At 47.1% G+C, this 57,671-nt stretch carries 38 protein-coding genes (1 of these 38 running past the window's edge); 21 read left to right on the forward strand and 17 right to left on the reverse strand.

What is annotated here, in order from left to right; genetic code table 11:
- Positions 1-777 precede the first annotated feature (777 nt).
- The 3 genes from QT987_RS16405 (at position 778) to QT987_RS16415 (ending at position 3,054) form a co-directional block, all read left to right on the forward strand.
- Positions 778-1,704 (forward strand): hypothetical protein, encoded by a 927-nt coding sequence (locus tag QT987_RS16405; RefSeq protein ID WP_333241770.1) that lies wholly within the window; start codon positions 778-780, stop codon positions 1,702-1,704.
- Positions 1,701-2,477: a DNA-binding protein gene (locus QT987_RS16410; protein ID WP_333241772.1), complete on the forward strand. Its 777-nt coding sequence runs from the start codon at positions 1,701-1,703 to the stop codon at positions 2,475-2,477. The genes QT987_RS16405 and QT987_RS16410 overlap by 4 nt, the downstream gene beginning before the upstream one ends.
- Before the next feature lie 268 nt (positions 2,478-2,745).
- Positions 2,746-3,054 (forward strand): hypothetical protein, encoded by a 309-nt coding sequence (locus QT987_RS16415; protein WP_333241773.1) that lies wholly within the window; start codon positions 2,746-2,748, stop codon positions 3,052-3,054.
- A 56-nt stretch (positions 3,055-3,110) separates the two neighbouring features.
- On the opposite strand, the gene QT987_RS16420 is transcribed toward QT987_RS16415, so the two are convergent.
- From QT987_RS16420 to QT987_RS16430, 3 genes are all read right to left on the reverse strand, one after another.
- Positions 3,111-4,163 (reverse strand): hypothetical protein, encoded by a 1,053-nt coding sequence (locus QT987_RS16420; RefSeq protein ID WP_333241775.1) that lies wholly within the window; start codon positions 4,161-4,163, stop codon positions 3,111-3,113.
- Positions 4,164-4,208: 45 nt separating this feature from the next.
- Positions 4,209-7,367, reverse strand: a complete 3,159-nt coding sequence (locus tag QT987_RS16425; RefSeq protein ID WP_333241776.1) for a DUF3854 domain-containing protein — start codon at positions 7,365-7,367, stop codon at positions 4,209-4,211.
- Between the two features lie 163 nt (positions 7,368-7,530).
- On the reverse strand, positions 7,531-7,764 hold the full coding sequence (locus QT987_RS16430) for a plasmid partition protein ParG (protein WP_333241778.1): 234 nt from the start codon (positions 7,762-7,764) through the stop codon (positions 7,531-7,533).
- Positions 7,765-7,927: 163 nt separating this feature from the next.
- Here QT987_RS16430 and QT987_RS16435 point away from each other — a divergent pair, with 163 nt between their 5' ends.
- The 12 genes from QT987_RS16435 to QT987_RS16490 all read left to right on the forward strand — a co-directional run bounded on the left by QT987_RS16435 (position 7,928) and on the right by QT987_RS16490 (position 22,388).
- Positions 7,928-8,557 (forward strand): hypothetical protein, encoded by a 630-nt coding sequence (locus QT987_RS16435; protein ID WP_333241780.1) that lies wholly within the window; start codon positions 7,928-7,930, stop codon positions 8,555-8,557.
- Positions 8,554-8,730 carry a hypothetical protein gene (locus QT987_RS16440; protein ID WP_333241782.1) on the forward strand — a complete coding sequence of 59 codons (177 nt, stop codon included), beginning with the start codon at positions 8,554-8,556 and terminating at the stop codon, positions 8,728-8,730. The genes QT987_RS16435 and QT987_RS16440 overlap by 4 nt, the downstream gene beginning before the upstream one ends.
- A gap of 2 nt (positions 8,731-8,732) precedes the next feature.
- On the forward strand, positions 8,733-8,939 hold the full coding sequence (locus QT987_RS16445; protein ID WP_333198306.1) for a hypothetical protein: 207 nt from the start codon (positions 8,733-8,735) through the stop codon (positions 8,937-8,939).
- 3 nt (positions 8,940-8,942) lie between these two features.
- Complete coding sequence (locus tag QT987_RS16450; RefSeq protein ID WP_333198307.1) at positions 8,943-9,161, forward strand: hypothetical protein; 219 nt, start codon at positions 8,943-8,945, stop codon at positions 9,159-9,161.
- A gap of 13 nt (positions 9,162-9,174) precedes the next feature.
- On the forward strand, positions 9,175-9,465 hold the full coding sequence (locus tag QT987_RS16455) for a hypothetical protein (RefSeq protein WP_333241784.1): 291 nt from the start codon (positions 9,175-9,177) through the stop codon (positions 9,463-9,465).
- A 66-nt stretch (positions 9,466-9,531) separates the two neighbouring features.
- Positions 9,532-10,254, forward strand: coding sequence for a hypothetical protein (locus tag QT987_RS16460; RefSeq protein ID WP_333241786.1), 723 nt, complete (start codon positions 9,532-9,534; stop codon positions 10,252-10,254).
- A gap of 13 nt (positions 10,255-10,267) precedes the next feature.
- Entirely contained in the window at positions 10,268-10,813 is a 546-nt protein-coding gene (locus QT987_RS16465) for a hypothetical protein (RefSeq protein WP_333241788.1), read from the forward strand.
- Positions 10,813-12,798, forward strand: a complete 1,986-nt coding sequence (locus QT987_RS16470) for a hypothetical protein (protein WP_333241790.1) — start codon at positions 10,813-10,815, stop codon at positions 12,796-12,798. The genes QT987_RS16465 and QT987_RS16470 overlap by 1 nt, the downstream gene beginning before the upstream one ends.
- A 398-nt stretch (positions 12,799-13,196) precedes the next feature.
- Positions 13,197-13,640, forward strand: a complete 444-nt coding sequence (locus QT987_RS16475) for a hypothetical protein (protein ID WP_333241792.1) — start codon at positions 13,197-13,199, stop codon at positions 13,638-13,640.
- Between the two features lie 1,021 nt (positions 13,641-14,661).
- On the forward strand, positions 14,662-15,987 hold the full coding sequence (locus QT987_RS16480; RefSeq protein WP_333241794.1) for a restriction endonuclease-related protein: 1,326 nt from the start codon (positions 14,662-14,664) through the stop codon (positions 15,985-15,987).
- The gene (locus QT987_RS16485) at positions 15,980-19,585 is read left to right on the forward strand and encodes a pPIWI_RE_Z domain-containing protein (RefSeq protein ID WP_333241796.1); all 3,606 of its coding nucleotides are present in this window, start codon (positions 15,980-15,982) and stop codon (positions 19,583-19,585) included. The genes QT987_RS16480 and QT987_RS16485 overlap by 8 nt, the downstream gene beginning before the upstream one ends.
- Positions 19,572-22,388, forward strand: coding sequence for a pPIWI_RE module domain-containing protein (locus QT987_RS16490; protein ID WP_333241797.1), 2,817 nt, complete (start codon positions 19,572-19,574; stop codon positions 22,386-22,388). Before QT987_RS16485 ends, QT987_RS16490 begins: the two co-directional genes overlap by 14 nt.
- Positions 22,389-22,507: 119 nt before the next feature.
- Here QT987_RS16490 and QT987_RS16495 read toward each other — a convergent pair whose 3' ends face one another.
- The 8 genes from QT987_RS16495 to QT987_RS16530 form a co-directional block, all read right to left on the reverse strand.
- Positions 22,508-22,663 (reverse strand): hypothetical protein, encoded by a 156-nt coding sequence (locus QT987_RS16495; protein ID WP_333241799.1) that lies wholly within the window; start codon positions 22,661-22,663, stop codon positions 22,508-22,510.
- A gap of 156 nt (positions 22,664-22,819) precedes the next feature.
- Positions 22,820-23,038 carry a hypothetical protein gene (locus QT987_RS16500; protein ID WP_333241801.1) on the reverse strand — a complete coding sequence of 73 codons (219 nt, stop codon included), beginning with the start codon at positions 23,036-23,038 and terminating at the stop codon, positions 22,820-22,822.
- A gap of 3 nt (positions 23,039-23,041) precedes the next feature.
- Complete coding sequence (locus tag QT987_RS16505) at positions 23,042-23,332, reverse strand: hypothetical protein (protein WP_333241803.1); 291 nt, start codon at positions 23,330-23,332, stop codon at positions 23,042-23,044.
- Between the two features lie 705 nt (positions 23,333-24,037).
- Complete coding sequence (locus QT987_RS16510; RefSeq protein ID WP_333241805.1) at positions 24,038-24,280, reverse strand: ribbon-helix-helix domain-containing protein; 243 nt, start codon at positions 24,278-24,280, stop codon at positions 24,038-24,040.
- Entirely contained in the window at positions 24,280-24,909 is a 630-nt protein-coding gene (locus QT987_RS16515; RefSeq protein ID WP_333241808.1) for a ParA family protein, read from the reverse strand. The genes QT987_RS16510 and QT987_RS16515 overlap by 1 nt, the downstream gene beginning before the upstream one ends.
- A 614-nt stretch (positions 24,910-25,523) precedes the next feature.
- Positions 25,524-25,940 carry a hypothetical protein gene (locus tag QT987_RS16520; protein WP_333241810.1) on the reverse strand — a complete coding sequence of 139 codons (417 nt, stop codon included), beginning with the start codon at positions 25,938-25,940 and terminating at the stop codon, positions 25,524-25,526.
- A gap of 595 nt (positions 25,941-26,535) precedes the next feature.
- The gene (locus QT987_RS16525; RefSeq protein ID WP_194010817.1) at positions 26,536-26,763 is read right to left on the reverse strand and encodes a hypothetical protein; all 228 of its coding nucleotides are present in this window, start codon (positions 26,761-26,763) and stop codon (positions 26,536-26,538) included.
- Complete coding sequence (locus QT987_RS16530) at positions 26,750-27,634, reverse strand: hypothetical protein (protein WP_333241812.1); 885 nt, start codon at positions 27,632-27,634, stop codon at positions 26,750-26,752. The genes QT987_RS16525 and QT987_RS16530 overlap by 14 nt, the downstream gene beginning before the upstream one ends.
- A 389-nt stretch (positions 27,635-28,023) precedes the next feature.
- On the opposite strand from QT987_RS16530, the gene QT987_RS16535 reads away from it, so the two are divergent.
- Complete coding sequence (locus QT987_RS16535) at positions 28,024-29,766, forward strand: IS1634 family transposase (protein WP_333241814.1); 1,743 nt, start codon at positions 28,024-28,026, stop codon at positions 29,764-29,766.
- 273 nt (positions 29,767-30,039) lie between these two features.
- Positions 30,040-30,450, forward strand: coding sequence for a hypothetical protein (locus QT987_RS16540; protein WP_194010816.1), 411 nt, complete (start codon positions 30,040-30,042; stop codon positions 30,448-30,450).
- Positions 30,451-31,139: 689 nt separating this feature from the next.
- Here QT987_RS16540 and QT987_RS16545 read toward each other — a convergent pair.
- Positions 31,140-32,090, reverse strand: coding sequence for a tyrosine-type recombinase/integrase (locus tag QT987_RS16545; RefSeq protein WP_333241817.1), 951 nt, complete (start codon positions 32,088-32,090; stop codon positions 31,140-31,142).
- Between the two features lie 64 nt (positions 32,091-32,154).
- Between QT987_RS16545 and QT987_RS16550 the strand changes: the two genes are divergently transcribed.
- The 4 genes from QT987_RS16550 to QT987_RS16565 all read left to right on the forward strand — a co-directional run bounded on the left by QT987_RS16550 (position 32,155) and on the right by QT987_RS16565 (position 35,271).
- Positions 32,155-32,280 (forward strand): hypothetical protein, encoded by a 126-nt coding sequence (locus tag QT987_RS16550; protein ID WP_255512975.1) that lies wholly within the window; start codon positions 32,155-32,157, stop codon positions 32,278-32,280.
- 802 nt (positions 32,281-33,082) lie between these two features.
- A complete protein-coding gene (locus QT987_RS16555) occupies positions 33,083-33,805 on the forward strand; it encodes a ParA family protein (protein ID WP_015179842.1) in 723 nt (240 codons plus the stop codon).
- Positions 33,802-34,185, forward strand: a complete 384-nt coding sequence (locus QT987_RS16560) for a hypothetical protein (RefSeq protein WP_333241820.1) — start codon at positions 33,802-33,804, stop codon at positions 34,183-34,185. The genes QT987_RS16555 and QT987_RS16560 overlap by 4 nt, the downstream gene beginning before the upstream one ends.
- 93 nt (positions 34,186-34,278) lie before the next feature.
- Positions 34,279-35,271 carry a DEAD/DEAH box helicase gene (locus QT987_RS16565; RefSeq protein WP_333241822.1) on the forward strand — a complete coding sequence of 331 codons (993 nt, stop codon included), beginning with the start codon at positions 34,279-34,281 and terminating at the stop codon, positions 35,269-35,271.
- Positions 35,272-35,539: 268 nt separating this feature from the next.
- On the opposite strand, the gene QT987_RS16570 is transcribed toward QT987_RS16565, so the two are convergent.
- The 5 genes from QT987_RS16570 to QT987_RS16590 all read right to left on the reverse strand — a co-directional run.
- A complete protein-coding gene (locus tag QT987_RS16570; protein ID WP_333241824.1) occupies positions 35,540-36,247 on the reverse strand; it encodes a hypothetical protein in 708 nt (235 codons plus the stop codon).
- Positions 36,248-36,278: 31 nt separating this feature from the next.
- The gene (locus QT987_RS16575; RefSeq protein WP_333241826.1) at positions 36,279-36,512 is read right to left on the reverse strand and encodes a hypothetical protein; all 234 of its coding nucleotides are present in this window, start codon (positions 36,510-36,512) and stop codon (positions 36,279-36,281) included.
- Between the two features lie 205 nt (positions 36,513-36,717).
- Entirely contained in the window at positions 36,718-37,878 is a 1,161-nt protein-coding gene (locus QT987_RS16580; RefSeq protein WP_445299611.1) for a hypothetical protein, read from the reverse strand.
- Positions 37,879-38,050: 172 nt separating this feature from the next.
- On the reverse strand, positions 38,051-38,653 hold the full coding sequence (locus QT987_RS16585) for an ankyrin repeat domain-containing protein (protein WP_333241828.1): 603 nt from the start codon (positions 38,651-38,653) through the stop codon (positions 38,051-38,053).
- A 28-nt stretch (positions 38,654-38,681) separates the two neighbouring features.
- On the reverse strand, positions 38,682-57,671 hold the 3' portion of the coding sequence (locus QT987_RS16590) for a putative Ig domain-containing protein (protein ID WP_333241830.1). 2,928 nt of this gene lie beyond the right edge of the window; 18,990 of the gene's 21,918 nt are visible here — the last part of the coding sequence; its start codon lies off the right edge, out of view; the stop codon is at positions 38,682-38,684.

Consider the following 57,671-nt stretch of genomic DNA (forward strand, 5'->3'; position numbering starts at 1 on the left):
TATGTCAGCCTTGACAGTCGCATAAATTGCTGTTGTCGGACTCGCGCTTTGCAATCGGCTAAACAGTTGTTGTCCGATCGAGCTTGAAAGTCGGGTAAGCACTATGCTCAATATTGATGAGGGTGCATTATTTTTATGTCTGCACGCATTAGTCATGGTTTGTGATCACAAAAACATTGCTTGCTAGCAAAACTAAACAGCCATAACCAGTCCCAACAGGTCAAGACACGAACAGCACAAAAAAGCAGCAGTTTGACCGACAAACTCAGGCATTTGCAGGATATTTTCAAGTAAATACAGGTAGAGTGCAGTCCCTGCAAATACCTGCAAATACCTGATTTTGTACTGCAAACGCCTGACTTTATACTGCAAATGCCTGACTTTAGGACACACAAAAATTAGCTAATTTTTAGCGTTTTTAACAACAAGTGAATTGACTTAATAGTCAAGTTACAGTATCTAAATTGAATTAAAAATCAAATTTCACAAGTGTGAGGAAATTGGCAGCGCAGTAGCAGTAGCCGTTATGTCAGCCTTAACAGTGGAGTGAAATATTATTGTCGGGCCCGCGCTTTGCAATCGGCTAAACTGTTATTGTCCTAGAGAGCTTGAAAGTCAGATAAAAATTTACCCCCTGACCACGCTCGCGACTTAATTTTTTAGGGAGTAACGGCGATAGCCGGATGCACCGCAATTTTCGCGAAAGCTTTATGTGCAGCGAAAGTCGAGACTAGGGTAGGTTTGGGTAAGTTTTTCAAAACGGAATCGAGCGGACAAGTGCCAACAACACCATTTCCCATCATCGCTGTTCCAACAGACGCCGCCTCCGATACCGAGGCGATGGGAACCAAGCCCAAGTTTTGGTTTTACCACCCAGAACTAGGTCGGTGCCTGTACAAACAATCTCGCCCCAATACAGGCGAAGCTTGGGCAGAAAAGATAGCATCAGAACTGTGCGGATTGCTCGGATTGCCCAGCGCCACTATTGAACTGGCAATCTGGAACAGCGCTTTCGGCACTGTTTCTCCATCCTTCGTGCCCTCGGCAGGTACTCTGATCCCCGGCAACGATATTTTAGCTCCCATAGTGCCAGACTATCCCCGATTTCAAGCCTTTAACGTGTCGCAACACACCCTCGATATCGTGTTCGACACCATCAGCAACAGCGCAGTGGAACAGCCCCTCAACTGGACGCCGCCAGACGGTATCGCTACGGCAGGGGACACCTTTGTTGGATACCTAATGTTAGATGCTTGGATTGGCAACACAGATCGCCACCACGAAAACTGGGGATTTGTCGAAGTAAGAGCTACGAAAACGCGCCAGGTGATAGCGCATCTTGCTCCTACCTACGACCACGCATCCAGCCTCGGTAGAGAATTGCTAGACTCCAAGCGGGTCGAACGGCTCAACAACAGTGCTGTGGCTGCCTATGCAGCTAAATGCAGGTCTGCGTTCTATGCTCTTGTGGGGGACAAAAAAGCCTTGTCTCCTCTTGATGTCTTTCAAGCAGCAGCACAACGGCACCCCCAGGCAGCTAGAGTGTGGCAAGAACGCCTGGAGGCAGTGTCGGCTGCTGATACGCTAGGTCTATTTGACCGAATTCCAAGGGAACGTATTTCAGAAGCGGCAATTGCTTTTGCTCAACAGATATTAGAAATTAACCAGCGTCGGCTGCTTTTACTGCTGGAGGAACTCAGTTGAATACTTTATTTGTTGCTTGGAACGAACTACCAAGTCACGCTTGGTTCCCTATCGGTCGGCTGACGAGCGATGGAAATAGCTACCAATTCGCTTACACGGCTGGGGCAATAGTAGCACAACGGCAATGTGGTTTTAAACCTTTGTGGTCGTTTCCAGACTGGGACAAAGTGTACGAATCACCCGAATTATTTTCGGTTTTTTCCAATCGGCTGCTGCGCCCCTCTCGCCCCGATTATCCAGATTTTTTGCGCTGGTTAAATCTCTCCCAATCTGAGAATGACTCCATGTTTTTACTATCTCGTAGTGGCGGACAGCGGGTAACGGATCAGTTGGAAGTTTTTCCCCCTCCCGAAGTGGATGAGGATGGGCGATCCCACTTCCATTTCTTTGCCCGCGAATTGCAACATTTACCTCAAAAAGCCTTAAATCTAATTGACAGATTACAGCCTGGCGATTTGTTGCGAGCAGTTGAAATTGAGCATATTGAAAATGACTATATTCGCCACCGCATTTTATCGCTATCAACAGTCGATGGCTGTCGAGTTGGCAATTGTCCTAAGTATTTGGTGGACTCTGATTTTTTGAGGCTGTACCAAGACCCTGAAAGGGTACAAATTGTGGTTGAGCAAGTCAATTTGTCGCCGGCACCGCAAGCGTTCCGATTACTTTGTCACTTGGCTGTTCAGAGGGGGAGGCGCTTTCAACCGTTTTCTAGTTCGCTGTATCAACCTATTTTATCGGAACTGGCTGCCACTGGAGGTACAATACCTTGAAGGTTTTTGAACTCCCTAATGATTGATAATGGCAGTCATTAGGAGTAAATTTGTAGACTTGTTAGTGGCGTAGATAGCTTATAACATTAGCACTTAAGAGGGTGCATTGTTTTTAAAAAATAAAAATCAGGGTTTGCGATCGCAAAACCATTGCTTGCTACCGAGAGAGAACAGCCAAAACCAGCCTCAACAAGCAAAGGCACGAACAGCACAAAAAGGCAGTAATTTGGCAGGAAATTGCAGGCGTTTGCAGGATATTTTCAGGTAAATGCAGGTAAAATGCAGCCCCTACAAATACCTGCATTTACCTGATTTTGTACTGCAAACGCCTGATTTTGTACTGCAAACGCCTGATTTTGTACTGCAAACGCCTGACTTTATACTGCAAACGCCTGACTTTAGGGCACACAAAAAATCAGCTAATTTTTTTGGTGGCGGCTTCGATCGACGGTGCGAGTGGCGAACAGATAAGTCTGCTGGCCGGCGATCAAGTTACCGCATCAAGCCGATCGCCTGGTTCATTCCGTGTCAGCACGAAGAAATAAAAAAACGGGGCAACGATCGGCACTCCGCTTGAACCGGGCAAGTTCTGCCTCGCCGACAACCGCCAGAACATCGGCGGTGGGTTGTGGGTTAAGCTAGGACACTTTTTGGCGACATCGAGGTGCAACACGCGCCATCGTGATATTGCTGGATTTTGCGTACTTGCAAAGGAATTTTTGACGGTTGTCCAAGTACCCCCAAATTCCACGCGACAGCATTAATGGAGTTCGATCGCACGCGCCAAGGCTTAGGCTCCAGTCTCGCCCGGAAAGTACCTTGCGTTTTGCACAGTTGAGCAAACAATGGGTCGGCGTCAAGTTTGTCAAAAACGAACGCCGCATCTTTTCCCCGCGCATCCCAAGTCCGGGACAATTCAAGCAACCTAAGCCCGTTTTTCGTTTTATAAACCTGAAAAGCCAGCCCCGAATACTTGGTGAATGCTTCAATCAAATTCACAGCCGATTTGATATCCCCGCCGAATCGCGATCGGCAACTCATGTCCTCCCCCTCGATGTCGATATCCACAAACATTACGGAAGGGGAATTAAGTACCAGAACCCCGTAAGAGTTTCGAGTTACGATACCCCCGCCAACACGCTGGATGATCGGCTCCATTAAAGTGTCATACTCCCCAGAGAACGTGACATTGTACCAGGTACTACCCATCCCAAAAATAACGCCCTCTACCACGAGATTTTCCTGTTCCGACAGGTACGGAAATCGTGAGAGCAAGTGCTTTTCCAGCAACGATAATTGCGGGTTCCACTTGATCACTGATTCAGGATTGAGATTCAAAACCACGCCCTCTACTACATCCTTAACTTGCTCAATCGCCCGTCGTTTATCGCGCTTGGACGGCAGAATATCGGGAACTCGACAGGCGGCCACCAATCTCCGATTTAAGACCGTTAATTCCTCCCGCAACTCCCCCACGTTGGGCAATTCCGTCTCGTACTCAGAAAGAGTTCTAAACACAGACACGGGAGATTCTAATTTTTCGAGTTTTTGGTTAGCGATTGCGATCGCCAGTTTTGCTTGCGAGATTTGATACGCACGATTGTTTGTGAGGCGGTCGGTTGCCAATTGGATCAAGGTTTTGCTTGCAAACAGGTAAGTGCGATGGAATTCGAGAAAAGTTTTCATGGGGTAACTCAAGTATTTGGGTAACGACGGGTGTGGGGAGTTCACCTAAAAGCCACAGTCAAGGGAATCTATCAAGCCTTCGCCGTGTTTTAGTTGCCACAATTCGCCTATCCGATCGCGCACAATTGCGTCCTCAGTCACTAGCCAAGCGTTTATGGTGGTGGCGTCGTATTTAGTCCCCGGCGCACCCCAGCCAAACATCTGTGTAATCAGGGTTTGTAACTGTTCCGGGAAGTATTCATCCCACCAAACTGTCGCAATTTCTCGCAATATTTCGGCATCGGCGGGGGCGATAATTTCTGGCTCTGGCACGGGTTGGAGGGGGTTTGGTTCTTGCGGATTGTCGCGAGCGGCCATCGGCTTCGCCGTCAGTTCCGAGAATATTGCTTGCTCCGAATCGGTCAAAGCGGCCCAAACTTTCTCGCGGTTGGCAGCTCCCCTGGTACAGACATCTTTAAGGATTGGCAGAATGTCTGCCGCTGCCCGTCGTGCAGATTCGGGGTCGGGTTCTGCCGTTGCTATCCGAATCATGTCCAGCAGGTTGAGTTCATCTTCGTTGAGTTCAGAGTGCGGGGTTTGACGGAGTTTGTGCGGGGTTTGTGCGGGGTTTGTTGCGGGGTTTAAATCTTCTACTGGTAAGGGTTCTGGTATTTTGACGGGGTTGACGGGGTTCAAACCTACTTTTTCTATTTCCACTGTTTCTGTTTCCTGGTTCGTCTTGTGGCTTTCCTCGTGTGATGCAGAAGTTTCGGTTTTATTTGGAATGTTTAAAGAGTCTAAACCCCGCAAATGGCTGTAATTCCCGTCTGGCAAGGATTCTGAACCCCGTCGTAACCCCGTCGTAACCCCGTCAAACCCCGCATCAAACCCCGCATCATTGGTAGGAGAATCTTGAGGGATAAGTGCCGAAAGTACATCAGAATGAGTGGGCGATGTTTCCCCTTCGGTGCGAAGTCTTAGTCCTTCAATCCAACTGCGACCACGGGAACGCTGCCACTTGACTCCAGTGAGTTCAAGGTAATCGTTGCAGAGCTCCGAGAGCATCTTTGGATACTTGATATGAGAAACTGCTTTGAGGTTGGAGTCGCACCAATTCTTGTAATGTTCGTAAATCTTGCCCGTAGGTGTCGAGGCAGTCGGGTCTACAATCAAGCAATCATCAAAGTGAGCTGCAACGCTGTTGGTTTGCAGCTTCATGTCCCATTCTTCGAGCTTGAATTCTGCAATCTGATTTTTGCCTACCCCTTGAATGCACTTGGTAACTGTGCTGTCAGAAAGGCTAAGAGCCACGGCAATGAGTTGAGAGATTTCTTCATCCATCTCCGCTTCAATGTTTGAGTTTCGCAACACCGTTGGTAAGGGATTGTCGAAGTGAATAAGACACAGACGGCGGTCTAAACCAGTTGTATCGCCTACGAAAATCGGGTTGTTACTTCCAATGATTAGTAAACCGTAGAAAAAAGCATCAGAGGCTGGTTTATACACTTCCCGGTAACTGACTGCATCGCCACCCGTCAAGGACAATATCGCATCTACACCCAAAGCAGTGCGCTCATCTGGACAGGCTACCAATTGCTTGTCGATAATACTGGCAATTGTTGAGCCGTCATCCATATTTTTGAGTTTGCATCCTTTCCAATTCTCTCGACCTACTATTTTTTGAAGTAGTCGAATAAATGTACCCTTTCCGCTCCCCGGCTTACCGATTAAGTGAACGAGCATCTGCAAGTCAAAAAATCGAAACTTAAGCAATCCGTTGATGATTGCCAACAGTTTGAGAATTTTCTTGCGGTTGCCCTGCATTGCCGTATTCATCCATCGGTAAACCTTCGGGCAGTTTAGTTTTAACGTCTCCAACACATCGCTGCTTGTACTGCCCGTGAGAGGCTTGTATTCATAAGGAAGGTGTGAAGTAAACCCCATACCCGGCAAGTGGTCTAAGCGTGTAAACCTGCTAGCATCGAGCACGTAATTATTGAAATTGATGTAACGCTTCCTGTCCCAAGTTTGCCAGCGAGCAACCCTCAGCCTTTTGGTTAAAAGTTTGAGTACGTCAGTTAAGTAGGCGTCCCCGCTGTAAGGAATATTTTTGGCATCAATTACGGTCATTAGTAGACTTTCAAAATTGCCTATTTCGATTTTCTCCCATTCCTTGCCAGTCCATATTCGCCAAGCTTTTTGTTCATTGTCAAATTTCCAGTGATGCCCGTATTCTTCGGCTATTTGCGCTGCTGTTTCGCGGGGGGTAGGAGGTTTTTTCTGGGTAGGCTTATCCCCTTCTTTTTCGTCGCCAAACAGCTTTGCTTTACCAAGAATCCTTCTGAATTCCTCAATTCCTTTGTGCTGAATAAAATCATCCATGCCTTTAAATTCTCCGTTCGGGCCTGCATCCCAAAAGCCTGTCACGGTGCGGACTGGTACACCGAATTTGGCTAATTGTTTGGCTAGTTTTCCTTCTGCTCTCCAGATGTTCGGGTTGCTAATGGCATCAGCGTCGAAGGCAATGATAAAGCCAAATCCGGCCTCTGCGAGCTTTCTCAGCGCGGGTACTAGAAATCGCTGATTTTCGGGGTCGCGGGCTTTGCCTGTCAGGCCTTGCTCTACTCCCAGCAAGGAAATTGTGGGGATGCCATTTGAGCACCCGGCAAGGGCTTTAAATACTCCCTCAGTAAGGAGAATATAAGGCACATCATTGATATAAAAAGCTTCTCGCTTTAGGGCTTCAATCTCCCAGTAGAGCGGGTTGTCGGGAGATGGGGGGAGGAGAGCGTCAAATTCTCCCTTTGGGGAAAGGTATTTCGGGGGTTCCTTTTTGCCTCGCTTCGGCTCCCGGATATCAGGCCGGAATTGTACCTGCCCGTTTTTCCCTATGAATAGGATGCCCGCTGATTTGACCGAATACCCCAAATAAAGCGAAGCTTGGGCGATGCTGGCACTGTGGCCGCAGGCGCGGGCCCAATCATTGAGTAAGTCTCTACCTGAGATGTGGGCTTCGTGGTCGGGGGTGAGGAATTTTTCGCCGATGCTACATAGAACTCCCCCTAGCTCCAAATTTTCTGGCTTTTGAGGGGGGGATACTGCTAGAATTGAGGCGGATTGGGCTGTTGCAATATCTGCGTTCGAGGGGGATAGGGAATTATTGGAATTTTTTACAGATTTGCTTGTATTTTTTTTAGAGTGTGGCACAATGAGTGTAGCTTTCACTGTTTGTTAGACATTGAAAGGTATATTCCTAGCTCTGGTTCTTGGCAAAGATTTCACAGAGTTAGGGTTGACTTGATACAAAAACAATAACTCAAGAGCGCCGAAGGTAAACTGCTGGAGGCGCTTTTGATTTGTCTTTTGACCACTAGACACTAGCTAGACATTAACTAGCATCCTTGGCGCTTCCCTTACGCTTGGCTTTGGTTTTAGCCGTAGCAGGGGGCTTTGTGGGGGCTGGTAACGAAGCGGGTTCATGCTCCTTCAGCCACTGCATTATCAGCTCTTCCAATACTTCAGACATATCCCGACTCTGTAAAGCGCACGCTGCCTTGAAACGCGCTCTCACCGACTCAGGGACGCGACTTCTAATGAATACAGGGGTTTCAGATTCAGGCACAGGCTAAGTCTCAGTTTTTTCCTCCTTATTGTCACATGGCTATAAACATTTTTGTCTGTGATGACTACTGTGCTATTACATTATTGTGCTATTGTGCTATAGTGTCACATATCGATAGAAATCGTTTCTATCGATAAAAGTCGTTTCTAAGACAAGTTGAACTATGGAACCCGAAACCGAGACGGTGATTGACGTTGAATCCGAACCAATCGATAGTTTTGATTCGCCAGAGGAGCCAGAGGATGAGGAAATTTGGTACTCTGCGGTGCAAATTCAAGGGCTACTGAAGCTGAGCAAAGCAGGACTGCAACAATCGATTTCTAAACTTCAGAGCATCTACGGCCTCGATATCGCAACCTTACGCCGTGGCGCTGCGCGGGCTACTCAATACTCTGAGCTTGCTCTCAAAGCTTGCAAATTATTGAATGCAGGAAAACTGAGTGAACTGCGGAAACTTGTAGAAGCTGCACCGACCGCGACCTCTTCCGCACCCAGTGGAGCATTAACAATCTCCGAATACACGCCTGCACTCGATCGGCGAATTGCGGAATTGAACCAAAATGCGACTTCTACTTCGGCATCTTTGAATCAAAATGTGCAGCAGCTTCTGGCTCAAATTGCTTCCGAAAACCAAGCCGCGCAACAACGCGACTCCGATTTGAATACAGCCGAAATCAACGCGGCTCAAAACCGTGGGGCTGCACGGGCGCTGGCCGTTTTTCAAGCCGAACAAAAAGCCCAAGCTGAAGTATTGGCTCAATTGCGGGCGATGAAACTGGGGGCGGAATCATGAGCTTCTACAAAGTTCAAGTCAAGCGCGAGTACAACGCACCGCGAGTGTTCAATGTAGTTGCCAACAAATCTCAGGACGCTGTTGTAGTGGCAGCTCAGAGTCTGAGAGAAGAAGGCATTACAGACGCGAAAGGCATTGAAATACTCGGTCAAATCAACAGTTTGAGGGATTAAAAATGGTACGAATTATTAACGGTGTAGTTTTTGAAGACGGCAAACCTGGAAAACGGGTTATCAATACGAATGGCGGTAATTACGTCGAAACAATTAAGGGTGATTTCATTGCTGGCACGGTCATCAACCATAAGTCTTCACCAACGCCGGAACGCAAGGATTTGTCTAAGGATGGCGAGGCAATTGACGTGAAATCTGAGGAGGTTTAAACGATGCTTAACGATGATGATAAAGACTTCGATAAAAACCTGACAAAGATAATGGTTGGCGGTGCGCTTGTAGCTGGCACTCTTGTCTTTGCAATTGGGTACGATACGGGCTACCAATCCGGCGCAAAGCGAGTCTCGGAGCCAACAATTATTCACGGAAACGTCACGATTAACAACAGCATTAATCTGAATTCAGATGATGCTGGAAGCGTTTCTAAATAGGAGGGATTGAGCAATGACCAAAGTTTTTGAAATTACGCCTGAATCCAATCCAGAAATCTGGGCTCAGTTGCAGCCGCCTGTTACCGATGAGCCAGAGCGTCCGTGCGTCAACTGCGATAACCTCGGATTCCCGGAGTGCCAATTTATGGCTGTTGGACTGGATTTGGCAACGGCGATCGAACTTTCGGAAAGCTGGCGGCGCGGGGAGTTGTTGCCCGTTATTGGTCATCCGGCGGGCGATCGAGTATCTGACAAGCTCAACCAAATGACAAATCAAAGCCAGCCGATCGCCCTAGAGAAGTAATCGGCCGGCCACACAATCCTCCCTCCCTTAACAAAAAGGGGGGGACTCATCTAAGGAGATTTTACTATGGATTTTGGACGCAACGACAGCAGCAGCGTAGCAATAAGGAACCCAGCAGCAGGACACAGCCCATACATTGACGAAAAAGCGGGAGACTGGGCAGACACAGAGGCTGACATTCTTTCATACTTGAGCGATGTTACGAAGTTGGAGGCGATGGCAGATAAAGCAGCCAATGCCGAACAGCTTGCCTTAGTTTTAGAACCCTTCCTTGACAACGCTACAAGCTACTTAGAGTCGCTGGAAAAAATCAGCGATGGTCAGGTCAGATGGACAGAAATTAGGAAAAAATTCGGCTCCAAAGTTGCAAATGCCATCGCTAAAATTCGCAAGCTCAATGCGGAATTTGGGGCTGAGATGGAGCAATTAGATGCCAAAGACCGAGCAGCGATGCTGAAGATTGAAACCAAGCGTCAGCACGGACTAGCCGAGATTGCTTCCGAGCTCACAGGCGACTTACAGGCCGAGCTTTGGCGACACGAGAACAAGATGGAGGCCATCGCAAATCGGGGTGAGGTTGCAGAGAAGAGGCAAACAATTCAAGAATCACTTCGAGAACGCCGACAGAAGCTGCTCAGTCGAGCCACAGTCGGGTCGGACAAAGGGATTCAGGAGAAAGTGCCAGTCACTATTGGAGCTACTAGCGCCTCCAACAGCGTCTCCGCAACCGGGACAGCTAGAGGGTTTGGCGGCTGGTTTGCGAACGTAATGAATTTCAACAATCGCTAAGAGAGAGGGGACTATGCACGAATTTATCGGAGCCAGTCCCCTCTCTTTTGTGGGAGGGGGACAGCACCAGCAACAACACCAGCAACAGCAGCAATATCAGCAAGTTACCGCACCAACAATTGACCAACCGCAGCCGGAGGAAACTAACGCCGAGCGCCAGTATCGGGACGCTGCCAATCTGTGTGAAGTCGTCGCACCCGTAGCTATCGGTTCAGCAGTGGTTTTTGCATTCCATCTGATGCAAGTCGCAGGCGGTTCGATAGTGCCAATAGGGGTTTATCAGGTTTATCTATTAGCCAAGATTACCGGGCAATCTAAGCACCGCTTGGCTACTGCAATTGTTGGCGGTGGCGTGACGCTTGGCATGATTGCCAGCCTTGCCGAACCGTTATCTGAAGGGCAGCAAGTAGGGGACGCAGAACCACGCTTGGAGATAGGCATCAAAGAAATTCAGACGGTTAAAAAACCTGTTTCAAGTAACTTTGATTACTTGCCTTCAATTGGGCTTGTCATTATCGTTTTCTGCCTAATGTTCAAAGCCAAAGGAGGGAGCAAGTAATGACACCATTAACCGAAAAACACGCTCAATTACTTAAGTCAAACCGCGCACTGCTACTGACCTTTGAAAGACTCCCAGTTGCGGTCAAGTTGTCGACAGTCGGTTTCGTACTTTTGCTGGGGGTAGGTAGCGGAATCACTGCATTAACGGGAACAGCCAGCAATCGGGTGCAACTCTGTATCCGCAACAAACAAGCCTTGCAATGTCTTGATAAAACAGGCAAACCCTACATCATGACCGAGTATTATGCGGAGCGGTGGAAAGCAAATCCCAACGTGGTTTTCCATAAGAAAATACCCGCCACAAATCCGCACAAAGCATTGTGGATGGCGCTTGCTGGATGCAGTTTTTGGGCTGCGGGTGCTGGCTTGAGAAGCCTACAAAACTCTGAGCGACAGCTTGCCAACTATGAGATTCTTGCAGAGAAGCGCGACCTAGCAAAAGGTCAACTGGCGGCTCGTACTGAGCTGCTGGAAGATTACCGGGCAATGAGGATTAAAGAAGTACAGGCCGAGGGCGATGTGGAGGCGGTCGCGAATGACTGTGCGGTGGTTTTAAAACAGTGTGAAGTTTTGGGTGAAGCCGATATCAGAATTGCTCAAATGGAAGCTGAGGAAGCAGTTTTCGAGGCGGAAACTGCGGGATTGTCTGAGGATAAAAAGCAAGAATATATCGCTTTTCTGCGGAACCAAAAGAATCCCTTTCAACTTCAGCTAACGGGGACACAAACATTTGACGGCATTAACAACCCTAGCGACAAGGTTGAATCTTCAACAGCAGCGATAATTGAGTTAAGCTCCAACCTTGAGATAGCTCGGAAAATAGCAGCCAGAATCCTAAATTCCCTAGCGGGCATCAATACATCAATCTTCCTAGCTGGCCCTACTCGCACTGGCAAAACTCGCACTCTGCACAAGTGGCTGCGAGACACAAATACGCGCTTTCCTCCGGCTGAAATCTACGTGATTGCCCAAAAATACGAAGATTTTCCCGGCGTTCCTCGCAACCGAATTGCCATATTTGACCCGCTATTTCCAGAGGAGTCGATGAAGTTTCTGGACGAAGTTTACGCGAAGTTGCAGAGTCGGAAATCCCAACCAGCAACCGAGGAAACCTACCGCAATCGACCAATTAAATTAATCCTCGAAGATTGGTTTGCTACTCACCAGTGCTTAGTGCAGAAACGAAATGCACAGCTATGGGAAGATAAGGCTTCCAAGTTGGGAAGTATCGCGACTGTTGGCGGTCAGTACAATGTGGGGTATTTTATTTGCACCCAAACTTTTAACCTTGCATCAAGTGGAGTCGCTGACTCAAACATCCGTCTCAATTTGGCGCTCATAGCTCAAGGTTTGGTGAGAACTACGAGCAATGATGAGGAGCAAGGTTCTTATGGAGTAATTGAACAGTTGTTAAACAATCAAAGAGTCATCGCCAGCAAGGATACCAGAGACAAATTAACCTCTGATTTGAAGCAATTAATTCCTATTTCGATGGCTGAGCAAACCCCAGTCATCCTCTCCACAATTGGCAACCCAGTATTAGGTTTGATGCCGGAAATTGAATTGAGCTTTGGAGGCAACCAGCCATCATTTGACGATGTTCCGACTGTTCCGACTTCTGATATCTCGGAACAGGCTGGAACGCCTTTAGACGCTCTGGGAACAGGCTCGCAGAATCCAGGAACGCCCTACGGAACAAGGGCGGAACGCATTTCAGCTATGTTTGAGGCGCTCAAGGCTGGAACACACCAAACACCAGTTTTCGCCCCTGATTCTCCCCTGGAACACGAAGAAAAACTCGAACTAGCAAAGCTTGTTATTGAGCAAAAATTAGGACTCAAGAAAACGATTTGGGTACTTTGGGGTGTCACCCGTGGCGGGCGCAATCATCAGCTATTCGTAGAGGCCAGAAAAATGCTGAAAAATCTCAAGGGAATCAGTGATAGCGAGGATGACTTGAGCGAGGATGATTTGGACGACTAATAAGCATTAATCGGGGTGACATTATCTCCACTAAAAGAGGACAAAACAATGGCTAGAAGTGCAGAATATATCACCTATATTCAATCCGTGAATTGGCGCAAAAAGAGCAATAATGTTCTCGCAGCCACAGGTAAGCGGTGTGCATTACGTCCCTGGAAAAGAGCAACACACGCGCACCATTTGCATTACAAAAACTTACGAAATGAATGGGTTGTTAGAGATTGCGTCCCTCTCTCGCCAGAGGCGCATAAACTGATTCATCGAGATATGTTTTGGAACCTAAATGGAGACTCCCGAACTCCGTCGCCATTACGTCTGATTGTTTCCAATTATCTAAGGCTCTCGACCGTGTGCTTGATGATTCTGAATCCGTTTTTAAACTTGATGGGTAAGGGGAAATGACTTGCACCTTTTTAATCTCAGTCCGCCCGACTTGGGCTGATGCCTTCTTTGTTGACCGGAACCCGAAAACGATCGAACTCCGAAAAGGTAGCTTTGGGGCATCCCTAAAACCGGGCGATAATATTGCAATTTATGCCACGCTACCAGTTGCCGAACTATTAGGAACCGTGCGGATTCTGAAGCGCGAATCGCTGGCTGTCGATCGACTGTGGCGGGCATCGGAGCAAGGGCAACTGGCAAGAGTGACGCGCCAACAGTTTGATACCTACTATGCGAGCCAGATTTCCGGTGTTGGTGTTTGGGTTAGCGCTGCCGAACTCTTCCCCAGCCCGATCGCACTTTCCAAACTTCGGCAGAACTGGGGCACTCGCTGGCAGCCACCACAGCAAATTCAGCAGCTAACCCATGAACAGATGGCCGCACTGAACATCGCCCGCTGAACATCGCACCAACCCAACCAAACCGAGCGCTACCTTATCACAGATTAAAGGAGAGCAACAATGACTGACTTAAGCAAAATGTCCCCCACTGAATTAAAAGCACAGTCCGCTAGAGACAAGAAAGCAATTGACGAAGCGCCAGACCGACTAAGCCGACTCATGGCTAAGGAGAACGCCAAACAAACACTACTAGAGTGGCTTAGGCGTAACGGATGACCCGCACCCAGCTTGACCGAGCGCTACAGTGTCACTGATGAAGCAAGCGCTACGGTGTTAGAGACGATTTAGCACCGTAGCGCTACCTGATGACTGATTGCTGATAACTAAGGGGGTAAATGAGCAGTCGTACAGAAACTTACGCTAAGGCTGAAACTTTTACTGGATAAGCATTCTGGGAACTACTCTTTTGGTATCTCAAAAGCTTAAAGAGTTGAAAATTAAAACGACTAATCAATTCCTTAGCGTAAGTTTCTGTACGACTGCTCATTTCACCCCTAGCATAAGACTTTTACCAAAAATCTTGATTTCAGCCATTCTGTTACAAAATAAACGCTCAAATCCTCGCTCTATCTAAAGTTGAAAATTTTACTCTCATTTTTATTTTTCCAGAGTGACAGAAGAGCAGTACAATCCCCAGTTTCTCAATTGTTGCGAGTAACTTGTCTGGTGCGGAGCCGATAACGCAGTCAGAACTCTGGTGAGGAAGAAATGGTTTGCTGTCTGATGGGGTAACAAGCAATAATCCAGTTAGGTTTTAACAATAGCTTGATGCTTTGCTATCAAAGTAGCTTTATCCAACAATCTAAAAACTATAGGTATAAAAGCAAACCAGCAAACTACTTTTTAAAATTTTACTATCAAAATAGCAAAGTAGCAAAATACAGTCTCTTGCCCGACAGGGAAGCCAGCCGAATAAAATAGAAACATTGGAAACATTGTAGAAACATTGAAAAATTTTCTTGACACGCCAGTGAAGGTGGTGTGAGAATTGGGCTACACCCCAGATTGAGGAGGGCGGCCCGTGAAAGTCACCAGACATAGAGACAAAATCCTAGAGGCGCTGCGAGAGTGGTTTCGCGTCCACAAAGAGGGGCCGACCCTGGAAGAGTTGTGCGTAGAACTGGGAATGCAGCCGCGTCAGAAAGCAACGGTACAACGATGGTTACAGACCATGCGTGGCATCGACATAGAATGGGAAGATAATGCAGCCCGCAGTCTCCGCCTGCTTGCAGGCGACCCAGAAGTTGAACCCGGACTACAGATATCGGTACCGGAAACCTTGCGGTACCTAGCAACGGGACTGGCAGAGTGGGAAAAGCGGGAACTGAGCGAGCGAGAGCACATTCCAAAAGCACTCCGCATCGGGATGTCCCGAATGTACCTAACATCTTTACTGCAAGGAGATGAACAAGCCCCCTCGAACCTCCCAGAATTTTTTGAATGGGCAACAAATCCGGTAGTCGAGTGGAAACCGGCAGCAGAAATTAAATACCTTTCACCGGATGTCACCCTCATCGAAGACGGATCAATTTCCAACTTTGCTGAACAATGGCAAGTTACAGGTGACGACATAGAAAAGCAGGTGCAGGAAAAAATCTTGCAAGATGTTCTCGAACATTGCCGAGGGTATCAACTAGAAGATGCCTATCGTGCTTTCCGCAAACTGATTATTGAACGTCCCGTCCTCCCCTACCCAGAATACCGCCGCCTCCTTTCATCCTCCCAATTCAGACCCCTGCGGGACTTCTTGCTACAAACCTACATTGATTTAGTCGATTTAGCAGAAGAAAACAGTTATCATTTTTGCCCACGCTGCAAATATGTAATGCACCGTCGCCAAGCTCAAACCTATAGCTGCCGAAACGGAACTTGCGAACAACTGTGCGCCCAACTTCATCTGCCGCCGTCGCCACCAATTCCCAAACATGAAGCAGAAACTTGGAAAGCTGTAATCCCAGGCGTATATCGGTATGGGACAATCCCTGGACTTTGGGAAATTCAATTAGCAGAAACTCTTACAAAATTAGGCATCCGCGTCACCCTGTGGCCGGAGATTGATGAATTTGACTTGCTTGTGGAATTTAGCAAGAAAATCCGCTGGGCGATTGATGTTAAAGATTGGTCGTACTTAGATGAAGAGCGTTTGCAGAAAACTAGAGAAAAATTGCAACGTCGCTCTGAATTTACAGAAATTTTTATTGTCTTCCCAGATGAGAGAGAAGAAAAATTGCGAATCAGGGTAGTACGCCAACAACTAGAACCGTCTCTGGGTGGATTGCGATTGAAGCTTGTCAGTGAAATCATCTCTCAAGCTGAGAAACTTTTAAAGGAGAGAAACCATGCGTGACATCACTAATTGGAGCCAACAATTGCGCCAAGCTCTACGTAACTCTGACGACTTAAAATCTCATGTTATTTCTAACCTACCTGATGTTGATCAAAAAGTACAGAAGCGAGAAATACAGCGCATAGCCCAACTGATTGTAGAAGTAGAATTAGGGCTAACTTTATTGAAAGAAATAGCACCGGAAGAAGTTGCAATTTCAGTCTCCGGTCTACTTTCGGGTTATCGGTTTCCGGTTGCATTTCTGCAAACTGATATCAATTTGCCAAGCGATATCAATTTACAAAGTGATAGCAACTGGTTCTTGGTACAAAAAGCTCGCTTTTATTTGGTGCGTCGCAAAGGGAACCAATGGGAACGTTCGCTTTCTGAATACATCAACATCCCTGAAATTTTGAGAATTTACAGCTTGACGGACATCAATCAATCCCCGCAATTAATTCCCTCAAGTACCTACCCTCGTCGCTGGCAGCTATATCGCCAAACCTTATCAGCAACCCCACAGCACAAAAAAACAAAAATTAAACTAGCAAATCCTGGGTATTGGTATGCTAAGATTTCCCACAAAGGGAATACTCCTATTGAGGTTCCCATCAATATTCCCCAAGCTGTTTCTCATCAAGCATCCTCATCACAGGTTTCTTTTCACCGCACGCGCACTCAGGAGAATCCTGCTCATACCATTACACTAGACGAGTTGCTGATTTCAGCCCAGGAAATGGATAGTCAACTGGCTAAATCAAGGTACGATCCAGAAAATTATTATAGCCGCCTTCAAGGGATTGCCTTACGGTTGTACGACGATAAAAGCGATGATTTTTCTCCAGGTTGTGAACTGAAACTAGAACAACTCATCCACATTGTCGGTTTATTAAATGTCGGCAAATCTACTCTGCTCGAAGTTCTTATTTATCATTTGGCAAAACAGGGATATCGCTGCGCTTTAATCGTCAATGATGTGGTAGCAGCCGTGCGCCTCGCTTCCCTCTTTTGGCACGGATTGGGGATTCGTGCGGCTCCCGTATTGGGGGGGAGCGAGCGCTCCCAACAACTGGAAAAAGTTTACGAACCCATTTTAGCCACAAAGGGTCAGCAAATTGAACAAGGAGCGATTCATCCAGCATGGCGCTGGTTTAGTCCCGTCTGTCCCTTACTCGCTTTAGTGCAATCAGAGAATAAGTGGGAATTTGGTTCTGAACCCTGTCACAACCTTTACCAAAAAGTAACTGCAACCAAAAAAGACAAAGACAATGATATAAACTCGGAGGATTTAGAAGATTGGGAGGAAGGCGAAACAGAAAATAAATATACTTGCCCTTTTTATTACAAATGTCCTCGCCATCAGTTGGAACAAGACATCGCGCAAGCTTTCGTGTGGGTATTAACGACCGCTAGCTTCATTCATACCCGCGTCCCCGGTCAAATTTTTGATGAAAAATTTACGTTTGCTGAAGTCGTTTACCGCGAATGTAATTTTCTATTTATTGACGAAGCTGACCGGGTACAGGTGCAGTTTGACGAAGCTTTTGCTCCTGATGAAGTGTTAGTTGATGCTTCGGGAAACTCATTATTAAATAAACTTGGCATCAAATTTGCAACTGCTATTTACAATTCAGATCGTCGCAGTATGGGAGCAGAATTAGTAGCCGCCGCTAAAAAAGCGAACGATTACGCTCAAATTGCCACTGATATTATCCTTCCCAAACTGCACAGCCAACCTAAACTGGTTGAATGGTTAGGTTCAAATCCTTTCACTGGTCGTTCTGTATTTGCTCACATTATCCGCGAGATTCTTGAACCGAACTCAGACAGTGAAAATGAGGAATCCCAAATTAAACTCACCCGTAAAGAGCGCAGCCAACAACGGCTAAAACGGATTGAGGCGGGTTTGCCACCTGAAGAGGAACGGCAGCGGCGTAAACAGCTATTGCAAACAATAGAGAAATTTTTGCAAGCTCCCCTTAACCGCCGTAAGGGAGGAGAACTTTCGGAGATTGCCCTTACCATATTAAGTGCAGAAAGTGAGCGAGTGGTATTAGATGAAGTGGCTGACTGGCTAAATAGATGGCTTGAATCTTTGGGAATATCTATCACAGATAACATTAAGTTTGAGGAAGTTACAGGCCACTTATACTTCGCTATTCTTGTAGCTGTGCTGACGAATCGGTTAGCTTTTCTGGTCGATCATTTAAGTGCTTTAATAGGGACAAGCATTATTGATTTGCACGACACCAGTCTTTCTCTCGTGTATCGCCCGCCCCGCGATTATCTACCGATTTTGCCATCTGCGCCTGTGGGAAATATTTTAGGCTTTAAATATACGCGCGATCGCCGCAGCAATATAGGGGGAAAATTGGAGTATTTCCGCTATGTGGGAGTAGGTCGCTACTTGCTTTTAAATTTCCCCACTCTTTGGGCTGTTGATGGTTGGAATGGTCCCCATACGGTGCTGATTTCAGGTACGAGTTATGCCCCAGGGAGCCCAGCTTATCACATTCAGAAAAAACCTACAGTCTTGCTAGAACCAGCGCCGAATAATGACAAAGCTGGCGATGCGGGAATTGGCGAAAGTGAGTTTTTCTTCAAGCCGCAGCAGAGCGCAGGGAGGTACATTGCTCTATCGGGACAACCACCCGCTGCGCGGAAAAAGAAGGCTGAAGAAATGGTTAAGGCTATCTGTAATAAATCAGGAGAAGCTAAGAGCTTTCTCGATCTGTTATTTGATACCTTAAAAGATAAAGAACAGCTTGACCCCCAGCGGTGGGATAAGCGCCATCGGGTTCTGGTCATTACCAACAGTTATGACGAAGCCGAATGGGTTGAGTCGGTTTTGAAATCGGTTTACCGTGTTGAAAATATCGTAGGCGAAGTCATTCCACAAGGGGAACGAATTAAAGTCCTTCGTCGTGATAATGCTCCAACTAATTTGAGCGGAATTCGCCGGGGCAAAATTCGGGATTTGCATCAGCTTCCTACTCAGATTGTAGTAGCTCCTTTAATGGCTTTAGAGCGGGGTCATAACATCCTCAACAATAGCCAGATAGCAGCATTTGGTGCAGCAGTATTTCTGTGTCGGCCGATGCCTGTCCCGGATGATTGGCAAACCACTGTCCAGCAACTTAACAATTGGGCGCTAGAAAATGCTTCTAATTCTAATCTCTACGAGCCCATGCAACGGCGCGGTGACGCTCTCACGCTGTCGAATGTTGAGAACGAATTTTACAAGTATGCGGTGGGAAAGATGCTCGATTTGAGTTGTCGAGCGATGTCTTTCAGACAGTTGACGGATGATGAACGTTCTGTACTTTGCTGGACTCAATTAGTTAGTATCTGGCAAATCATTGGGCGTTTAGTGCGTGGCGGTGTTCCTTGTATCGTTCATTTTTTGGATGTCAAGTTCGCACCTAATTCAGCCGCAGGGGAATTCGACAGCAATGTCACCTCACTTTTAGTTGGAATTCTCAAAGAACTTCAACTCTCGGTTGAGGGGGAAGGAAAACGATCTTGTGAAAGAACCTTAGCGCGATCGCTCTACGGGGCTTTCTTAAATGCACTCAAAGAAACCAAGGAATTACACTATGAAAAAAATGAACAAAATTAAAACAATTCTACCTGGAGCTTGGGAAATGACGGAGGATGTGCAATACAATCTCTTTTCCCTAATTGTTCCTACTGCGTGGCAACAAGTCGCTAAATCTCTGGCACAAAAGCGCGTCAAGTTACTTGGGAAAGGCTATCCCTCTGTGCCAGTCTACTCTCTCGACCCCATTGTAGCTGCAAGCTTTCCAAAAATCATCCAAACTGCTCGTTATGGCTGGAAGCATCCATCTGTGCCTTGGGTATTTGCAACAGAAGCTGCTGACCTTTCATGCTTGCCAGAATTGATAAAAGATTGGTTGCTAGAAGAGTTTAGTGAGTGTTTGGGAAACGAGGAAGTCGAGTCGAGTCTCAAAAACCTAGATAATGATGCTTGGCATTGGGAAGAGCCTAAAAGTTATTCTCTGCTGCATCCGCCAGAAAAACCCTACGATGATATCCGCTTCCAAGCAATTCCAGATTACCTAACTATTGACTTTCTCAAAAATCCTAAAGTTTGCTTTGGTGATAACAATCAGTATGAACTTACATTCTACCGAGTTGTCAGCCTCAATCAGGGTTCTGAACTAATGTCATGGCCTCCTCATCCGGTTTCGCTAATTGGGAGAAATAAACAAGTCGATACATCAGATATCTCATTTGTTATCAATTTTAAGTTGCAAACAGTTCCTTGGCGCAAAGACCCGATTATTTACCATCAACTTTCAATGCGACAATGGATTGTGAAGCCTTTCGATAAATTTCCCTATGGAGGTGCTACCGCTTATATTGGCGATAATCGTCGGTGGTTAGATGGGGTTCGCCAGCCGTTCTGTTTTATGCCTTTACGAATCAAGCAAATGATAACACAAGAAGGGAGAGAACCAAGATGGTCAAGAGCGATTACTGAGCTTCTAAAGATTAACGAATCTCCACTTCCTGAACTTAATATTTTAGCCTCTGACCCAAAACATCAATGGTCAAGCTTTGGAGAAGAACCAGGTGGGATACAGGTGGCGATCGCCTACCATACTTCCTGGGGTAAACTCCCTTGCCTTCGCGGTGTCAGTCCACGAGATTTAGCTAGCTTGGATGTGGCAATTCAAAATAAGTTGGTTGGCGAAAATTTACCTCTTCAGCGAGTGGGCGAAGCAATTAAGGTATCCAGTAAATATGTGCCTTTTTGGGAACCGGGAACCCCAAAAAAACGAGGTGATTTATCACCTAAAAAACGTGACGATTTATCTACCCTTATGCTGCGACCTACATTCGCTGTACCCGCTGTCTTTCGTTCCACTGAAAACCCTTTGCATACAATACTTATACTCTGGGAAACCAAAGAATGTCGAGACGCGCTCATTGCTGAAATCTGCGAGATACTTTACTTATCACCCAAAGGAGAATCTCAGATTTATACAACCCTTACCGAAGTCCAAGGAGAACCGACTCTCTATGAAAGCCCTTACGGTTCCTTGCTAATCAAAACTCAGCACGTTCAAGATTTGACGCAGAGACTTGATGTAAAAAATTCCTCAGTCAAAGGCAACAGCCGACAACAACAGCGCATTAATTTAATCGATGAGCGCGTTTCTCAGATTGTTTCATCTCTCCCTCAATCTCAAGGAATATGCGGTGCATTAATTGAAATAAAACCTAAGAAATCATTCTTTCCAGCGGAGTCAGATCCCAAGTTAGCATTAAGAATTGGAGCGATGCAAGCTGGCTATGTCAATCAACACATTCACGCAGTAACAGCTCAAAATAAAGAGGGTAAGCAATATGTCCCTAAAGGTACTCTTAATCGAGTGCAAAAAGCTGTTTCGGATTTATTGCGACAATTTGGAATTCTGCCTGCTCCTCTAATTGACCTAGAAAAGGATGGTATCGATCCAAATTTGTGGCTGACTTGTTTCCGCGTGCTGCGTCGCACTCGAAAAACAACGGCTAGTAACACGCCTGCTACTGTTGCATTAATGGTGCGAGTTAACCCCGTAAAGGGAATCGTACAAGTTACTACTCCTTCTTTATTCGGGACGCAAAAATGGGTATCATATCCTGTCGGACTTAGCTCCCTAATTACTGAAAAGTGGGACTTTGATTCCTATGTAGATGAAGCGATTGGTGACAGCGATGAAGAACAGTCATCTAGTGATAAAAAACGCGAACAGCAGTTGCTTAATAAATTCATTGCTGATTGCTTGCGTGATTGCCTAAGTACACCAGTTGAAAATGAGAAAATACCTCGCGTACTCTTCATGGTGGAAGCGCAAAATGCCCGCAAAATGCTGACGTGGCTACAAAACCCCCAGCTACCCGCCAACGATTTACCCCACGAACTGAAACAACACATTCTGACAGAATCAGAACTAAATCGCTTGTGGTTTGTGCGGTTGCGAGTTCCAGACGGCGAAGTTCCTGTCGGTATTGTCAAGGGTTCTCCCGGTAGCAGAACTAGCGGTTTATTCTGTTGGAAAGATGTGTGTGATGATAAAAAATATATGCTTTATCTAAGCATGAGAAAGCCGTTAACTACTGAACAAGGTACAAACACCTTACAACAAAAGCAGTCTCGGCTTGATAATGGTAGCAGACAAGCTGGGAACCCAAAACTCCTAGAGATAGCTGTCATTTATTCCCCTGAAATAGATGCAGAAAAATTGGCTTTTTTCGTCCATAGTCTCAGAGACCGCTGGCCCTATTTCGCAGATGAGATTTCTTTGCCGTTTCCCTTTCCTTTTGCTACTTTGGCCAAAGAGTATGCGGTTAGTGCCAAAGATCCGGTTGATTCATCTGAGGAATTAGAAGATTTAGAGGAATCTTTGGACTAACAATAATCGATAGGTCGAATGTCGGAGGCAGCAGTTTCATCCAAAGTGACTGATAGAATTGTTACTCGCATGAAGACTACTATAAACTGCTGCTTATTAATCCATAATCCATAAAAATTTCAATCACAAATAGCAACTCGAATCACCCAAGTCCCAGCCAATTCTTTGGCAATTTTACCAGCCGTTGGTTTTAACAATTCCACTTTCTCCACTTTGAGGCTTATGCCTGCCCATTCGGAGCATTTGCAGCTTTCGGGGAGGATTTGTCCGGTCATCTTCCTTAAATCAGCGGTGGCATCAGATAAGGTGTCTGGGATTACCCAATCCCGCTTAGTTGGTATTTTGTCTAAGTCTTCTTTGCGAAGCCGAATCAGAACTAGAATGTTTTTTGGCGCGTCTTCTGATTGGCGATCTGAAAGAGTTAATGGATTCTAAAATGAGTAAACGCTTTCACTTTGGGACTGCTGGCGTTCAGCTTGCAAGCCGATGGAATCGGATATCTTGGCTGACATTTTCTCTAAGTTCTGCAACAGTTGCTTTAGGTTTTGCTGAGAAAGACTGGACGCTTTGGGTTCAGTCTCAAACTCCTTTCTTAATTCTCTCAGTTGAGTGAGCTTTTGTTCTAAGTTTTCTGAAGTTAAGGGAAGCATTTTTTATTTTTCATCGCTTGGATAAGCAGAATTCAAAGCTTCCAACCACAATTCTTTCGGCAACAGTGACACAATGTTAGTTAAGCCAAAGCATTGGAGGCTGATCAGCAAAAGTTCTATTGAATCTTTCAAATCGCTTCTGCTACCGAGGAATCCGTTGTATAACTCCAGTTTTCCGGGGGTTCGCTCCACATATTCTTCAAAGGTGAGAGGATTTGGATTGATGCCAATTTTAGCCTTATTTTCAAGGCTAGCGGAATTTAAGGCTCTTTGAATAAGGGGGTTTTGGGTCATTCGGCACACCTTGGTATCAGAATTCTGTTAATTGCAGAGATATTGGCATTGACTAATTATTCTATACCTGTACGGACTAGAAATTTCCCCAATTCTGTATCTCACTTTCAAGAAGTGGGATTGAGCCTTTAACTTTGGCGGTGCGATCGCCTTGACATTCCCACAGGAGCGCGTGTGCCATTCGGGTTACAAGGGATTCTCCTGACGGGGTGACAAGCAAGTTGAAAGACATACACTTGTAAAGGTTTGAGTTAAGCTACGTCAAAAAAGATATGTGCGTGCGATGCCTGCGGCTGGCGTAGCTGCAGCGACTTTTTCGGGCTTCGATAAGGATCGGCGGCGAGCGCTACTATCATAATTCTCAATAAGCTCTTGTATAATCGCTGCTATCTTGAGGAAAGCTCAGAAGCCTCAACGCTTTGCCCATAAAGGTTTCAGAGGCGTTGTCACCCCGTCAGGGGATTCTCCTTTAATATTTTGATAGCAAGCCTTAATATTTTGATAGCAAGATACTTTGATATGTAAAGTTGGAGTTTTGGTGGAGCTAAAATTTGTTTCTAACTTTGAGATTAAAGAATCCAGCTCAAATTTTAATAAAGCTATTTTGATAGCAAAGTAGCTTTATTGCTTGTCGTCTAGCTTGGTCGGATAGGTGCGACCAAGCTGGCGTTACCATTGGTTGATGCTTGATAGAGGAGTGCAAGTTTAAGCGATCGGCGGTTTGCCATATTTTTTAAACAGATCGTTGACGGCCTCTATGAGCAAATCGTGAGAAGGCTTCCCCAAGTCAGTTGCCAGGTGCTTGAGTTGCTTCCACGCCCCTTCATCTAACCGTAACGTCTGCCCCCTGCGTTTGGGTTCAGCTTCTGTCGTGGAGGACGGTGCTTGTACTGTGGTTGTCCCCTTGGAGAGTGTCAAATCGGATAAACTTGGTTTCTTCTTGGGCATTACTTACTCCCTGCTTTCAACTGTTGAGCAATCCAGTTCCAACTTTGTTTAATCTCTATCGCGGCTTTTCCCCTTGGCTCAATCTCAGAAGCTACCCGACCATCAATCAAGGCGCGTGAGTAGGCAATGCGAGAGGCTAATGCCACAGGACAAATGGGCAAAGCGTAGGCAGCTAGGGCGGTTTTAGCTTCATCGGTAACGCCTGGCCTGGGTGGTGTTTGGTTGAGGACGAATACAGCGGGCTTGCCTATGCCTCGTATCAGTTCCACCGTACCTGCGATCGCCTCCAAGTCCAGTACAGAAGGCCGCACCGGAATTACTACCAAGTCTGAGACTCTAGCCGCATGGACGGCATTTGTGTCAATGTCAGGGGGAGTGTCAATCAGCACTAGGTTAATACCACCGTCGCCGCAAGCTTGAATGTGGTCAGAGATGTTGTACGGTTGGGGCTGTATCAGCAGCGGGGTTTCAGCTTCTCGCTTGTTAAACCAAGATGCTGAGGACTTCTGGGAATCCATGTCTGCCAATACGACACTCAAGCCGCACTTTACGGCAACAACTGCCCAGTGGACGGCCAGGGTTGTCTTTCCCGAACCTCCTTTTCTCGACAAAAGGCTAACTACGAACATTGGTGCTACTTGCTAGTTTGATATCGTTATAGCTTGAAAGCTGGGCGTGACAAATTATTAGGCGTTGGTTTAACTTGTTATAAATAGGGTTTTGGTGATTTCTTTCCAAAGATAGTAAACTATTTTGATAGCAAAGTAGTAATGGCTGCAACTAGGTCTGAGGGCTTTGTGAGAGTTATTAAAGCAGGCTCTTGAATAATTGAGGTGCGATCAGACTCTGCCAGCTTCGCGATCACCCTAAAAAACTCCTCTCAGAATCGCCTGTAACCACCCTCTTTCTCCTTTCAGGGGTAGATTCTCCATATCGCTCCTTATCTCAAGCCAGTTGGCATCAAGCGTGAGAGAGCTAAACATACGGATAATCAAATAGCTTGAGCAGGGCAAACTCCAGGTATTTCAGACCTAGACTCCATGCCTCTGCTCTGGTTTCTTTTGAAGCTCCGCATCCTTTATGACGGCTTTTTGGGTTAGGATGAACGATTGCGTTCCGTATTTCAGTTATCGCCTGTGGGCCATCAATCCAGTTTTGCCTATTCGCTAGCTGAATCAAGTTAGTTAAGCGATCTGGGATTTTTAAGTCTATCCCCAAATATGACAGCAAGAGTTTCACTTCATCAGCGCCTGGGAGTTTGTGAAACCCATTTTGACGCTCGGCTGCGTTTATCTTCTACCAACAAGACCCATGCCAGTCGTTCTAATGCTGCCTGCTGTAAAACAATCGAACCATTTACTCCTCCAGCTTGCTTTTTACTCTCCACATACCAGTGAATAGACTCTTGCACTACCTCCCGCCAGTTCTTATTCTGCCACCGACGCATAAAACCAGGAAAGGCTTCAACTAGGTCGGTTGAATCCGTAGAAAACCACGTATAAGTATTTTGCCAAGAGTCGGCGCGACAAGCTGACCACTCATCAAAAACCTGCTTTCCCTGTGCATCAAAACCAGTAATTAGCATGGGAGCAAGCCACAGTCCTCTGGCAAATGAAAGGTAATAGGAAAATGCTTCTAACTGGTCGCGCGCATCGTCCACAGGGAAGGGGTTTCGCTCTAACCGCTCCAGTTTACAGATATGGGTTAGGCCATAGCCCCCTTGAGACTGAAGCAACTCGTGGATATCCCAATTTTTGGGAAGAGTTGCTAATACTATTCGCCAATCTCCGGGGGTAAATGAGCAGTCGTACAGAAACTTACGTTAAGGCTGAAAGTTTTACTGGATAAGCATTCTGGGAACTACTTTTTTGTCTCTCAAAAACTTAAAGAGTTGAAAATTAAACTGTACCAATTAGAGCATAGATTTTTTGGTACAGCTTTTTTGTATGGCACAGTAAGGATTTGAGGCTTTTTAATTTCAGACAGATCAATTGGTACAGGTTTATAAGAGGCAAGCGCAGTATTCAAAACGACTAATCAATTCCTTAGCGTAAGTTTCTGTTCGGCTGCTCATTTCACCCCGTTGCCAATTACCAATTGCAAATTACCCATCGTGTAAAAAACCTCTGACATTTCGGTCGGAGGTTTTTTTGTTTGGGCGATCGGGCGATCGGATAGCTAACCCAGAAAAAAACCCGGTATTTACCGGGGAAAGTTCCTAATATCCTGGGATGTGTCGTCTCAGAACTTCTTGATTATCCAGGAAGATAGGAGTCCTTACTTTGATAGCTCTCATCACCGTAGTAATTCTCATTAGGGTTAGGCTGATGAAAAATTGTAGGGAATGCTTCAATCCCTAGTTGCTTAAGGTACATAGCATCGTGCAGCTTGAAATAAGCACTCCTATCGCCCGCTGCCCAGAGTGCTATCAATTGCGCTCTCTGGGCTTCATCCTCAATCCAAGTAAAATCAATCTTCATCATCACTCCCAAGAATTTCTAAGATTGTCTCAACATCTGCGAGCGTTGTGGTTGATTTTTTTCGTTCGGCTTTCAACTGGTTGAGCAAGTCGGCGGCCTCTGGTAATCCCAGTTCGGCCGCTGGTTGCTGTGTGTTAGTAGAGGCTGGATTCTGTTCGGCTCCATTATCCAATTGTTTTTGCAGACTTTCTCGCTCTACCCTTTCTTCTGCAAGGCGCGATTGCAATACTCGCAGGTCTTCGCGAAGATTGTTGATTACTAATGCACTTGATTCTTGGAGCTTGGCAAAGTCGGCGTCGGTTTCCTTCGGTTCTTGCTGCAAGTTTCGTATGTCAGTCTGTAATCGCTGGTTTTCATCGCGAAGCGCCCCTACTTGCCCTTCAAGATTATCCCTCTCCCCCTCCAATTCCTTGAAAGCGTCCCTCCACCTTTGATTATTAGTTTTAGCCTCTTCAAATTCCTGTGTGGTTATTGCTAGTTGTTCTTGTGTTTGCGCGAGTTGTTGCCTAAGAGATTCGCTGTCGTTGTTTTCTCGCACGGCGACTGACTCCCCCACCAGTTCAGCCCTCAATTCTGCCAGCGCTGTTTGTAATCGTTCTGTCTTACGCTCAACAATTTCTGTAATACGCGCATCTAACAAACTGTCTGACAATTTTTGTCTTACGTCAGACGGCTGTCTGACTTCTTCGGGTGCGGGTAAGACAACAGAGCCATCATTTAGCGCCTCGATGCCCGCCCGCATAATGTCGATTAAAGTCTTAGAGCGATCGCACCCGTGCTTAGTATTCGCCGCCGGATAACGCTTTTTCCCTAGATTGTCGATCGCCTCCAACACTTCATCTGGACAGCGAAAAGTTAATGATGTCGAAGCCATTGTCTTACCTCGGTCATATATGTATGACGCCATTGTATAACATCAGTCGCTGTTTGTATGACATATAAGCAGAATCTGTTATACGGTTACTTGTCATACACCCCTCTTATGTCTAACAAATTATCTTACAAGTGCTAGACAAATTGGTCTTGCAAACGCTAGACAATAGTCTTACTTAATGCTACTAGGTAAGACAAAGAAGTAAGACACCCAGACACCATAGGCCACACCGAGCTTAGAACTGAAGTTCCCCCCGTAGAAGGGATGTTCAAATCTAGCAAACCCCTACGCTGCAAGTAAAAGTCAGCTTTTTGCACCCTTTCTCGTACCCATGTATCTTAAGATTGTCTTAAGATTACCTGATCGGCAGGTGTGGCATAATAGTAGCCATGTATATCGAACGTGTTCCAAACAGAAATTCTCCGCCAGCCGTACTGCTTCGCGAGTCCTACCGCGAAGGTGGAAAAGTACGTAAACGCACCCTGGCAAACTTATCAAAATTACCAGACCATGCCGTAAATGGTCTGCAAGCCTTGTTAAAAGGTGGCGTCACGCTCGCCTCCTTACCTGACTCTTTTAAAATTACTCGCTCCCGCCCGCACGGCCACGTAGCGGCAGTATTGGGCAGCCTGAAAAATACTGGCTTACACAATTTAATTAGTTCCGAAAATAGCCGCAACAGAAGATTAGTATTGGCGATGATAATCGCCAGAATTATCGACCCGCGCTCGAAACTTGCTACAGCCAGAGGATTCAACGACGAAACTTGTTTCTCAAGTATTGGCAAAATTTTGGGAATCGAGGGTGCCGATGAAGATGAATTATATTTGGCAATGGACTGGCTCTTATCCAGACAAGAGTCGATCGAGAATAATTTGGCTTCCATTCATTTAGCATCATCAACCTTGGTGCTGTATGATGTATCGAGCAGTTACTTTGAGGGCAAAACTTGCCCGTTAGCCCGGTACGGTTACAATCGGGATGGCAAAAGAGGTAAATTGCAGATTGTATTTGGATTAATGTGCGATGCTTCTGGCTGCCCGATCGCAGTTGAAGTATTTGAGGGCAATACTGCTGACCCAAAAACCTTAAGCAATCAAATTACCAAGCTCAAAGAAAGATTTGGGATTGCCAAAATAATTTGGGTGGGCGATCGAGGCATCATTTCTTCAACCACAATTCAAAAACATTTTCAAACCGCCAATCGTAGTTTCGATTGGATTAGCGCCCTGCGTGCGGTACAAATCCGCAGCTTGGTCGAGCAAGAATCGATTCAACTATCTTTATTTGACGAACAAAACATCGCTGAAATCTCGTCAGAGGACTATCCGGGAGAACGGTTAATTGCTTGCCGCAATCCCCTGCTAGCAGCAGAGCGAGCCAAAACCCGATCAGAATTGTTGCAAGCAACTGAAAAAGAACTATCCAAAATAGTTGCTGCGACAACGAGACAGAAAAAGCGTTTAACAGGGGCATCAAATATTGCCCTGAAAGTGGGAAAGGTGGTGAATCTTTACAAAGTTGCCAAGCATTTCACGCTGGATATTCAAGAGAACAGTTTTAGTTACGAAAGAAACACGCAAAGTATTGACAGCGAAGCTGCATTAGATGGGTTATATGTGATTCGGACTTCAGTCGAGTCTGAGCTTTTATCGGCAACAGAAACGGTGAGGGCGTATAAAAGCCTATCTCAAGTAGAGCAGGCTTTTCGGAGTTTTAAGACTGTGGATTTAAAGGTGCGACCGATTTACCACCGCAACAGCGATCGAGTTAGGGTTCACGTGTTTTTATGTATGTTAGCCTATTACGTAGAATACCAGATGCGTTCTCGATTAGCACCAATGCTGTTTGATGAAGACGATTGGGAATCGGCTCACCACAAACAAACATCTGTGGTAAAGGCAACCAAAAGCGATCGGACTAAGGCTAAAGCCAGGACTAAGCGGACTGCCGATAATTTACCAGTGCATAGCTTCCAGACTTTACTAGCTGATTTAGGTACGATCGCCCATAATGAAATTGTAGGAAGCATTGAGGGTGCGAGTTGGGTTTTTGACAAGATTACTCAACCGACAATCGTGCAACAAAAAGCTTTGGATTTGCTGGGTGTTCCCCTAATTTGTACCCAGTAAAACCGGAGCCTACATCTTTCAAAAGCTTGCTACTCCATCAATACGCCTTTTGTCAATGGGGGAACTTCAGTTAGAAAAATCAATATGCGACACACAATGCTGATTCAGACGGCGCTGCTAGCCCTACAACAGCAAGGTGAACTCCAATACCACAGCAAATGCGGTTCAGTCCTGCCAAGCACATTTTTCAAAACGGTAAAATATCTTGGCGCCGCTCACCACTGTTATTTGTAAGCAGGCGATTCAATCTGCACTGTCCCTGATACAGCTTTGATGATGTTACACCACGTTGATGACACGCAAATCGGCACATTCAAAGATGCTTTGATAGTCAAATTTGGCTCAAAAACAATTGGCATTCTTGAACCCCCAAACGCCACCGACCCTGTATCTGAACCCAAACCCACTGCACCGTATGCTCCCCGCCCGGATAAAACCGATACGGTGGTTGATGTTCAAGTTACACCTATTGAATTGACCGAGCCAGAACCCTTGCAGGGAGACAATATTGAGCAAGCGCTACAAGAAGGGGATACTGAGCAAGCGCTCAATAAAATGCCGTTGCCATCGTTGCGCTCGCTCGCCAAGTTGAAAGGCACGGACGCGCCTGGAACCAAAGCAAACTTAACAGCGAGGTTAAAGGCGATCGTCATACAGTCTGATGTCCGGGTCGCCACCGCATAACCCAAAAATTATTCCCCTAGCTAAAAGTGTAAAACCAACAACGTCATACTGTCTTACCAAAGTCTGACAGTTTGTTTTACTTAATGTCTTACTATCTCTACTTAATGTTTTACAATGCACTAATTTGTAAAACAGCAGGTAAGACAAGTAAAAACCACAGCCGTCCACCTTGGGCGGGGCGCATTTTTACCCCCGTGCCATCGTAAACTTGGATTTTTAGAGCCTGCTGATATTTTAGGCGATGGATGGGATTGGAGTACAGACATTTTATTGTTCTCTGTTGGGCTGGAAACCTGACGGGTTTCCGAAATTCGTTAATGCGCGCTGTGGGACTTGATGCAAAGTAGTACGGATCAACCCTAGAGTTGAGCATTATACCCAAGTGGATGAAACCTAAGCCGGATAAAGGTTTGACGCCTTGACTGAAAGAATCAGGGAGTTAATGGATAATCAACGCCTGAAACTCTTGCTCCGTGACGGCTTGAGGAGTGAAATATTTTGTCTGCCTCTAGGGTTTGGCAGAATACTTTATAGGTGAAGTGGAGACGATGAACAACTACCCCTCAATAACGCGGTGATATTCAGCCTCAGCAGCTTTGTACATCGCTCTCATTCGCTCCGTCTCCCAGCCTCATCTATAAGCCTAGAAGTCAATTCGCACTCCAAGACTACTGTCGCTTGTTGGCAGTTCAACGCTTGTTCCGAATCGACAACAGCTCCACAGCGAGCCGCTTTCTTTCCTCTCCTCGGCGGTCATATTTAGCCACAATTGCAGGCGAAGAATGTCCCGCCAACTCCGCCACAGTCACGATATCAACTCCAGCATCTAGCAAATCCGAGCAAAAAGTCCGGCGGAAATCGTGAGGAGAAAACGACTCCACCCCCGCCTCTATTGCCCGCTTTTGCAAAATCACTAATACCGCCTGGGGTGTTAGCGGTCTGATATGTATCCGACCCATCTTCCAGGCCGGACACAACAACGCTCCCGCTTCCAGACCCCGAACCACGAGCCAATCTTCCACCACCTTCACAGCATCCCCAGGAAGGTACACCGTGCGGTCTTTGTTCCCCTTACCGCCTCGTACCTTCATAGCACCCGTGCGAGTATTAAAGTCCCTCAATTCCAGCTTCACCACTTCAGCCCGGCGCAAACCCACCCGCAGAATCGCCAGCAAAGCCGCATCGCGAGCGCCTGCCGGAGTCGAGTCATTGTGGCACACCTCAAACAGAGTGGCAATTTCATCAGCGCTCAAGGCCCGCCCCCTGAGTTTGTCAGATGTCCTAATTTTAGGCAAATCGATCGCCTTGGCATAGTCAGTCGCGCTCATCAAATCCAGCCGCAGTGATTCTTTCAACACCCGCTTCAGAGCACACATCATCTTTTTAGCAGTAGCCGGAGAGTGCTGTGCTATCAATGCCCCTTGCACCGCAGCCGTGTGCTGGTAGCGCAGCGTCGCCCAATTCAGCGTCATCGCGTCGCACTGCCCCTCCGTCAGCAAAGACGCGATCGCATCAAGAGACTGCCGCATCGTCGGCTGTGAGCCGGGTGCCAACAGAGAAAGGTACACCGCCACCGGGTGAGAAGTCAGTGGCAGAGGCTGTGGCAACAAGAGCGTTAAATCTGAGGTAACAGCGTTCAAAGGACGACCTGTGAAATTGTCAGAACAGCACTTCTAGGAATTCCTCTTAATTGTCGGACAATTAGTGCAATCACAACAAAAAAAGTTTGACTGGCCCCTAGAAATTGCTGCAAGTGCGGGAGCATCAACAGATGCTGCCGTTTCTCCTTCAATTTTTGTTGCTTGTGAAGCTTTTAAAGGAATTAATTAAGAGAAAGTTTAAGTAGGTAGGCGGAATTAAACTCAACTATGTAACAGTATGTAAACAGGGCTGACTTAGCCACGCTTAGGGAATTGGGATACTTTACAATCGTTTACATAATTGCGTTTTACAGCGCCTACTTAACTTAACGCGCCCGAAAAAGAAGTCGAATTTGCTTTCTCTGACCGTGCAACCTTCACCCTGAATAACATTATCCGCGGTTCAACCTTGACCCTATACGATTGAGTTATCTAGGGAGAGCAGGCAGCCGTGCGATCGCGGATATCCTAACTGAGGGTGGTGCGATCGCCTCAAGAAAGCCAAGGCATTTGTTGAGCTATCAGCATACGGTAGCACGGAGATCGCAGTTAACGGAACGCTATGCCCCAGCGCGACATCGCTTCAGTTGCCTGAAAAGCCAGTTATGGGATATTCATCTAAACAGCTAAAGGTATAATACGTTTAACTGTTTAACCAATTACCGCAAGCTAGCGATTGATCGTTTGATCGTTACCCAAAAGAGCAATCGCCCCAGTTGACTTTGGGTCTAACCAGTCAGACAAAAAACCCCAGATTTTACAGCAAGCAGCAAATTGCAGGTTTATGAAGTACACCCTAGAAACCCGGTTTCATCAAGAAACGGGTTTCGCCTACCTACTTACCTTACTCGTGCTGTAACTGCCAATCTGCGGCTGACCTCAGACTTGCTCATAAACTGTTAAACCTATTAGACGTTTAACAGTTTATGACTTTAACACTTAAGCATATAAAAGTGTTAAGCTAAATGATGATTAGACCTTAATAGGATTTTATGTTAAAGGTCGCTATTTTCAATTTCAAAGGCGGTACGGGGAAAAGTACCACAGTTTTAAACTTAGGAGCTTGCCTCGCTGCAAGTAAGTGCCGCGTCCTGCTGCTCGACTTGGATGGGCAGCGCACCCTTAGTTTTGGGTTAGGCCAAGACGGTCAGCAGCCGACAGCTTTAGATTGGCTTCAGGGGGATAACGTAGAGCCATTAAATACAGAGGTAAAAAATCTGTGGCTGATTCCGGGGGATTTGGGACTGTTCCAGTTGCAGTCACCTCATGATTTATTCACCCCAGCCCTCTCTAAGCTGAAGGGGTTTGATGTGTGCCTGATGGACTGTTCGCCTGGGCTTTCCTCTGTTTCGGTACAGGCTTTGTTGGCGTGCGATCGCGTGTTGATTCCGACTCTGTGCGAACCGGCTGCCCTCAAAGGGTTGTCGGAAGCGGTGGAATTAATTCGAGGGGAGCAAACAGGAGTGCCAATTGAGGTGTTACGGACTCGCTATAAGTCGCGCTTGTTGTTAACCCAGGAAGCTGACAGTTTGCTGGTTGAGGCTTCTGTGGAACTGGACTATCGGCTGCTGCATACGGTGATTCCTGACAACATTGCTGTGGCAGAATCCATTGCTCAGCAAAAGCCTGTCACCGCCTATGCTGCCAAGTCCTCCGGTGCTTCATCTTATCGGTTTTTAGCTAAAGAATGCAAAAAATTGTGGAGGTTGTCGTGAACAAACCTAAAAGTAAAATGGGGGGGATGGGAAAGCTCAGCCAGTTTTCCGGAATTAAGCAGTCACCAGCACCAGTAGATATTGAAGCTGATAGGGTACCCGCTCTTGACCCTCCGGTTGAAGCTGCGACAGGGGCTAATTCCAAGGAGAAACTGGTAGCGGTCAATTTCAAAATTACTCGCAACCAGCATGAATGGTTAGCAGATACAGCCAGACTTATTAGGGACAACAACGCCCAAGCTGTGCCACCAGCAGAACGAGTGTATCCTCAGCATTTGATGGGTGTGGCGATTTCTCTGTTACAACAGGCTGATGTGGACTGGAGCCAAATCAAGAATGTTGAACAGTTGCGTAAACAGTTAAACCTATTAAACCTTTAGATTTTTTTTAGGGAATCGCAATGGCAGAATGGTTTATCTTTCCTATGAAGGATGAGAAATTAAAAACTGAAGGAACAGGCGCGAACAAATATTATGATTAAATTTTCAGCCAGTCCCAGAAAAGTTTGGGCAGTTGCAGAAGCAGAGCGTCTGGCCTACGGTTATTTATTTAATCCGACCTTCGCCACAGAAACCTCACTTATTGAACCCTTACCCCACCAGCGTATTGCAGTTTACAAACATTTACTGCAACATCAGCGACTGCGGTTTCTCCTTGCTGACGATGCCGGTGCTGGTAAAACCATTATGACAGGTCTCTACATTCGCGAAATGCTATCGCGTCGGTTAATTCACCGGGTTCTCATTGTATCACCGGCTGGGTTATTGGGAAACTGGCAACGGGAAATGAACAAATTATTTAGTCTGCCGTTTCGCATTGCCACTGGCAACGAAGCAAAATCTACTAATCCCTTTATTGGTGAAAATAGCAACCTTCTTATTGTTAGCGTTGATACTTTAGCAGGAGAGCGAATGTTTTCGCGTCTGCAAGAGTCGCCAGTAATTCCCTATGATTTAGTAATATTTGACGAAGCTCACAAACTCTCGGCCGATCGCGAACCAGACTTTTATATTCGCAAAACTAAACGCTACCAACTGGCAGAAGCTTTGGTCGGAATTAACGATGATGAAAACTGCCAATTAGAATGGACTTGTCAGCATTTATTGTTACTGACAGCAACCCCTCATCAGGGGAAGGATTTTCCCTACTATTATTTGTGGCGGTTATTAGAGCCAGAAGTCTTGTCAACTTATGACGCTTTTAACACTTACCCTCCTGCTTCTCGTCAGCAACATTTTATGCGACGCACCAAAGAGGAAATGGTGCGTTTTGATGGCACTCTCATCTATCCGATGCGAATTTCAGACACTCTGAGTTACGAACTCACTCAAGGTGAAATTAGCGAACAAACTCTCTATGAAAAAACTACTCACTATATTGAAAATTACTATAACCGCGCTCAAAATTTAAATCGGTCTGCGGCTAAATTAGCAATGAGTGTATTTCAGCGAAGGAGCCTAGCCTGATAAGCAAACTGCAAGCACCCGATAAAGAAGCGACGGTCAGGTTTACTGTAGATATGTCCGAATCCCTGCACCGCAAACTGTCGGTGTTGGCAGCAAAGACAGGACGCAAGAAAGTAGATATCGTACGGATGCTGCTGGAGGATGGGTTGAAAGAAGTGTCCGGGTAGGGACTCACGCCTTGGAAATCAGAGCGAACTGCGATGAAGATGGAGCGGTTGAAAGAAGTTGATTGAGGCTCCAATAGCTCACGCCCCTACCTTCTTATCTTTTACGCGGCAGATGGCAACTTTTCAACTTCTTTCCCCAAAAACCGTTCGTTGACAATTTCCCTGTAAGCCTCTAAATCCGGCTGCCAATTTTCCAAAAGTTTGTACAAGTGTTGCAGTTTTTCGCCTTCTAATTCCCCGGTAATTTCGTATTGGAAACTGCCGGAGAACAATACTGCGGGAGTTGGTTCGGCTTCTTGCAGTTGCAGCATAGCTTCGGCAACGCTCAAGTTGAGTTCTCCTTGTTCTAAAGAGTAAACTAAATTAACGGCAGCTTTGACCGGAGCTTTCCCCACATCAGACCAAGTTCCTTTTGATAATAAAGTGGAGGTGATGTACTCGCGGGCCGCATTTTCATCTCCCCCTTCAAAGGTGACGAAACTTCTCGGATTGATGCTCAAATTTTGATAGTCGGTGCGGGGTAGTGCTTCAACGTACTTGCGGATAATGGCAGGAATTTTTACGTCTTCTTGTGATTTTGTAGAGAGAGATTCGATGAAGGTGATGGCGTTCGATTGGGCGACGATATTGATGCCGTTGGTGAAGGCAACCTGAGAGATTTGGGGACTGAAAACGGGAGGGCGGGCGAGTTCCCAATCGGCGGGGACGATGCCGCTGTATTTGAGGAAATCCGAGTTGAGGAGGGTGGGAGAGTGGTTTTTGGCCGTCAGGGCTAAAGCTAATTCTTGGATGGTTACTGTGGGTGTCATGGCTGTTTGTAGAGCGATATTATGTTAAATTTTATACTGTGCAGGTTGTCTTTGTACAGGGGGAAGTTCGTTTGCGATCGATGTTGGGTTTTTGGTAGCGAGAGAGGATTAGCAGCAGTTGCGAGGGAACTTTCTGAAAGTCCATCTGAGGGCAAAATTTTATGCCCAAAGCTTCGCGATGGCTCAAATGGGCTGTACTCGGATACTGCTTGAAATATTCATCGCCAATGCGCGGTGCTTTGCATCCGCAAAAAGCACCGCGCATTGAGGGTCAGCCGTAATCGCCCAATCTCTAACCTAATATCCTCAATATTTTTTTTAGTCTGCGATTACTTAATTCAACAAGATGGGTGTTGCGCGCTGTTCATCAACATCAATCCGAAAGAATCTCTCAGAGGGATAATAATAACGGATAGCGTCCTCCCACCCCAAATCAGGCACCCAGAAAGGATGCTCCCCAGTAGTAGAAATCACCTCCCCATCCACATAAAGGTCAACCAGCGCATCAGTTTCCCGCACAAACGTATGCAAAACCTGCCGCGCCTCAATTTCCCCCGGAGTAGTTTGGTAGTGTGTAAATTCTCATCAGTGACGCTGGTGATGCGACCGAACTGGTCGTAACCCATCAATATTTTATCGCCATTTTGGAAAGTTGTTTCAACTTTCTGCCCGTATTCATCGTATTTATAACGAATGCTGCGACCTAGTGCATCAGTAACTCGAACTAAATTGCGACGCTTGTCGTATTCAAACTCCGTGCGTTCGTTTAAAGCATTAATAACAGCTTTGATTTGGCTGTAAGCATCGTATTCGTAAGTGGTGGTTTGATTGAGTTCGTTGGTTTCGGTTTTTAGCCGTCCCTGTGAGTCGTAGGTCAGCGATAAGCGAGAGTTATCGAAGTAAATTGTTTCTTTAATTCGCGCGAATTCATCGTAAACATAGCGAGTTGTACGATTTTTGAAGTCGGTGACTGACTCAACTTGTCCGCCTTGGTTGTAGGTGTAGGTGGTGTCATTACCAAGAACATCTTTTGAACGGATTAATTGACCGATGTCGTTGTAGAAATAGGCATCTTTACTTCCATAAATATCTGTTTGAGTTTTGATGCGACTGGCGGCTGAATATTCGGTTTTGATTCTCTTGTTGTCATCCCAAGTCGGCGTAGAATCCGGTAGAATTGTTTCTGCTAAACCGCCTAATTCATCGTAGGTATAACGGGTTTCTAATCCAGTAGTCGAGACTTCCGCAATCAAGTTGTTGGCAGAGTCGTACTTTTTAATGACTTTCGGATTGTCGCTGCTATTTGTTGGCGTGTTGTCGGGTAAGGTAATTTCATCAATGCGCGTGACTCCTGTGTTGTTTGACCCGGAGGTTGGCAAGTTGTAGCGATAGGAGGTGGTATTTCCAAATACATCTGTCATTGATGTCACCCGTCCCAGGTCGTCGTAACTCATCGATTGATTATTACCGATAGAAGTGCGGCTGGCAATGGTTTTACCTTCGGAGTCGCAGTCATACTCCATCCATTGCGTATAAGTTTGACCGTTGAGGGTAAATGTGGTTGTTGCTTTCTTGATTCTGTTATTGAGGTCGTAATCAGTTTTAACTTCGTTACCTCGGCTATCCACCATGCGGTTAATGTTACCGAAGCAGTCGTAGTCAAATTCTGTTACTTGACCGTCTGGTGCGGTTTGAAAACGCAGTTGACCTTGTGCGTTGTAGCTGTAGGTTGTTTTTAGTCCGTCTGTATCAATGCTAGACTATGCCTAACTGAAATTTGAGCCAATTCTTGTTTTAAAACATCTATATATGAGCTTCCAAGTATTGACATACATCTTCATGTTTATAGTAGCGAGCTAAATGTAAGGCAGTTTGCCAGCCATCAACAAGAGTTGCATCAACTCTCGCACCATGCTCAACCAATAGTTTCACTATCTCGATAGAACCAGAAATACTAGCTGTCATCAATGGAGTAACTCCTTCCTCTCTAACAGAATTAACGTCAGCCCCTGATGAAATTAGCAGTTGAACCAGTTGAATATTTCCTGTTCCAGCAGCAGGAATTATAGGAGGTTCCCTAACTTTTGTATTAGCATCAGCACCAGCATCAATCAATGTTTGGACGATTTCTAAATTGTTTAAATTTGCGGCTAGCGCAATGCTTACTCCAAGACACCTTGACCAATATGGCAGATTGTGGCCCTTCTCAAGCAAAATTTGAACGATAGCTAAGTTCCCAATTGCGACTGCTTGCTCTAACAAGGTTTCATAATCTTCTCGATCTTCATCCCAGTCAAGATGAACGAGGTATTGCTTGTTAGATAGGAGGGTTTTAAGTAAATCTATATCCTGGAAATCTATAGCTTGATAGAGTTTCAAAAAGCGTGGATGAGGTTGATAAACCATAATACTTGACATTAATTATTCAAATTTTTTATCTTTTAGAGTATCCGACTCCATGCAAAATAGAAACAATGAAAACTGTGAATCCTTTTCTAAGAGCAGCTTTCTGTGCTATTTGCTCAAATGATTGTTGCCTTCCTTTTTCATAATCTCCAAATAAAGTGACAAATCCAGCAACTCTAGAGCCATTTTTTCTCGCATAGTTGGCTATAGCATCCCATTGTCCAGCATTTTCAGGTGCTTTTCCCCCACTTCCTATGTACGTATTTACAATCGTTTTAAGTTGAAGTTTGATATCTCCAATCAGGTAACTCCTTTGAGGTCCGCCAGTGACTTGAACACCTCGACCACGAGGTTGATTCCCAGGAGGAGTAAGTACATAATCAGGTCGACGCTCTCCCGCTCGGACCTTGGCCTCAATATTAGGGAAATTGATCCAATTACCAGTTGCTTGACCGTCCTGAGTTACCCCAACTTCTAGAAAAACTTGATCTAAATTTATGCCAGCATCAGCGAACATATCACGAACCTGCCCTTTAAACTTTCTTTCAAACTCTACGCCTGCGTCCAGAGCATTATTCATCGCTCTTACTCCGTCTGTGAGTGGAGAGTTTATGGGCGCAAAAGTTTTTAAAACACTCCAGAAAACATCGCCTGCTACTTCTACAGCTTTATCTTTAAATCGTTCATAGATTTCTTGTTTAGTGCGATTCTCAATAGAGTAGAGAATCTTCTCTACTGTATAAGCTGCTTGAATTTCCATAATAGAAATCATCCCACTCGGATCGCTGTAGATATAGGGGTTGTTGTACGCAAACTGATAGGGATTGAAAGCCTCAATCTGTTGCTCAGTAGGCTCAACCGGATCGCGACTCAAAAACAACCCCGTCTTAGGATCGTAATCCCTAGCTCGCATATAATACAACCCACTCTCCGACTCCAACCACTGACCCTGAAACCGGAAATCACCACTTGTTACCCCAGCATTAGCAGCCACACCTGACGCATTTCTCAAATTGCCAAAACTATCATAGCGAAAATCCCCCACTTCCTGACCATTACCATCAGCCAATCCAATCACCGTCCCCATCGCATCAGTGAGATAGTAAACAGGATTACCACTAGCATCTAATCGCATGAAGGGACTTGAAGAACCACCATAAATATAATTGCTAATTAAATTCCCATTAGCATCAGTCATCAAATCAGTCGATTCCAACCCACTTCCCCCTGCTGGAGTTACCAAGAATCGACGCTCTTGATTGCCTTCTACTGCCTTCACCCTGTTACCTTGACCATCATAGATATACTGGGTTGTTTCCCCAGTAGTTTTATTATCCACCTCAGTCAAACGGTCATAGGTATCATGTTGTAAATCCAACGTCTTACCATCCCGCTCAATTAGCGTCAATCGTCCATTGCTATCGTAATCATAATTTTCAGTTTCACCCACTTCAGCCACAGTATCTAATTGATATCCAGGCTGATAATTGAAAGAGCGACTACCTCTATTTGTATTCGATTCCACCAGTCTTTTACCAGCAGCATCATAAGTGTAAGTCGTCTCATCTTGCAACACCCCAGAAGCATCATAATAGCTTTCCTTTTTCACTCGTAGCGATTCATCATATTCCAACAGTACATACGACGAATCCTCGCGAGTAATCTTCGTCGGTTCCCCAATCCCAATACGTTCGTAACTCACGCTTGCCAACACTTCGCCGCGATCGTTTTTGTGAACAATAGATTTCACTCGATCTAAGCCGTCATATTCATAAGTAGTCGTCACCTTCCCATCAGGTAAAATTCTCTGCTTAAGACGATTCGCATCATCATAAACCATCTGAGTAACTCCACTTACGGGGTCGGTAACTGTGGCTAAATTGCCAAAAGCGTCGTAGCCATAGCTAGTGACATACCTCGCACCGCTAGCAGATGCCCATTCTGTTTGCCCCTTCACCCGACCTAACAAATCGTAAGTATAAGCAATGCCACTGCCATCAGGATAGTTGATGCCACTTAACGCCCCTGTCAGCGAATCGTAATGGTATGTAGTGATATCATTGCCACTTTTTACTGTCTTAATATTACCGCCATTCCCATAAGTATAAGTGACAATGCTGGTAACTAATCCCGCTGCCGTTTTAGTTGTTTCTGATTCTACCATTCCCGCAGAATTGTATTCGTAAGTAATCGTTTCACCACTAGGTAAGGTCGCCGTACCTAAGCGATTGTCCGTCGAACGATAAGTCATCTGTTTGAACGTCCCATCGCCATAAATTACCTTTTTTAGATTTCCCAAATCGTCATATTCGTAGCGCAATTTTTCCTTAATCGTGCCGCTGCTAGTAACGCTATCAGGACTTTCAATCAGCGCTAAACCGTCTTCTCCATAGGTGTAAGTATAAATATTATTGCCCAAATCCGTCGCCGTCTTTAACCGCCCAAATTGGTCGTAGGTGAAATCGCGGTCGTTACCGCCAATGTCTGTAATTTCAGTTGGGTAGTCTTTAGCTTCTTGCAGATTATTGGCATACAAATATTTAACTTTCTCGCTGTAGTTGAGACCATCTCGCTGCTGGTAAATAGTCTCTACTGGCAGATAGTTCGCGTCTTGTACGGATGTGGTTTTGCGTCCTAATGGGTCGGTAATAGTTGTTCTCGTGCCGCTGTATTCGTATGTCCAAGTTTGAGGATTTACGGCGGGGTCAGGGATAGGATTACCTGCTGCATCGAGAATTAAATTATTGGTTGTATCTGTTAAGTATTTGCCTCTCTGAGTTGAAGTTAATTTACCACTTCTGGGGTCATAAACAGTCTTAACAAATGCACCAAGCGGGTCGATTTCTTCAATTCTCCGACCGCCGGCATCGTACTTTTTAGTTATTTCCGCCCCAGTTTGCACGTCTTTGATGCTTGTTAATCTTCCGGCGGCATCGTATTCGTATTCAGTGGTAATATTGCCCGCTTCGTCTGTCTCTTTCCACAGCCTTCCTGCTAAGTCGTAATAGAAGCTGGGCGTACCGCCATCGGGCGTTACCCAACCTGCTAATTTACCATCGTCAGTTAGCTTACGCTCCATATGACCGATAGTAGGAGCATCTAAACTCGTCCAATCGCTACCACTGCCTGTATAGCCGTATTCTACCCAGATACCATCGCCATAATCGACGCGCTTTTCTCGTCCTAATTTGTCGTAAGTAAATGTATAAGTTTCATCATCTGTGGTATCGGCAGGAGTACCACTATCTTGCACCATTGTTTTCAAACGACCGTTGCTATCATAAGTCATATAAGTGGCACTACCATCCGATTCTACACTCTTAATGGCGTTGCCATAATCGTCATATTCGTAATAAGTGGTACTAGCTCCTTCTGTCTCAGTTTTAACTAGGCCATTGGCATAATAAGTAAAGGATTGAATGACATTGCCTTGACCGTCTTTAATTGATAGCAAGTTGCCGCGAGAATCGTAGTTGAATCGCACTAACGCACCTGTTGGCGTTACTAGCGATGTCATCTGTCCATAGCCGTTGTAGGTATAGTGAGAAGTGCCAGGTACTACGCCGGGACAGCCGCAATAAGTCTCCGTCCGAGAAATTAGATTGCTCTGACTGTCATATTGATATTTAGTTACTAGGTTGTTGGCATCTTTAGTCTGCGTAACATTGTTGTTGTCGTCGTATTCAAAGTAGGTGGAGTTACCATAGGCATCTGCTACTTGCAAGACATTACCGCGAGTATCATATTTATAAATAGTGGGATTGCCATAAACATCTTTGACAACTTGTACTGATTCTTCAGGCTTATATTCGATGTTGATGGGTACGTCAGCACCATTAATTACTTGCTTCAAACGACCGGAATCGTCGTACTCAGTCTTAACTCCACTGCGTCCCAACGAATCGATAACCTCAGTTAAAAAGTGCGGCCTGTCTTCATCTTCATACTCAAACCGAGTTGCATTATTCTCCCTATCCTTAACAGCAACCAAATCCCCTTTCGCATCGTATTCGTACTTAACCTTCTTCCCATCCGGGTCAACAACACCGACAATCCTCCCAGCAACATCCCTCTCAAAAGTCACCGACTTACCAGTCGAACTTGCAATCCCCGCATCGCTAAAACTCAACTTATTCCCATTCGCATCAGTAGCAGTCAACAAATCCCCAGACTTAGCATCAATCTCGTAAACCAATCCCTCAAGAGTCGTCAACACATAAACCCCACCAAACGCCGGATTTTCGGGATTGAAGGGCTGCCCGTTCACCCCGTAATACTCGCCGTACTCATTCCGTATCAAATTCGCATCCTTAACCGTCAGAGTCACCGTCGAACCCGAATGCGACTCAAAAGCCGGCTTGTACATCGCTGCCCCCGGCCCGGCCGCCCCTAAATACTGATTCAAATAATGCGAGTTCGGCTTGAATGTAAAGGTTTCCCGCTTGCCTCCGGGTAGGGTGATAAACACCTTAGTCTTGCTATCAAAGGGTACAGTATTTATCCCCAATTCCTCATAAGTCGGGTCAGCTTTCAAAGAAGTCTTCAAATCCGTATCCCGGAATTCCATCCGCCAGCCGTAGCCGAAATCATCGCTAGAATTAGCATTCAAAGAATCGTAAGTTCTCGTGACATTAATCGGAATTCCTGCAACTGGAACCGATAAATCAGTAAACGATAACCGGAAATTACCCAACTTCAAATCCCCCGCAACATTCACCGTCCTTTCAGTAGTCGAACCGTTACCGTTAGCATCGAATGCAGTGAATTTGAGAGTGTAAGCGCCGTTAGCCAAAACAGTCGGGTCAAATGTCGCAATCGTTTCGTTGCTGACAGCAGTAGTTCCCCGATAAACTTCCTTAAATTGACTGCTACCAACCGGGGCTACTGACAAAGTATAGTAATCCAAATTGCTGTCAGTTATCGTACCTCGAATTACCAGAGGTGTAGAAACATCAACATCATCCGCTAAACTGATATTGATAATTGGCGCATTGACATCATCCGTATCAATCGCCCTGACAACTTGAGTCGCATTCCCCACATTTCCGGCCGCATCTAGTGCTGTGGCAATTGCCGTGATGGGAGTTAAGTTATTTAACTTGACAGTTGCTCTTCCTTGTGCATCTAAAACTACGGGAGTGCCGTTGATAGTTAAGCCCAAAGATTCGACTTTCACGTTATCGACAGCATTCACGGTAAAGATGACCGAATCTCCGAGATTAGCGGTATTATTGCTGGCAATCAGATTGACTTTAGGTGCAGAAGTATCGGCAACAACGCTTAAATTGTAAGAAACAGTAACGCTTTCTCCAAAAGTATCAGTCACTTTAACAGAAACCGGATGATTACCGATATTAGCAGCAGTCGGCTTCCAACTAATCCGCCCGAATTCATCAACAGTCATGCCAGTTGGAGATTGAATTAAACCAAAGGTCAACAAATCTCCATTGCTATCAGTCGCCTTCAAATCGTAGCGATAACTGGCACCGGGCGAGACAGATTGAATCGGAACATTTGGCACAACCGCTGCTGAATTAGCCCGAGAAATTAACTCAAAACCTTGGGCTGCCCCCGTACCAGAATTGTCAACAGCCCCGACTACCACTTGATGGTTTCCAGCAACAGGATTGTTCCAAGTAACAACACCAGTAGCTGAATTAATTGTCATCCCAGTTGGAGATTGCAATAATTGGTATTGCGAGATAGTACCGTCAGCATCAGTTGCAGTTACTTGGTAGCTGTAAGGGCGTCCTGGTGAGGCTGTAAATACAGGTGTGGAAGTGATAGCAGGCGGCAGGTTGGTAGCAGTAGTTCCCGCAGTGACAGTAAAAGTTTGAGTAGCAATTGCCCCTTGTTTATCAGTCACGGCAACTTCCACAGAATGCAGCCCGATTTGAGTAGCATTCGGCATCCATTGAATAACACCGTTACTATCAATTGCCATCCCGACGGGATACTTACTCAAACTGAAAGTCAGCGGGTCATTTTCCAAATCAGTCGCGACAACTGTATAAGCGTAAACTTGATTTACTGCTGCCTTCGATGGAGGAGTTGAAACCACAGTCGGCGGCGTGTTTATTCCCCTGACAGTCAAGCTAAATTCTTGGACGGCATAACCGCCGTTGCCGTCAATTGTTCTTACAGAAATGGTATTTTCGCCAATTTGTTCTGCGTTAGGCTGCCAGCGTAAAGAACCAGATAGGGGGTCAACAATCATCCCGGATGGTGCTTTGTCCAAACTCCACAGCAACCTGTCTCCATCCGCATCGCTACCCGTCAAATTGTATTGATAAAGCTTGGCTAGATTAGTAATTTGTTCTGTGGGAGTAGAATCGATACTCGGTGCGCGATTGTTGGCAATATTATCGGCAATTAGGTTGAATGTTTGAGTAGCTAAACCTCCTAAACCGTCGCTAACTCTGACGGTAATGGGATAAGTTCCCTGCTGCGAGACTCCGGGTGTCCAACTAATCAATCCTTCTTGGAATGTCATGCCGGCGGGCGTCGAAGCTGGCGTTGCAAATGCCATACCGGAGGGCGGATTTAATAGAGTATATGTTAAGGGGTTGCCGTCTGGGTCTTTGGCTTCTACTTGATAGAAATAAGTCTTGCCCAAACGGGTATTTGTGCGGGGAGTTGAGGTAATAGATGGTGCTCGATTGGGGGCGGCTGGGCTGACGGTTAATTCGATTCTTTGGAATGCTTCTCCGCCTTTATTGTCTGTTGCTTTGATCAGGATTTCCCAAGGTTCGACTTCGCCGGCATATGCCCAATTGAATGCGCCTCCTTGTTGTGCGGTGGTGGGAGTCCAATTAATTACTCCGGTGGTGGGGTTGATTGTGGCGTTGGTGGGGGTGACAGGTTTGCTGGAATTGGGAATTATGGAGTAGGTAATTGTGTCTCCATCTAAGTCTATGGCTTTGGCTTGATATTGGAATGGTTGGTTGACGGCGGGATTGATGTTTTGTGGTAATTGACTCGTGAAGACTGGGGCGTTGTTTCCGGGGGTAACTTCGATTTTGAAGGCTTGTAAATCGATGCCGCCTCTGCCGTCATTTACTCTGACAATGATGTCGTGGGTGCCGACTGCTGAGAGTGGGGGACGCCAAGATATTGTACCGTTGGGGGCAACTGCCATGCCTTTGGGGGCGACTGCTAAATCGAAGGTTAAGTCGTCGTTGTTTAAGTCAGTTGCAGTTGTTCTGTAGACTAATCTTTCTCCTGCTTTGACTGTTGTTGGCGGGGTACTGGTAAATTCCGGGTCAATATTGGGGCCTGCTAATTTGGAATTTGTGGCTGCAAAATCTACTCCAAATTTCGTATTGTTGGCGGTAACTGTGACTTCTTGATAAATGGGATTGGTTGGAGATGTTTGAGTCCATCCGGGTTGTAATTGCGAGACGATGCGGTAGTTTCCGGGGGCTAGGGTGAATGAGTAATTACCGCTGACGTCGCTGTAGGTGAAGGGTTCGTTGGTATTTCGGATGCCGTCACGGTTAGTGTCAACGTAAACTAACCAGTTTTCCATTCCTGGTTCGTTATCAGTTGGTTTTCCTAAGCCTCGGACTACCATTAAGTTGCTAAAACCGGCCCAAGCGTTGAAGAGTAAGTCTCCCGTCACCGGGTCGGTTGTTGCGCCCCAGGCACCCCCATAATTGGTAACAAAAGGAGTTCGGCTTGAAGGAATGGGATTGCCGTCGTTATCTATAGAGTAAGCATAGATGCCACCACCATTCCATTCTGCCATCAGCAAACCTTCACCGCTGTCAAAATTGGGTGCGGAGATTGGCATATAAACAAAGGCACCCGGGCCGGCACCTGCGGTTGTTTCCAATTCAGGTGGATTGATGATGTAGCGGGGCGTACCGTCTGGGAAATTGCCGTTGCGCGTGTAGGTGACGGTGTAAAATCCACTGCTGGGGTAGGCACCAGTGGCTTTGAGTTGCCCCTCTCCCGGAAAACCTTCGGGAACGAAAGTCAAGCCTCCCAATCCCCCAGGATATCTTTGGTTGGGCGCGCCTCCCGGCTTAATAGAATGTATTCCACCAGGTTTCCATAAGTTGGATAAGAGTACGTTGTCGGGGGTGTAGACCAAACCCGCATCGCTGTAGGAAGAGTCGGCAAAGTAATTGGCAGTGTAGGGCGTTTCTGGGTCGCCGTCGTCGTCTAAGCCGATGATATGACCGTTTTCTCCCCGCACTACCTTGACTTCATACAGGGCACCTCCAGGAGATGCCGCACCGCCGCCCAAGAGCAAGGTATTGGGGTCAACAGTGCCGTCCGGGTTGCGTTTGAAGGTCATCGCCCCCAATATGCCCGGTACGCCGTCCGGTCGATTTAAGTTGTAGGCGGCGTAGTTATCTGCAAAGCGCGGGTCCACTACTACCCGACTGTCAGGAGTCATGTTACCCGGATTGGTAACGCGGCGAGTGCCAGTCCCGTCGGCATCCAGATACACGCTGCCCTTAACAGTGCCGGGGACGACGCTGCTGATTGACAAATCAAAACTTTGGATGTCCGCGTTGCCGCGACCGTCCTCGACTCTGACTCTCACTTTGTGAGTACCCTCGACGGGAGTCGCCCAAATAATCCTGCCCGTTTCTGAATCAATAATTGCACCGCTGGGCGCGTCTTCCAGCAAATAAGTGAGAGTATCCCCGTCAGTATCGCTGGCATCCGTGTCGTATACATAGCGCCCGCTTGTATAACCCGAAGTAACGGCCGGAGTGTTGAAAGTCGGAGAACTGTTACCCGGTTCCGGTACCACCCGCACTTGGAAATCTTGCTGGGCAACACCACCTTTGCCGTCATTCGTTTCTAAGACAACACGGTAAGTCCCCAATTCCTCACCGATGGCACCGCTAGTCTCGCCGTCTCCTGGAGTAACGATTGCTGGCACGGACTTTCCAGACAGGGTTTGGAAACTGTAAGCAGAAGCTGTAGTTGAGTGACCAATTACCGCCAAAACATACTGCCCGTCAACAGGCAACAGGGCCTCGAAGTCAGTACCAATATTGTTCTGGTTGCCGACAATCCTCGGCTGGTTGCCTTGATGCCCGGGCTGGTAAAGTACCCAATTAGCACCGCTTCCAGATATGGAGTCAAAGAAAACGCGCTGACCCGCAGTTCCAGTAAACTTGTAGAGGTGAACGGGATTCCCCGGCGCCAAAGTAGCGCTGACACGCTTGTTCAGTTCCAAGTCTTGGGCATCTGCAAAATCCAGCACTCGGAAGCGGTAATCCGCAGGAGAATCTTGTTCCCCAGTCAGTAACAAATTGTAAGTACCAGACTCACTTAAGGTATAAGGGCCGGCATCGCCAGTTGACGACGGACGCCACCAACCATCGTTGAGAAATATCGTGTCACCGCTAGGGCTCACCAAGCGAGCATTCACAGACTCTGCCCCTCCACTCGGAATCATGCCGTCGTAAAAGATTGTTTGTCCGGCTTTGCCAGTAAAACTGTAAACTTCAGCAGTTCGCCCTGGGTCTTGAGTCTTGCTAACCGTCACTCCCATTTGTATGGAATTTTCATTGTCGCGGGGGTCGGGAGTGACAGAGGGCAATTCTAGAATGCGGTAGCGGTAGTCGCCCGTGCTGGTAGGAGAACTTCCCTGAACCCGCACGGTATAAGTCCCCGTTTGCTGCAATTGATAGTGACCCCAGTCGTTGCTGGCGTTAATGTGAAAGATTTGGCTGCCCTGGGGGTTGAACAGCCTGACATCAACTGGGTCGTTGTCCAAGTCTTGACTGTCAAAGTAAATGCGGGTGCCAGCATTAGCCGTGAAGGTATGGTTGACCACCTGCCCTGCTGCAATATTTCCGCTTTGCAGGCTACCAAGTCCAGCAGTCGCGACAGAGGCCGGTGTCGAATTTGTTACCGTAAAGCTGTAGTTAACAGGGGTGCTGCTGCGGCCGCGAACGCCTAAAACGTACTCTCCGCTTGTCGGCAGCATCAAGTTGAAATCCTCACCCGTCCCGCTGCTGGGAGAAAGTGGCAGATTGTTAGGCCCGTAAAGTATCCAGTCCGCACTGCTGCCAAAAGGTACAGCCACATCAAAGTTCAGCCTTTGTCCCGCCGTCCCCCTAAATTTATACAGTTCCACCTCGTTGCCGGGGTCAAGAGTGCCGAGGGTAGGCGTTCCTACAATCAGAGAAGCTGCCCTCGCTATGTCACTCAAGCGGAAATTGTAGTTGCCCGTGGCGTTGTTATCCCCATCAACAACCAAACGGTAAGTTCCCGATTCGGTAAGAGTCGCAGGCGGCCAGTCAGTATTAGCTGCATTCCAGTTCGCATTGCTGTTGGCTGGGTTCCAGGTATTGTTGCTAAATTCTGCCCCCCCTGGACTCACCAATTTGACGCGGATGTTGCTGTTGCTAGCACCTTGACTGTCGAAATATACCCGCTGTCCAGGAGTTCCCGCGAAAGTATACTCGTCTCTTTCTCCTGCTTCCCCAATAGTCCCCGATACAGCGCGGCCGAGTTCCAAAGCAGTAGGGGTAGTAATAGAAGGGGTAACAACCTTAAAACTGTAGTTGGCGCTCGTGGCGGAATTGTTCTGAAGGGCAAGGACGTAAGTACCGGGGATTGTCGGCGTTATTTCAAAATCAGAACCAGTCCACCCCGCAGTTGGGATAGGCTTGTTGTCCGGCCCGTAAAGTACCCAGCTAACGCCACTGCCGGTACTAGCTGCTAAATCGAAATAAAGTGGTTGCCCGACAGCGGGTTTAAATTGGTAGAAATCTATCTTCGTTCCCGGCGCGAGGGTATTGGAAATATCAGCATCCAGATTTAAAAGCGGTACTGCTTGCGGGTCTTCCACATCTACCAAGCGGAAACTGTAATTGCCCGTTGTATTGTTAGTGCCGTCAATGACCAAGTGGTACTCGCCTGCCTCCCGCAGAAACATAGGGGCGGTCATGTCAGCATCCAAGCGGCCGTCCCACGCCGGCACGATACTTCGCCACCAATACTCGTTTATGCTGCCGCTGTTGGGGTCGTTGAGTACCGTATCGGTGGGGATGCTGGGAGAGAACAGCTTAACAGTGAAGTTGCTGTCACCTGCGATGCGGTCAAACAACAGTCGCTGACCGGGCTTGCCATTAAATTTATAGATATCCCGTTCTCCAGGTTCGTTGATACTGCTCGTGACGGGCGAACTCAAAGTTAAAGGGGATACAGTTGTTTCGGGTGTCACCACCTTAAATTGGTAACTCTCTTGAGTAGTAACGTTGGTGCTGCCACCCATCACCAGAGTGTAAGTGCCGTTCCCCGGCAGCCTGACTTCTAAGTCCGGCGACAGCCCGCTGAGGGGCGCAGGTATCACTTGGTTGTCAGGCCCGTAAAGCGTCCAACCCGTACCCTTATTCCAGTAATCCCAGCTTCCTGCTAGATCAAAATACAGGTGTTGCCCTTCTGTTCCTTCAAACCGATAAACTTGCCGCTCTCGGGCACTAGCTAAAGTACCCGACAGGTTTTGGTCAAAGGGCAAGTCGAAGACGCTGGGATGGTTGGTGCTGGCAGTGTCGAGGAGGCGGAAACTGTAGTTGCCCGTGCCTCTCCAATCCCCATCAATTTCAACTCGGTAAGCACCTGCCTCTTGTAGGGTTATTGGTGTCTGTTCTGCTGTTGTTTGCTGTTCGTAAATCTTTTTGCCGCTGGGACTAAAAATTTTCGTCCGCAAATAAGGATCATTAGCGACGAGGCTATCTACGACTAGCTGCTGACCTACCGTACCCGTGAAAGTGTAGGTGTCCAGTTCGCCCATTTTCCCAATGGCACCCGTTGCCGCGTTCCCGAATTCGATGGGGGCTGTTGTCCGTTCAGAAGTAACTGCTTGGAATGGGTAATTTGCGCTGCTGTTATATGGGTTAACAAGCGCTACGGTGTAAGTGCCGTCGCTCGGCAAGGTTAATTCTGCATCGCCCGACCAATTCGTTTTCAGGATGCTGTTGCCTGGTCCGTAAAGCGTCCAGTTGCTACCATCATTTAAAAAGTAGACATTTTGCCCTGCTGTACCTGCAAACTGCAACAACCGCGTTTCGTTGGCTCCCACAGTCCAAGTTTGAGCGGGGGCGTCCAGCACCACTGTTGCTGCTGTTGAAGCGTCTAAGAAGCGGAAGCTGTAAGCGCCTGTTTTGGTGGTGTCTGGGATATATGTTGTAGTAGGGGTATCGACAACAGCGCGGTAAATACCCGTTTCCAGAAGCGCGAACAAGTCGCGGTTCCAGGATGTCGATATGTTGGGGAATACCTCGACACCGCTGGGGCTTAGAAGCCGAACGTTTTTTGAACCGCTATCTGCAATGCCGTCGAAGTACAGGCGCTGGCCTGCCGTTCCATTGAAGGTGTAAATGTCTTGTTCCCCAGGCTCGCTGATGGTACTGTTGGGTGGGGTTGGGGTGCCAATGGGAAGGGATGCTACGGGCATTGTCGGTGTCACGACTTGGAATTTATAGGTAGCCGGATTGCCGTTGTGTCCTTGCAAAGCTAACAGGTACTCGCCATCTCCGGGTAACGCTAGCTCAAAGTCGCTAAGTGCTTGCGTTCTGTTAATAACTGTCTGTCCCCCCGGCCCGTAAAGAGTCCACGTATTAGACCACGAACCATCTAAGGCATCAAAGTACAAATACTGACCAGCTTGCCCGTCAAAGCGGTACAAGTCGGTTTCAGAAGGGCTGGGGGTAAAGGTGCTTTGAATATCTGTATCCAGAACCAAGGGGGTAGCGATCGTTCTGTCGAGGAGGCGGAAGCTGACGTTGGCGGTTGGTGTTGCTTGGTCGTTAGACACCAGCAAGTAGTGAGTGCCACTTTCGGTTAAGGTGTCGAGCCTATCGGCTGCGATGTTTGTCCAGTATTCTGCTGCTGTAAAGTTAGCGATTTGGCGGCCGCTGGCAGAAATTAACTTAAGGGAGACGCCTGAGTTATTGGTCAGCCCGTCGTAATACAGCTTTTGGCCCACCGCGCCATCAAACTTGTAAGCGGTTGTTCCCCAAGCTGGGATTGACGGGATGCTCGCAGTCGTATTCAAATTCAGGGTCTGGGATGCCCCCAAGTCGAGCAAGGAGTAGCCGTAATCGCCGGTTCCCTCTACTCGCAAAGTGTAGGTTCCTGTTTGTTGCAATTGAATCGGGCTTGGGGAATCTGTGCTTGCGCTGGAGCCATTGAGGGCAGAGACAACAGAGCCGCTCGGGTTCAACAGCGTGACGGAGACAGCATCGCCATCCGTATCAAGGCTGTCGAAGTAAACTAACGTACCCGCACTGGCAGTAAAAGTTTGGTTGGCCGGGGTTCCTGGCGAAACCGTACCGCTGCGTGCTATCCCCAAACCCGAGTTCGCCACTGGCGGGGGGGTGATGTTGTTCGCGGAGATGTTGTAACTGACGCTGCTGCTCGATGGGTTCTGCAACGCTAGGGTGTAAGTACCTGTAACGGGCAGCAACACTTCAAAATCGCTGTTTAGCCCAGAGCCGCCTATCTGTGACGAAAAGTTTGGAAAACCGGGAGCGTACAGCGCCCAGCTTGCACCCGATGCTGTTGGCGACAAGCTGTCGAATTGGATTCGCTCTCCTGCCGTACCGCTGATTTGATATAGCACTGCTTCGTTTGGGGGCAAGCTGCCTGGCGTTGCCGTTCCCGGAGACAGGGTTGGGGCTGCTGTTGCATCCCCCAAGCGGAAACTGTAGTTGCCGGAGGTATCATAATTGCCGTCAATTGTCAAGCGGTAAGTTCCGCTTTCAGTGAGAATATTGGACAGGCCGTCAGCACTTGTGTAACCGCTGAAGATTTCCAGACCGCTGGGACTGGTGATTTTAGCTGTGATGTTGCCGTTGCCGAGTTGGGGGTCAAAGTACAGTCGCTGTCCGACGCTGCCAGTAAAGGTGTAAACATCTTGTTCTCCGGGTTTGCTGATACTGGCACTGTTGACGGAACCCAAGGTGAGAGGGGTAGGGTTGGCAGTTGAGAAAAATGGCTGGATGCTGTAGTTGATAGGTGCGGCGGTGCCATTGCCGCCTGGCGCGGGAGTGCCGTCCCCGCGCAAGACTATGTAGTACGTTCCGCTTCCCGGCAGCACTGTCTCTATGTCGCTCCACAGGTAATTAGAGGTCACTAACTGGTTGCCAGGTCCATAGAGATTCCAACCGCCGGGGGACGAGGAAAGGAGGGTGTCCAAATACAGGCGATCGCCCTCGGTACCTGTAAACTGGTAAACGTCCGTCTCCGACCCCGGACTCAAAGTACCACTGGTAGGAGCATTCAGGTTTAATGTCGGTGCTGTTGTTAAAGAGAGCAGCCGGAAATTGTAATTTTCTGTGGATTCGATATACCCGTCTACAATCAGCCGATAATTTCCAGCTTCAGGAAGAATATATGGGATAGTTCTCGCCCAGTCCCCGGATGCAGGGGTATTAAAGACTTCAATACCGCTGGGACTGACCAATCGAACGTAAGTGTTAGGTGTCTCTACCAAAGCGTCTAGCAGCAGTCGCTGGTTGGTGCTGCCACTGAAGGTATAGACATCCCTTTCTCCTTTTTCGCTGATGCTGCCGGATACGCTCAAGTTCCCCCATGTATCTGGTGTCAGCGTTCCCCCGGATTGAGTTTGGGGAGTAATGACCCGGAATTTGTAATCAAAAGGAGTGGCGTTGCGCCCCTGGACTGCCAGCAGGTAGCTACCCGCTGATGGCAGCACGACCTCAAAATCGCCACCTAAACCGCTGGGGTTGTACCCAGCGTAGGTGTTGGGGCCGCCAAAGGTTGTCTTGCTGTCCGTAGCGATGGCCTGATTCCCAGGTCCGTAAAGCGTCCAGTTTGCCCACCCCGAACTCGGTTCTGAATCGAGATAAAGGCGCTGACTGGCGTCCCCAGTAAAGGAATAGAAGTGGGTTTCAAAACCGGGATTTAAGTTTCCGGTGACATCTGCATCCAAGTTAATGGGCGTGGCTTGACCCACATCTAGCAAGTTGAAGCTGTAGTTGCCCGTGCTTTCCCCGTGACCGTCAATCTCTAAGCGGTAAGTACCCGTCTCGTTTATAGTAAATGGCTCTGTATCTGCGCCTAAGTTGATGTTGAAAGTGTCTACACCGCTGGGACTGACAAGCTTTACGGACGCATTTACTTGGGAACTGCTCGACAAGTAGTCAAAGTAGAGGCGCTGCCCTTTCGTGCCACCAAAAGTATAGATATCCTGTTCGCCTTTTTCGGTAATGGCGGCACTGACGGTGTTGGGGTTGGCGTTGTTGCCCAACTGTAGCGGATAAGTAATCGTGTCGGGTGTAACAATTCGGAAGGTATAAGAGGTGCTGCCGAAGAAGGGCGCGCTGCCCCGCATTACCAAAGTATACTCGCTGTCGCTGGGCAAGACGATCTCGTTGTCGTACCAGCCTACGTACCAAGGGTTTCCTTGTTTTCCGTCAACCCAGGAGCTTACCTGCCTGCCCTCTCCATCATATAGTACCCAGTTCAGGTTGGAGTTGGTGCTGAGTTGGTCAAAGTACAGCCTTTGTCCTTTGGCTCCGTTGAAGCGATATGCGTCATCTTCTGAGCCGGGACTCAGCACACCCGTCACGTTTCTGTCGAAAGGTGCAACGGGTGTCTGCTCCATGTCAATTAAGCTGAAACCGTAGTCTCCCGCAGCACCATCAATGACTAAGCGGTAGTTGCCCGTTTCGGTCAGGTTGATTGGAGAGCCTTGATAGCTTGTATTGCTATCGAGTACCAGCAAGCCGCTGGGGCTGTACAACTTTAATGTCTGTCCAGGAGTGCTCCTAAGAGAGTCGTAGTACAGTCGCTGTCCTTCGAGAGCGCTGAAAGTATAGATATCTTGTTCGCCTTGATTGCCAATTCGCCCCAGTACGGTGTCGCCAAATACCATTGCTGCTGGCGGAGTCCACTGGACGATTCCCGTTTCTGGGTTGACCCTCATTCCCTCTGGGCCGAGTACCAAGTTGTAGGTTAGGGTATCGGAGTCTGGGTCTTTGGCATCGGCATCGTAGCGGTAAGGTGTATTGACGGCTGCATCGACAATGGGCGTCGAAGTGAAAATCGGCGGCCGATTCGGAGGCGGATTAATAGCTGAAAGCACATATTTTTGTTTGGCCACTCCACCTTTTCCATCTCCCACTTCCACCGTCACCGCGTGATTTCCAATATCTCCGGCAACCGGATTCCAACTAATAATTCCGGTTTGAGCATCTATCTCCATCCCCAACGGTTTTTCCAACAAGGAATAAGTCAGCGCATCCCCATCGGCATCAACAGCAATTGCAGTATAAACGTAACTTTTACCCACCAAAGCTTCCGTATTTGGTGTCGCCTTAAATTGTGGAACTTGATTTAACTGGCTTAAAAATACTAAATCGTAACTAAACTGAACTCCTTGAGGATTGTAAAACTTTAACGTATCGGTTGATGTCAGTTCCCCCGGCTTTAAAATGCCGTCACCAACCAGTTTGCTAATATCGTAATAAGGAATTCCTTCCGGCGTCATTCCGTCCGCATCCAACAGTCGCACCGTTGGGTCGCTAATATTGTTTATCCCTACCAACAACGTACCCCGCACCGGATACTGACCCGCATTTTTTACAGCTAAATCAGCGTAAAGAATTTTGCTGCTTGAATTGAATGAAGTCTGTTTGTATTCTACTTCCAGACTGCTCGAAACGTCCTGCAAGCGATTGAAATTGACTGGTACGTTAGGGGATACATCCTCGGAGGGCGATGCTGTTACAGGAACTATTGCAGCCGATGAAGGTTGAATGGCAATTGAGGTGATGCCGACTTGCGTTGCTGTATCGCTGTCGTTGTTGACCAACCGTATTTGCAGTGTAGCAGCCGTACCATCCGCTATTTGCGATAAATTTACACTGATATTAGAGCCGTTGAAAGTAACGCCTGCTGCTAGTTGGGGAGGCTGTCCTTCGGTGAAATTGAAGAAGCTGTTGTGTCCCGTTCCTACAGTGTGAACTAAAGAGCGGCCGCTGGCATCGACTAAGGCTATTTCAAAAGCATCTTTGATGGAGTCGGAGTCTGCCCTGTCGAAGTTGAGACCGGCGATATTCACAGTAAGGGTTGACGGCACTGCTGGAATTGTAATGGGCCGTTCTAACTTTTCTGTGAAGGATGTCCCTTCAGCCAGCCATATAACGCCTGAGTCAGTAGCGGAGGTGCGGGTAAAAGTTCTGCTGGCGGTACTGGAATTGCCGGCATTGTCTGTGGCAGTGGCGGTGAAACTGTTGCTGCCAATAGCTAATGTTACTCCTGCAAACTCAAAGCGTCCTGTAGAGTCAGCAGTAGTTACAGCTCCTGTTTCAGCTAGAATAACGGTACTTCCGGGGTCGGTTTGCCCGGTTAAGGTGACGGTGGAGTCTAGGGTTTGCCCGTCTGCAACGGGAGGAGTGTCGAAAGCTGGGTTTAAGCCAAATGTTAGTTCTGGCGGTGTCGTGTCGAGGGTGAAGGGGAGTTCAAAGGTGTTGGTGTTGCCGTGAGAGTCGGTTGCAAGCAGGTATAGGGTGTACGTGCCGTCTGTTAAGGTGTTGCCGTTTACTGTGGATAGTGTGTTGGGGGTGAGTGCAAAGCTGCCGTCGGAGGTTAGCAAGTCTTTAAGTTCAATACCGGTAGACTCCCTCGAAAAACTGGCGCGGAAGCTAGCAATGTCGCTGGCATCGGTAATTGTTCCGCTGATGGCGGGGTTATTGGTGATGCCGTCGGTACTGTTAGAACCGGTGTCGTTAACTAGCGCTGCTGCAATTGCGGGGGGGGCTGTCTCCGGTGGCACTTGGCTGTTGGCGTATTCTATCAGTTGCTGTCCGAGCTGAGTATTGCGCCATTCTCTGTCAGGATTGATAACTGCATCCAGCAGCGGTGCGTTTCCTGTTGCCCCAAGCACTGTGAAGATAAGGTCATTGTAGTCGCCGTCAGAGTTAGCGGCCGACATATCTTCCATCGCAAAAGTGTTCCCCGTTCCGGTTGTGTCGGCTAGAGGCAACACGTAAGATGTATCGTTGGGATTGGCTGTGGCGATACTGAATAAGGGGCGGTTTTCGGGGAACCAATTTCCCGAATATGAGGATTCGAGCGATGACTGCACTGTACCGTTGGGGACTAACATGACGGCAAAGGTGTCGCCTGGGGTCATATTGAAAGTTTTGATACCCTGATATTCGCCGCTGCCCCACTCCCAGTCGAACGGCATCGCACCGGTGAATTTGGCTCCTTCTGTAGCGTCGCTGATGACAATGTGTCCGTCGGTGGAATTGCTTAAAACTCTACGGGATGCTTCGGCAATGAATTCTGGAGTTCCTGGTGTAAGCCCGGACATTCCTGCCAGGCTGAAAATTCCGAGTTCGCCTTCAAAGGAGCCGCCGTCAAATACATAGTCAAATCTGACTTCTCCTCGGTTATCTACAATAAAAGTACCGGGGATTTGTAAATTGGCTGTTGTTGTTATTGATAAATTTCTTGGGGCATTGATATTGCTTTGGAAGTTGCCTGCACTTTGTGCTGAATAAGATTGACTGTCGGCAGTACCGTCCGAAAATTGCTCCGATTCTTCTGCCTCTAACGGCAGCAAACCGCTCGATATATCTGCGGGTTTTGGCGCAATTTCGGTATCAGAATATGCGGGCTGGGATTCGGTAGTTTCTGTGGGAGTTGAATTGCTATTATAAGTATTTGAATTTGATTCGGGTGGGAATTTAAGAGTTGAGGGTGAAACGCTGGTTTCGACTGAGGCTATCTGTGCTGTACCTGCTGCTGTTTCTGATGGAGTTGAGAAAAGTGCCGGTATGGGAGAATCGGTTTGTACGCTAGAGTTTGAGTGGGAAATTAGCGGGTCGGTATCGAGAGAATTAACGACAATTGCCGGGGAGTTTTCAGTTTCTAATTCTGCTGCTGTGAAGGTGACAGCGATGTCCGTATCAATTGTATCCGCAGTGAATTCTGCAATAGCGAAATCGTCTGTTTTTGGTGGTAATTGTTGGCTTTCAAATTCGGCTGTTTTTTCAGCAACAGGGAGTTC

Origin of the sequence: Microcoleus sp. SVA1B4 (genome assembly GCF_036700545.1) — a bacterium.
Taxonomy (GTDB): Bacteria; Cyanobacteriota; Cyanobacteriia; order Cyanobacteriales; family Microcoleaceae; genus Microcoleus.

What these genes read in the sequence shown, in the direction of transcription:
- QT987_RS16575 (WP_333241826.1), bottom strand. Translation starts at nt 36,512, where the DNA reads ATGCGCGGTGCTTTTTGCGGATGCAAAGCACCGCGCATTGGCGATGAA.
- QT987_RS16450 (WP_333198307.1), top strand. Translation starts at nt 8,943, where the DNA reads ATGCTTAACGATGATGATAAAGACTTCGATAAAAACCTGACAAAGATA.
- QT987_RS16535 (WP_333241814.1), top strand. Translation starts at nt 28,024, where the DNA reads ATGTATATCGAACGTGTTCCAAACAGAAATTCTCCGCCAGCCGTACTG.
- QT987_RS16570 (WP_333241824.1), bottom strand. Translation starts at nt 36,247, where the DNA reads ATGACACCCACAGTAACCATCCAAGAATTAGCTTTAGCCCTGACGGCC.
- QT987_RS16465 (WP_333241788.1), top strand. Translation starts at nt 10,268, where the DNA reads ATGCACGAATTTATCGGAGCCAGTCCCCTCTCTTTTGTGGGAGGGGGA.
- QT987_RS16540 (WP_194010816.1), top strand. Translation starts at nt 30,040, where the DNA reads ATGATGTTACACCACGTTGATGACACGCAAATCGGCACATTCAAAGAT.
- QT987_RS16500 (WP_333241801.1), bottom strand. Translation starts at nt 23,038, where the DNA reads ATGCTTCCCTTAACTTCAGAAAACTTAGAACAAAAGCTCACTCAACTG.
- QT987_RS16525 (WP_194010817.1), bottom strand. Translation starts at nt 26,763, where the DNA reads ATGATGAAGATTGATTTTACTTGGATTGAGGATGAAGCCCAGAGAGCG.
- QT987_RS16505 (WP_333241803.1), bottom strand. Translation starts at nt 23,332, where the DNA reads ATGACCCAAAACCCCCTTATTCAAAGAGCCTTAAATTCCGCTAGCCTT.
- QT987_RS16415 (WP_333241773.1), top strand. Translation starts at nt 2,746, where the DNA reads ATGCAGGTAAAATGCAGCCCCTACAAATACCTGCATTTACCTGATTTT.
- QT987_RS16580 (WP_445299611.1), bottom strand. Translation starts at nt 37,878, where the DNA reads ATGGTGGATAGCCGAGGTAACGAAGTTAAAACTGATTACGACCTCAAT.
- QT987_RS16530 (WP_333241812.1), bottom strand. Translation starts at nt 27,634, where the DNA reads ATGGCTTCGACATCATTAACTTTTCGCTGTCCAGATGAAGTGTTGGAG.
- QT987_RS16490 (WP_333241797.1), top strand. Translation starts at nt 19,572, where the DNA reads ATGAACAAAATTAAAACAATTCTACCTGGAGCTTGGGAAATGACGGAG.
- QT987_RS16565 (WP_333241822.1), top strand. Translation starts at nt 34,279, where the DNA reads ATGATTAAATTTTCAGCCAGTCCCAGAAAAGTTTGGGCAGTTGCAGAA.
- QT987_RS16510 (WP_333241805.1), bottom strand. Translation starts at nt 24,280, where the DNA reads ATGCCCAAGAAGAAACCAAGTTTATCCGATTTGACACTCTCCAAGGGG.
- QT987_RS16420 (WP_333241775.1), bottom strand. Translation starts at nt 4,163, where the DNA reads ATGAAAACTTTTCTCGAATTCCATCGCACTTACCTGTTTGCAAGCAAA.
- QT987_RS16445 (WP_333198306.1), top strand. Translation starts at nt 8,733, where the DNA reads ATGGTACGAATTATTAACGGTGTAGTTTTTGAAGACGGCAAACCTGGA.
- QT987_RS16440 (WP_333241782.1), top strand. Translation starts at nt 8,554, where the DNA reads ATGAGCTTCTACAAAGTTCAAGTCAAGCGCGAGTACAACGCACCGCGA.
- QT987_RS16555 (WP_015179842.1), top strand. Translation starts at nt 33,083, where the DNA reads ATGTTAAAGGTCGCTATTTTCAATTTCAAAGGCGGTACGGGGAAAAGT.
- QT987_RS16435 (WP_333241780.1), top strand. Translation starts at nt 7,928, where the DNA reads ATGGAACCCGAAACCGAGACGGTGATTGACGTTGAATCCGAACCAATC.
- QT987_RS16475 (WP_333241792.1), top strand. Translation starts at nt 13,197, where the DNA reads ATGACTTGCACCTTTTTAATCTCAGTCCGCCCGACTTGGGCTGATGCC.
- QT987_RS16515 (WP_333241808.1), bottom strand. Translation starts at nt 24,909, where the DNA reads ATGTTCGTAGTTAGCCTTTTGTCGAGAAAAGGAGGTTCGGGAAAGACA.
- QT987_RS16455 (WP_333241784.1), top strand. Translation starts at nt 9,175, where the DNA reads ATGACCAAAGTTTTTGAAATTACGCCTGAATCCAATCCAGAAATCTGG.
- QT987_RS16585 (WP_333241828.1), bottom strand. Translation starts at nt 38,653, where the DNA reads ATGGTTTATCAACCTCATCCACGCTTTTTGAAACTCTATCAAGCTATA.
- QT987_RS16460 (WP_333241786.1), top strand. Translation starts at nt 9,532, where the DNA reads ATGGATTTTGGACGCAACGACAGCAGCAGCGTAGCAATAAGGAACCCA.
- QT987_RS16495 (WP_333241799.1), bottom strand. Translation starts at nt 22,663, where the DNA reads ATGACCGGACAAATCCTCCCCGAAAGCTGCAAATGCTCCGAATGGGCA.
- QT987_RS16485 (WP_333241796.1), top strand. Translation starts at nt 15,980, where the DNA reads ATGCGTGACATCACTAATTGGAGCCAACAATTGCGCCAAGCTCTACGT.
- QT987_RS16470 (WP_333241790.1), top strand. Translation starts at nt 10,813, where the DNA reads ATGACACCATTAACCGAAAAACACGCTCAATTACTTAAGTCAAACCGC.